The following is a 53,471-nucleotide window of genomic DNA, read 5'->3' on the forward strand; positions in this document are numbered from 1 at the left end:
AGGCTCTCTGGGAGCCCCCCGGGTCTTCCTGGTGGCGGGGGCCATGGTGAGCCTGGCGGCGGGCTACACCCTCCTTACCGGGGGCATCCCCGCCCCCAGGGAAACCCCTTCCACCCAAGAAGCCTAGCTAGGCTTCCCTCAGCCAGCGGGCCGCCTCCAGGGCGTAGTAGGTGAGGATTCCCTGGGCCCCAGCCCGCCTTAAGGCATAGAGGCTTTCCAGGGCCGCCCGCTTCTCGTCCAGCCAGCCCTTGAGGCTTGCCGCCTTCAGCATGGCGTACTCCCCGGACACCTGGTAGGCGAAAAGGGGCTTGGAAAACCGCCCCTTAAGGGCAAAGAGCACGTCCAGATAGGGCAGGGCAGGCTTGACCATGAGCATGTCGGCCCCCTCGAGGTCATCCAGCCCCGCCTCCCGCAAGGCGTCCCAGAGGCCCGCCCTGGGATCCATCTGGTACCCAGCCCGGTCCCCAAACTGGGGGGCACTCCCTGCCGCCTCCCGGAAAGGCCCATAGAAGGCGGAGGCGTACTTCACCGCATAGGAGAGGATGGGCACATGGGCGAACCCCCCCTGGTCCAAGGCCTCCCGGATGGCCCTAACCTGCCCATCCATCATGGCGCTGGGGGCCACCACGTCCGCCCCCGCCTGGACCTGGGAAAGGGCCGTTTTGGCCAAAAGCTGGAGGGTTGCGTCGTTGTCCACGTAAAACCCCAAGGGGCCTTCCCGCACCACCCCGCAGTGTCCGTGGTCCGTGTACTCGCAAAGGCAGGTGTCGGCCAGGACGAGAAGCTCGGGGAATTCCCGCTTTAAAAGGCGGATAGCCCGCTGGACAATGCCCTCTTCCGCATAAGCCCCGTGCCCCAAGGCGTCCTTCTTTTCCTCGGACAAGACGCCGAAGAGAATGACTCCCCCAAGGCCCGCCTTCAGCACCTCCTCCCCTAACCGGGGAAGCTTCGCCAGGGGCTGACGGAAGACCCCGGGCATGGAGGCAACCTCCTCGGGCTCCCCCTCCTCCTTCACGAAGACCGGCAGGATCAGGTGCCTGGGGCTAAGCTCCACCTCCGCCACCAGGGGCCGGAGAAGGGGCGAACGTAGCCTTCTTGGGCGCTCCATGCCTTCCACTATACTCAGGGAGGAGGGAGCATGAACCTGCAGAAGCTCTTAAAGGAAGCGCAGAAAGCCCAAAAGAAGGCCGCTGAGGTGCAAGAGAGGCTAGAGACCATGACCGTGGTGGGCACGGCCCAGGGCCTGGTGGAGGTGGAGGCCAACGGCCATGGCAAAATCCTGGCGGTGCGCCTGAAGCCCGAGGTGCTTTCCGCCTTCCAGGACGACCTCGAGGGCCTGGAGGACCTCCTGGTGGTGGCCATCCAGGACGCCCAGAAGAAGGCCCACGAGCTTTCGGAAAAGGAGATGGCCCGGGAGCTGGGGGGCGTGGGCCAGATGCTGGGCAAGCTTTTCTAGGATGCGGTACCCGGAAAGCCTCCTCAAGCTCAGCCGCGCCCTCTCCCGCCTGCCTGGCATCGGTCCCAAGACCGCCCAGAAGCTTTCCCTCCACCTGGCCTTCCACCGGGAGGAGGCCGAGGAGCTGGAAAGGGCCTTGGCCGGGCTCGAGGCCCTGGGCGTCTGCCGGATCTGCGGGAACCTGGCGGAAGGGGAACTTTGCCCCATCTGCCAGGACGAAGCCCGGGACCGGTCGGTGATCGCCGTGGTGGAAACGGTTTCCGACCTCTATGCCCTGGAAAGGAGCGGCGAGTTCCACGGGCTTTACCACGTGCTGGGCGGGGCCCTAAACCCCTTGGAAGGGGTGGGGCCAAGGGAGCTCAACCTGGAAAGCCTCTGGGCCAGGCTTCCGGGGGTAGAGGAAGTGGTCCTGGCCACCTCCATGACCGTGGAAGGGGAGGCCACCGCCCTTTTCCTGGCGGAGGAGCTCAAGCGCCGGGGGATCAGGGCCAGCCGCCTGGCCTACGGCCTTCCCGTGGGGGGAAGCCTGGAGTACGTGGACGAGGTAACCTTAGGCCGGGCCCTGGAGGGGAGGAAACCCCTTTAGGCTTCGGGTATGGAGGAGCTTTTGCAACACCTCCTGGACCAGGTGGAAGGTGCCTTTGCCGCCGCCATTGGCACCTTGGACGGGCTTCTGGTGGAGGGGGTGCGGCGTAAGCGGGTGGACCTCGAGGCGGCCGTGGCCGAACACGCCGCCCTTTTGCGCCAGGCCAAGGCGGCTTACGCCGGAAGCCTGGGCACCCCCCGGGTGCAGGAGCTTTTGGTGGGGGGCCACCCCGTGGTAGGCTATGCCCACGTGGTGCGCAGGGCCGGTCCAGGCCCCCAGAGGCCCTTGCCTCGAGGCAAGGGCCCAGAGGAACTCTTCTTCCTCCTCCTCATGGGCCCGGATGCCAACCTGGGCCAGGCGCGCCGGCAGACGGCCAAGGCCGTGGAAAAACTGGCGGAGGTGGCGGGATGGCTTACCTAGAAAGCCTGGCGCCCTTTGGCGTCAAGCGGGCGGTGCTTACGGGCCTGGACGGCCTGGTCATCGAGGCCCTAGGCCGGGGCCACCCCCCGGCCGAGGTCCTGGCGGCGGAGCTGGCCTCCCTGGTGCGCCACATGACCCCCTTGGCGGAGGCCCTCTCCGGGGAAGTGCGCCGGTTCACCCTGGCCACGGACACCCACGAGATCCTGGCCCTACGGGTGGGGGAGTACGTCCTGGGGGCGGTGGTGGAGCGGGGCATGGACCGCAAGGCCATCGGCCAGGAGCTTTCCCGCATCGCCCTTAGGGTGCAGAACCTCTAGCGCTGGTATAAGGAGGCATGGTGGAGGAAGTCCTACAGGAACTAAAGGCCACCAAAGGGGTGCGGGTGGCGGCCCTCCTCAGCGAGGATGGGTTCGTGGTGGAAGAGGCAAGGGAGATGGAGGCCCCCGAAGCCAGCCTCCTTTCCGCCCGGGCCGCCACGGCGCTAGGCACCGCCAAGGCCTTGGCCCAGACCCTGGGCCAGGAAGGGGTGGAGGAAGTCATGGTAGAGTACCCCGAGGGGGCCCTGTTTTTGGTGCCCCTTCCCGGCTACCACCTGCTCCTTCTCCTGGACAGCGTGCGCAGCCTGGGACGGGTACGCCTGGCCTTGAAAAGGGCCGTGCCCAAGCTAGAGGAGGCGCTTAGATGAGCGAGCTAAAGCTGGATATCCAAATCGACAAGGAGGTGGCCCTGGGCCGGTACACCAACCTGGCCCTCATCGCCCACACCAAGAACGAGTTCATCCTGGACTTTGCCCTGTTGCAACCCCAGGGGGGGGCCATGGTGGTGAGCCGGGTGATCACCAGCCCCCAACACGCCAAGGCCCTTCTCCGGAGCCTGGCGGAAAACGTGGCCCGGTACGAGGAAACCTTCGGCCCCATCCCCGAGCCGGTGGCAGAGGGCCAGGCCTAGGGATCAGGGCCACGGAACCCCCACCCGGGTTTTCGCCCAGGTGGGGGCCCTTCTTATACCACCCCACCCTGGCTTGCGCCAGGGTGGGGGCCCCGGAAAGGGCCTCCGGTAGGCATCATCTCGTTGCGGCTTAGAGAACGAAACAGGAGGAGAGTGTATTAGAGGTTTTCCCGCCACCAGTCCAGGTAGGCCTTGAGCCGGGCAATCCGGCGGTCTGGCCTGCCGGAGCGGGAAAGTTCGTGCCCCTCCTCGGGCACGCGGAAAAACCGGGTCTTTACTCCCAGGTGGAGGAGGGCGGTGTACCAGGTTTCCCCCTGGTCTATGGGGCAGCGGTGGTCCTGCTCGGAGTGGACCACCAGGGTGGGCGTCCTCACCTGGTGGACGTGGCGCAGGGGGCTTTTTTCCCACAGCACCTCGGGCCTCTCCCAGGGCTTGGCGAAAAGTTCCATGAAGGTGAAGCGGGGGCCGATGTCGCTGGCCCCAAAGAAGCTGAACCAGTTGCAGATGCTGCGGTCGGTGACCGCCGCTCGGAAGCGCTCCGGATGGTGGGCGGTGAGCCAGTTCACCATATACCCCCCGTAGCTACCCCCCGCCACCCCCACCCGGGCTGGGTCCAAGGGAAAATGGACCAGAACGTGCTCCAAAAAGCCCAGGAGGTCCCGCTCGTCCCGTTCCCCCCACGCCCCTTCCAGGAGGGCGAAGTCCTGGCCGTAGCCCGTGGACCCTCGAGGATTACAAAAAGCCACGGCATACCCCGCCTGGCAAAAAAGCTGGAACTCCAACATGGGCGCCCGGCCGAAGGCGGTGTGGGGCCCCCCGTGGATGTAGAGGATGACGGGATGGGGTCCTTCCCCTTCCGGTAAAAGCACCCAGCCCGGAACCCGATGCCCTTCGGGGCTTGGCCACTCCGTGTGGACAGGCTCGGCCAGGGGAAGGGAAACCCCCTCGTTGGGGTCAAAGAGGCCCAGGGGCCCCTCGAGGCGGGCCGGACGGGTGAAGTCCTCGGTAAGGAAAAAGAGGCCCCGCTCCGTGATAGCGAAGGAAAGAACGCTACCTTCCACCGCCACGACCTCAGCCTTTCCCTCTGGCCCGACCCGGTAAAGCCGGGCCATCCCCTCCTCCGTGCGTACCACATACACCCCGTCCCCACCCCACTTGGGTCCTTGAGGGTGGGCACCAAAGCGGAGATCCGAGTTGAGGGAGTTGTGCAGGCTACCCTCAAAGAGAACCCGGGCCTCCCCGCCATGCAGGTGGTAAAGCCGGGCCTCCGTGCCCCCTCCCCGTTCAAAGGCGTGCCCTAGGAAGAAGAGCCCTTCCGGGCTCCACTCCAGGGCGAAGATGGGGCCAAAGCCCCCGTAAACCTTCTCCAGCGACCCATCCCTAAGGCGGTATAGGGTGTCCCGCCACTCCGCCTGGGCCTGCACATCCTCGGCCATCACCAGGTAAAGTCCCTCGGGGGAGGGCACCATTTCCTTGGGAGCGGGGAAGCGGTCCAGAAGAAGCTTCTTTTGACCCCCCTCGAGGGCATAAAGGGCCACACTCCCCTCGGGCAGGAGGCCCCGGCCATCGAACTTGAAGGGCCATCCCTCGTACGTGCGGGGGCTTCCCGGCTTGGGAGCCTCCTTCAGGGCCAGGAAAAACACCTCCCCTTCAGGACCCAGGGCGTAGTCCAAGACCCCCGGGGTTTCCGTAAGCCTCTCCGCCTCCCCACCCCTTAGGTCCAGGCGGAAAAGCTCCTGGCCCTCCCCCACCTTGCGCAGGAAGTAGACGTAAGGATGGGCATAGCGGGGCTTTTTGGCCTCCTCCTGGGTGAGGAAGCGCAAGGCCCCGTCAAAAAGGGCAAGCCTGGAGCGGTAGCGGGGCGGGTCCCCCTCCTGGACGTCGGTGAGGAGGAAAAGAGGAAAGCCCAGGGGGCCAGGGGTAAGGTCCGACAGGAAGCGGAGCTTAAGGAGGATTTCCGGTTCCATACCCCTATAATACTGACCGGTCATTCGCCTGTCCCCAGGCTCCCCTTTCCGGTAAGCTGGGCACCATGGACCGGGACGAGCTGGTGGGCTACTTGGACACGTACCTGCGCCTAGGAGACTTCCCCCAGGACCCCTCCCTAAACGGCCTGCAGGTGGAGGGGAAGAAGGAGGTGCGGAAGGTTGGGGCGGCGGTGGACGCCGCCGAGGCCATCTTCCAAAAGGCAAGGGCGGAGGGAGTGGACTTCCTCCTGGTCCACCACGGCCTTTTTTGGGGAAAACCCTTCCCCATCGTGGGCCACCACAAGCGCCGGCTGGAGCTTCTCCTCCAAGGAGGCATCAACCTCTACGCCGCCCACCTTCCCTTAGACGCCCACCCCGAGGTGGGCAACAACCACCAGCTGGCCCAGGCTCTGGGTCTGGTGGAGCTGGAACCCTTCGACGTGGGGGTAAAGGGCCGCTTTCCCTTCCCTACCCCCTTGGCCCAGGTGGCGGACATGCTGGGCCAGCTTACGGGGATGCAGCCTTTGGTCCACCAAGGGGGCAAAGGCCTGGTGGAAACGGTGACCCTCGTATCCGGCGGGGCGGCCAGCCTGATAGGCCAGGTGGACACGGACCTCTTCATCACCGGGGAACCCAAGCACAGCGTCTTCCACGAGACCTTTGAGCGGGGCCTTAACGTCATCTACGCCGGCCACTACGACACCGAGGTCTTCGGGGTCAAGGCCCTGGCCCAGCACCTGGAAGCCCGCTTTGGCCTGCCCTGGGTTTTCCTGGACCATCCCACGGGGCTATGAAGGGCTTTTTCCTCACCCTCGAAGGCCTGGACGGCTCCGGTAAGACCACCCAGGCCCGACTCCTGGCCCGGTTCCTGGAAGAGAAGGGAATCCGGGTCCTTCTGACCCGGGAGCCCGGCGGGGGGCTTAAGGGGGTGCGGGACCTTCTCCTAAAGGGAGGGGCCCTCTCTCCGGAAGCCGAGTACCTCCTCTTCAGCGCCGACCGGGCAGAACACGTGCGCAAGGTCATCCTTCCCGCCTTGGAAGAGGGCTACTGGGTCATCTCCGACCGCTACCTGGACTCCAGCCTGGCCTACCAGGGCTATGGCCGCGGCCTTCCCCTCCCTTGGCTTCTAGAGGTGGCCAGGCGGGCCACCTTGGACCTGAAACCCCGCCTCACCTTCCTCCTGGACCTTCCCCCGGAGGAGGCCCTTAAGCGGGTAGCCACGCCGGACCGCCTGGAAAGGACGGGGCTGGAGTTCTTTAGGCGGGTCAGGGAAGGCTACCTTCGGCTGGCGAAAGCGGAACCCGAGCGCTTCCGGGTGGTGGACGCCACCCGGCCGGTGGCCGAGGTGCAAGCGGCCATTCAGTCGGGCATCTCCCCACTCTTCCCCTAAGGAAAGGGCATCTCCATCTGCCATAATGAGCCTATGCTCCTTTTTCCCGCCCGGTGGCTGGCCCCCTGGGTCCTGGGGCTTCTGGCCCTGGCCCAGGGCCTATCCTTTCCCAAGAGCACCCTTTACGTGGAGCAGGGGGGAAGGCGCCACGTCCTCAAGGTGGAGGTGGCCGACACCCCAGAGCGCCAGGCCCAGGGCCTCATGTTCCGCAAAAGCCTGGGGGAGGACGAGGGCATGGTTTTCCTCTTCCCCACCCCCACGGCCGGGGGCTTCTGGATGAAAAATACCCTCATTCCCCTTTCCATCGCCTTCTTTGACCGCCAAGGGCAGATCCTCCGCATTCTGGACATGGAGCCCTGCCGCAAAGACCCCTGCCCCGTGTACTACCCTGGGGTGGTCTACCAAGGGGCCCTCGAGGTGAACCAAAGCTGGTTCCAGAAACGGGGCCTTACCCCCGGGGCCCGGGTGGGGGGCGAGGCCCTGAAGTTCTGGCCCCGATAGTGGAACGGAATCCCTTTCTCCCCATCGCCGCCTTCCTTCTCTTGATCGCACTTTCCGTAGTTTCCTTTCTGGGCTACATGCTGGCGGCCCAAAGGCTCCAGACCCCCCCTCCCCCCCAAAGGGTGGTGGTGGAAACCCAGGAGGGCACTCGCGCCTTAAAGGCCCGCCTGGCCCGCACCCCGGAGGCCTGGAGCCGGGGCCTGGGGATGCGGGGTGAGGAGCTGGAGGCCCTCCTCTACCTCTTCCCCAAGGCCACCGACGCCCCCTTTACCGCCCAAGGCTACCGCTTCGCCGTCCTCCTGGCCTTCCTGGACGCCAAGGGCCAGGTGCTCAAGGTGGCGCGGCTGCAACCCGGGGAAACCTACGCCCCTGGCCTTGCCTACCGGGGGGTGCTGGAGGTACGGGAGGGGCTTTTAAACCTTTCCCCAGGGGACCGGGTGCGGTACTAGGCCTCCCCTAAACAACAAGGCCTTGGGCCCTAGCCCAAGACCTCACTCCTTGTCCTTGGATTCCCCGCCTTCGGACTTGGAGCTGGTGTCCTTTTTGGCGTAGTCCTTCACATGCCAGCCCGAACCCTTGAAGATGATGGCGGGCGGGGTGATAACCCGCTTCAAGGGCTCCCCGGTCTCCGGGTGCGCCTTAAGAGGCTCGTCGTGGAAGCCCTGTTCGAACTCGTAGTAGTTACCCGTCTCCAGGCCCTTGTAGACGTAAACCGGCATACCCACCCTCCTGTCTGGCCATTTTGACACTCAACTACCTTGAGTGTCAAGAGGGGGAAATGGTACCCTCCCCCCGTGGACAAGCCCAGCTTACGCCGCCACTGCCTTCGCCTTTGGCGGACCCTGGACCGAGAGCGCCTTTCCCGGCAGGTGGCGGAGGCCCTGGTGCCCTGGCTGAAGGGGCAGGGCTTCCGGGAAATCCTCCTCTACCATCCCCTGCCCCACGAGCTCAACCTCCTTTCCCTCACCCAGCTTTACCCTGCCCGCTACCACCTGCCTAAAGTGGCTGGCCTAGGACTCACGGTACACCCCCTGGGCCCCTTGGCCCCCGGGCCCTTCGGCCTTTTGGAACCCACCACAAAGCCGGTGGACCCCGAGGTCCTGGAGCTGGTGGTGGTCCCCGGGTTAGCCTTTGACCAGGAAGGCTACCGCCTGGGGCACGGCAAGGGGTACTATGACCGCTTCCTGGCCACGATCCGGGCCGAGAAGCTGGGGGTGATCCCCAAGGCCCTTCTGTTTCCCCGCCTCCCCCGGGACCCTTGGGATGTGCCGGTAAGCTTCTTGGCCACGGAGGAGGGGGTGCACCCGGTCAGATGACCCATGGGTCAAGCCCTGGGATGCTACACTTAGGCCCATGCGAGGAGCCCTTCTGGACCGGGACGGGGTTTTGCTCCTGATGGACGAGGAAGCCCTTTACAAAAGGGCCCTGGAGCTTTCCCTCCATGGAGCCGGGCTTGACAGGGCCTTGGCCGTCCTGGCCTGGGCGGTGCGGGAGGTGAACGAAGCGGTCCGTACCCTAAGGGTGCGGACCCTCGAGGAGGAAGCCGCTTTCTGGAAGGCCCTGGCCCAGAAGGCGGCGGAGGGGCTTGGGCTTTCCAGTTCCGCTCAAACCTCCTTATCCGAAAAGCTCCTCTCCTGGCGCTATTACCACTTCCTGCGCAAAGCCCCAGGGGCGGAAGCCCTTCTTCGGAGTCTGAAAGAACAAGGGCTCAAGGTGGGCGTCCTCTCCAACACCCTGCCAAGCCTTTGGGAGAGCCTCGCCTATCACGGCCTGGACCGGTACGTGGATGGCTTCTTCGCCTCCTGCTCCCTGGGGGTAGCCAAGCCGGACCCCAGGGCGTTCCGGATGGCCCTCGAGGGCCTGAGTCTAGCCCCTGAAGAGACCCTTTACCTGGACGATGATCCGGAAAATGTGGAAGTGGCCCGCAGGCTAGGCCTGCGGGCCGAGGTATACCACGCTTACCAAAGGGCGCTGGGCAACTGAATCCGGAGGATCTTCCCCCCCACCCCGGTAAGCAGGCGGTCCGAGGCTTCCACACCCAGTCCCCAGGCTTCGGCAACAGGTACCTCCACCAGCAAAACCTTGGCCACGGGACGCACAGGTACGGGGCTTCGCTCCTCCAGTCCCCCTTCATCCCAGGCGCTAAAGGCTATGTCCTCGCCAGCATTAAGGTTAATCCGATAAAGGCGGCCCTTTTGGCCAACCGTCTCCAAGACCAGAAGGCTTTTGGGATCCGCCCAGGCTACCCCAGCCACCCGAGCCCCCACTTCATCCAGCAGGTACACGTATTCCGCATAAAGACCCACAGGGTTGGTTAAGAGGAGGACCAGGCGCACAATCCGGCTTGGGCAGTTGCAAAGGGGTTCAGCATTGACCAGGAGCAAGTAGTTCCCAGAAGGATCCAGGGCCAGGTGGCCCTCCCGCAAGTTCTTAAATACCGGCGGCAAAACTCCCTTGCCCCCAGGGGTATCCACAGGCACGTAACGTTGTCGCCCATCTTCTAGGGCACCCGCCTTCAAAACCCAAGGGGGAACCGCCGCCAAAGCACCCGAGGCACTCCCAATCTCCTCCAGCCCCGTGGGGGTTAGCCGGTAGACCTTCTCTTCTGTGAGCACCACGGTATGCCCCATACGGGTACCCATCCACCGGCCAGCTACCTCCAGGTTCTCCACCTTAGCCTCCTCCCTGGAAGAAGCCGGAACCCCGGGTTGGGAAGGAGGCCCAGGAACCTTGGACAGCTGGGAACCCACCAGGGAGTGCAAAGCAGCCAAAGCCCGGGCCAACTGGTATCGGTTAACCTGCGCCTCCAAGCCAAACGAGCCGTCGGGATTGGGATCCATCAAGCCCGTACCCAGCACCTTTTGCACCGCTTTCGCCGCCCAGTGGGAGGCCGGCACATCCCAAGGAAGGGGTGCCTCCTTGGCCAAGGAAAGTTTGTCCAAAAGCTTGGCCAACACCACCGCCAGCGCTCCCCGGGTCAAGGGCTCGTTGCCGCGAAAGGTGCCATCGGGATACCCCGTGACCAGCCCCCAGGAAACCGCCAAAGCCAAGGACTCTAATGCCCAGTGCCCCTGAGGCACATCCCGAAACCTCACCTCTCGGGCCTCTGCCCCCATGTCTTTAAGCACCCGCCCCAAGGCCGTAGCCAGCTGGTAGCGATTTAAGGGCTCCCGACCACGGAAAGTACCATCAGGATAGCCTTGTATCCAACCGGCCGCCACCACCCGCTCCACCTGTTCGGCCAAGGTGCCTGAGGGGATATCAGAGAAAGCCGCCCACGACAAGCCTGCCAGAAAAAGCAACCCAACCCAAGTCCACTTCATAAAGACCCCTTGGCAAAAATAACCGAGGGGTCCGGATCCTGTCCAGACCCCTCTCGGATTCCCAAGTCTAAAGCACGGGAAGCTCGGCCACGGTCACCACATCCACCGTTGAAACCCCTTGGCGGAAGACGGCTAGCCGCCCCACCACATGCCCCCCGGCCCTATGCACCATGCGCTCCATGGCCTTCATGGTTTCACCGCTTGCCACCACATCGGATACCAGGGTCACCTTCTGGTTGAGAAGCTTTTCAGCAAAACGCCGGTCCAGCCAGAGCACCTCCCCTACCCCTAGGGTCAGGGTCTGCACCTCCTGGATGATGGGATCCTCCATGTAAGGGCGTCGGCGCCTTCTCGCCACCACGTAAGGCAGGCCCATCTCCTCCGCCAGCACATGGGTGAGGGGAATGGGGCTGGTTTCCGTGGTGAAAAGCACCTCGGTTCCCAGAGGTACCAAGGGCTTTAGGGCCTGGGCCGCAGCCCGCACCAGCTCAGGGTCCCCCAAAAACTCCACCAGGGGGATGCGCCGTCCTGGTAAGGGCTCGATGAGGGGCACATGCCGGGTAACGCCACCGATGGTAATGGGATAGGTTTCCATACAACCTCCTATTCCGGCTTAAAGAGAGGCAGATGACCCAGGGCGGTGACATCCTGGCGGGGCGTTCCCTCGGTGAAGACCGCCAGGACCGCCACCACCTGGCCCCCCACGCTCTCAATGAGTTCCCTTAGACCGGAAAGGGTGGACCCTGTGGACACCACGTCGTCCACAATGGCCACCTTGTGCCCCCGGATGAGGGGGATGTCCGCCCCGTCCAGCACCAAAAGCTGGGGCTTGCCCGTGGTGATGGAGAGCACCTGACGGCTCACGGGGTTGATCATGTAGGGCTTCTCCGTCTTGCGGGCCACCACGTAGGGCTTCTTGGTGATCCGGGAAAGGGCGTGGGCCAAGGGCACCGCCTTGACCTCCGGGGTGACCAGGGTTTCCACCTCGGGGGGAAGATGCTTGGCCAGTTCCTCGGCGGCGGCCTCGGTGAGCTCGGTGTCCCCCAGAAGGTTTAAAAGGGCCACCGCCACATCCGGGCCCACCTGAACGATGGGAAGCTCGCGCCGAACCCCAGCGATCTCCACAGGGTAGGTCCTCACGCCGCTAGTCTATACTCTAGGTATGCTAAGCGCCAAGATAGAAACCCTGGGCGTGGACCCCCAGAACGGGAGCGTGGTGGTTCTGCTCAGGACGGAGAACGACAAGCTTCTTCCCATCGTCATCGGTCCCCTCGAGGCCCACCACATCGTGGTGGCCTTGCAAGGGGAAAAACCCCCCCGCCCCCTAACCCCTGACCTTCTGCTGTCCGTAATGGAAATGCTCCAAGGAAAACTCCTTCGGGTGGAAATCATTGACCTGCGAGACGGAACCTTCTACGCTCGCCTCATCCTGGAGCACCGGGGCATTGAGCTGGAGGTGGACGCAAGGCCCTCCGACGCTATGGCCCTGGCCTTAAGGGCCGGGGCCCCCATCCTGGTGGCGGAGGAAGTGGTGGAAAGGGCCGGGGTAGAGGAGGCCAGCCTAAAGCCCCACGGAGCAGCGGAAGCCTAGTGCAAAGGGCTATTCTCCTCCTCCTTTTCCTGGGGCTGGCCTTGGGCCAGCGCCTGGCGGTCATAGGGGATTGGGGCCAGGACACCCCCGGCCGCCCGCAGGTGGCCAGGCTCCTTCGAGCGGAGCATGCCCGCAAGCCCCTCGCTGCCCTTCTTACCGTGGGGGACAATTTCTACCCCCGGGGGCAGGTGGTGGAAGGCTTTCTCCGGGAGCTTCCCCCCGTGCCCCTCTACCCCGCCTTTGGCAACCGGGTGCTGGACCGCTTTGTCCTTAGGAAGGGCTCCCCATGACGTGCACGTGCACGTGGAAGACCTCCTGTCCCCCCTTCTCCCCCACGTGCACCTGGACCTTGTAGCCCTCTAGCCCCAAGGACCGCGCCACCCGGTTGGCGGTGCGGAAAAGGGCCCCGAGCTTCCTCTCCCCCTCCTCCGTGTCGGGGTAGTCGGAAAGCTTCTCTACGTGCTCCTTGGGCACCACCAAAACATGCACCGGGGCCCTAGGCCTTATGTCGTGGAAGGCCACAAAGCCCGCATCCTCGTAGACCTTCCGGGAAGAAAGCTCCCCGGCGATGATGCGGCAGAACACGCACTCCATGGGGAAAAGTCTACCCTAAGGGAAGCTCCACAGGAAGCGGCGGCCCTTCCACCACCGCCTCCACCCGGCCCAAAAGGGTGTACCCCTCCGCCCCCTCCACCCGGGCCAAAACCGTGTCCCCGGGCCGGGTAGGCCCAGAAAGCCGGGCCTCGTAGTAGTCAGGGGTATGGCCTAAGGCCAAGCCATCCTGGATCCTCTCCACCAGGACCTCCACCTGGCTTCCCAGCTTGGGCCTTAGGCGCTCCTCCGCTAGGCGCTGGGCCAAGGCGATGATCTCCTTGGTGCGCCGCTTGCGCACCTCTGGGGGCACCTGGGGCATGGAGGCCGCCTTGGTCTTGGGCCTGGGGGTGTAGGTGAAGGCGTGGACCCGGGTGGGCCTGAGCTCCTCCAAGAAGGCTAGGGTTTCCTGGTGCTCCTCCTCGGTCTCCGTGGGTAGGCCGGCAATGACGTCCGTGGTGAGGGCAAAGCCGGGGATAAGCTCGTAGGCCCTCTGCACCAGCTTACGGTAGTAGGCCTTGTCGTAGCGGCGGCCCATGAGCCTTAGGAGGCGGTCCGAGCCCGTCTGCAGGGAAAGGTGCAGGTGGGGCCTGACCCCGGGGGCATAGCGGGCGATGACCCCAAGGAGATCCTCCCCCACGTCCTCGGGCTCAATGGAGGAAAGCCGCACCCTTGCCCCCAGGTGGTGGAGGTCCTCCACCAACCCCGCAAGGCCCTTGGGATGGCCCCGGTAGCTTCCCAGCCGCACCCCCGTGAGCACGATTTCCTTGATGCCCATCCGGAGAAGCGTCTCCGCCTCCGCCAAGGCGTCCCGGAAGTCCCGGTGCCGCTCCTTGCCCCGTAGCCGGGGGATGATGCAGTAGGCGCAGCCCACCTGGCAGCCATCCTGCACCTTCAAAAAGGCCCGCACCCGGCTATTCAAAAGCCCCCTCTCCCCCGCCCCCCAGAACTCGTTGGGGGGGGTGGTGATGGGGTCTGCGGGGAGGCCAAAGTGCTCCAGGATCACCTTGGGAAGCTCCGCTTTGCGGGTGTTGGGCACCACGGCGTCGGCACCCAGTTCCCGCACCTCCTCAGGGGCAAGCTCGGCATAGCATCCCGTGACCACGATAAAGGCCTTGGGATTAGCCCTCCTGGCCCGGCGGATCTCCTTGCGGGCGTCGGCCTCGGCGGTGGTGGTCACCGCGCAGGTGTTGATGACCACCAGGTCGGCCCCCGCCTCGAGGGGAACCACCTCCGGCTCCAAGGCCTTAAGGAAGCCCAAAAGGGCCTCGGTTTCCACCTGGTTCACCTTGCACCCCAGGGTGCGGAAGGCCGCGCGCATCCTTTCCATTCTGGTAGGCTAAGGGGACCAAGTCAACAACCGGGGGCAGAGTGTGATCCCCCCCACTTGCGGTGAAAACCCCAGGAGTTGTAGCATCACCTCCGTCTGCCCCAAGATATGGGGGAAGGCCCTTGGGGCCAGCGATCTTGTCCACTCAAGTACTCAGGGAGGATTTATGGAGCATTTGTTTGATGAGCACGCACAGGCCATCGCCAAACGCCAGTATCTGCAAGAAGGGGATGGGGACATCCTGGGCATGTTCCGCCGGGTGGCCCGGGAGATCGCCAAGGTGGAGAAGCCGGAAGACCGCGCCTTCTGGGAGGAAAAGTTTTACCATCTCATGGCCTCCAAGCGCTTCTCCCCTGGGGGGCGCATCCTGTCGGGGGCGGGCACCCTGCACGGCAACCTTCTGAACTGCTTTGTGCAAGGGGCCACGGAGAACCCACCGGAAAGCTTTGAAGGCATCATGGAGGTGGCCAAGAAACTGGCCCTGGTCACCAAGGTGGGCGGGGGCAATGGGGTCAACCTGGACCCCTACCGCTCCAAGGGGAACCGCAAGCGCCGGGCGGTGCAGGGGGTGGCCTACCTCTCCGCCCGCCATCCCGATGTGACCGACTTCATCCGGGGCCTGATGCGCCCCCCCACCAATCCCGAAGGGGAAAAGGAGGAGATCGCCCTGAAGAACTTCAAAAGGGCCGTTTACGGGGAGGTTTCCCCCGAGCTTAGGTCCCTGGCGGAGCGCTACGGGGTAGGCATCCTCAAGGAACCTCCTGAGGCCATCCGGGTGCCCGACGACATGGGGGGGATTATCGACGCCGCCCAAAAGGCCGCCGACCTGGCCCGCAAGGGCTTTTCGCCCCATGTGGACTTCTCCCTTCTACGGCCCGAAGGAGCCCCCATCCGGGGCTCTGGGGGCACCAGCTCGGGGCCGGTGAGTTTTCTGTTTGAAATCTTTGACAACTTCCTGGAGTGGGCGGCTCTTGGGGCGGAGGAGGCTGGTCCCGTAGCCACCTTGCGGTATGTATACGCTCCCGTACTGAGGGTGGTGCGCCAAGGCGGGACCCGCCGTGGCGCAGGCATGGCCACCCTTTCCATAGAGCACCCGGACCTTCTGGACTTCCTCACCGCCAAGGACCTGGACCGGGAGAAGGCGGAAGGGGACATCTCCACCTTCAACATCTCCGTCCTGGTCACCGAGGCCTTCATGAAGGCCCTCGAGGAGGACGCCCTTTGGCCCGTGACCCCCATTGAGGTGCCGGGCAAGTACTACCCCTACCCCGTGGAGGGCACCTACACGGGCCATATCCCCAGCCTGCCGGAACGGGAGGACGGGGCCAAGCCCATCCCCCTCTATGGGGGCAAGGTCCCCGCCCGCTGGCTTTGGCACGAGATCGCCTGGCACGCCTGGGCCACGGGAGAGCCGGGGCTCATCTTTGTGGACAGGATCAATGAGCTTTCCGCCCTAAAGGGGCTTGGGCCCAGGTACCAGATACACTCCACCAACCCCTGCTTCGTGGGCAGCACCCGCATCCCCACGGAGTACGGCCTGGTGCCCATTGAAGAACTGGTCCAGAAGGGAAGTTTCTTTCTGGTCACCGATAACCGGGCTCCCTTCGGGGGCTTGGGTGGACCTAGGCCGGGAATGGGCACCACTGTGCGCCGGGCCGCCAAGGCCTTCTTCACCGGGGTCAAGCCCGTGGTGCGCCTCACCACCCGGGAGGGCCTCGAGGTCACCCTTACCCCGGACCACAAGGTCCTAACCCCCGAGGGGTACCGAAAGGCGGGTGGCCTCAAGCCTGGGGACCGCATCCTGGTGCAAAGCGGAGAGGGCCTCTTCCCCAAGGAGGAGCTCCTCCCTGTCCCTGCCCTGGCCGTGGCCCAAGCCCGGGTAGCCACCGCGGGAAGCCGGGGCGGCAGGGGGCGCCAGGACGTGCAGGCCCAATATACCAACCTTCCCACCCGGTGGAGCCGGGAGCTAGGGGTAGCCCTGGGGTGGCTTTTGGGCGATGGCTATCTCCGGGAGGATGGGGTAGGCTTCTACTTCTCCCGGCAGGACTTTGAAAACGTTTCCTGGCTCCCCACCCTTCTAAGGGATTGGTTTGGCGGGGGAAGCCTACAAGAAACCCCCTCTTCCACTTACCACCTCCATTTCAACCGGATCCCCTCCGAGTTCTTCCAGGCCCTAGGGGTAAAACCCGCTAAGGGCACGGAGAAACGGGTCCCCGAAAGCCTCTTCCGGGCACCCCGCGAGGCCGTGGTGGGGTTTCTCCAAGGCCTTTTCAGCGCCGACGGCTCGGTGCAGATCAACCCCCACAAAAAGGACGCCACCATCCGCTTGGCCTCCTCGAGCCCGGAGCTTTTAAAGGATGTGCAGCTCCTTCTCCTCAACCTGGGCATCTATGGGAAGATCTACAAGCGCCGCGAGGCTGGGCTCAAGGCCTTACCCGATAGCCAGCGAAAGCCCAAGCTCTACCCGGTGGCCGCCCAGTACGAGCTTATTCTCGGGGCGGAAAACCGGGACCATTTCGCCGAGGTGGTGGGTTTCCTACAAAAGGAGAAGCAGGAAAAGCTCACCTCCTTCCTTAAAGCACGTCCCCGGGGGAGCTACGGAAAACCCTTCCTGGCCACCGTGGAAAAGATAGAGCCCGCTGGGGAGGCACCGGTTTACGATCTCACCGAGCCGGTCACCCACAGCCTCATCGCCGGAGGCTTGGTCTGCCACAACTGCGGGGAAATCCCCCTCACCACAGGCGAGCCCTGCGACCTGGGAGCCCTGAACCTGGCCGCCTACGTGAAGGATGGGGTCTTCCAGATGGAGGAGTTCCGAAAGGATGTCCACACCGCCATCCGCTTCCTGGACAACGTCCTGGACGTGAACCAGTTCGCCCTTAAGGACAACGAGGAGGCGGCCAAGAAGCTCCGCAGGCTGGGTCTCGGGGTCATGGGCCTGGCGGACGCCCTCATCAAGATGGGCCTCCCCTACGCCTCAGAGGCGGCCAGGGAAAAGGTCTACGAGATCATGTCCGCTATGCGGGAGGAGGCCATCAAGGCCTCGGAAGCCTTAGCCGAGGAGAGGGGCCCCTTCCCCCTCTACGAGGAGCACCGGGAGTACTTTGCCGCCTTAGGGGTAAGGCCCAGGCGCAACGTGGCCCTCCTCACCGTGGCCCCCACCGGCACTACCAGCATGCTCATGGGGGTTAGTAGCGGCATCGAGCCCGTCTTCAGCCCCTTCGTGTGGCGCAGGATCGGCGGGGAGTACAAGCCCCTCCTCCACCCCCTCTTCGTGGAGCTCATGGAGGCCTACCCGCCCCACCCCGAGTACGAGAAGGGGGGGAAGTGGGACTGGGACAGGATCATCTCCGCCATCCAGGAGGACGGGCACGGCTCCGTGAAGAACCTCCCCTTCGTCCCTGAGGCCATACGCCAGATCTTCGAGTGCGCCCACGACATCCACCCCCTGGACCACGTGCGCATGCAGGGAGCCGTCCAGCGGGCCTTCGACTCCGAGGGGTATGCGGGCAACTCCCTCTCCAAGACCATCAACCTGCCCAACCACGCCACCGTGGAAGAGGTGGAGGCCGCCTACCTGGAGGCCTACCGCACGGGGTGCAAGGGCATCACCGTCTACCGGGATGGCTCCCGGGAGTTCCAGGTGCTGACGGTAAAGAAAGCGGAGGAAAAGAAGGAGTCGCCGGTGGACGGGCAAGGTATGGGCTCCCACCTAGAAGAAGCTCCCTGGGCTTCCAACCCTGTCCCCCAGGCCCCTTCATCGGCACCTCAGCCGGGCACCCCCATATACGAGCGCCCAGGGAGGCTCATGGGCTTCACCGACATGGTCAAGCTCCTCTCCCCCGATGGGGGCAAGCGGAGCTTTTTGGTCACGGTGAACATGCTGGAAGGAAGGCCTATAGAGGTCATCCTCACCTCGGGCAAGGCGGGGGACGAGGCCAACGCCGATTCCGAGGCCTTAGGCCGGGTGGTTTCCATCGCCCTCCAATACGGGGTGCCCCCGGAGGCCCTCATCCGCACCCTTAGGGGCATCAACGGTGGGCTCTACGGCACCTACCAGGGGAGGCTGGTGTCCAGCAAGGCGGACCTGATCGCCGTGGCCTTGGAAACCATCCCCGAGGCCCTGAAGGGACAAGCTGCCCCTAGCCCTGAGGCAACCCCGCAGGTTCATTTGGGGAATGGGGACCCTGTGGCAGAGCTGGCCGGGATACCCCCCCTCTCCGGCGGTTCCCTGGGGGGGAGGGGGCCTCAAGAGGGACGGCTGGCCCTGGCGGGGGCCAGCACCTGCCCTGTCTGCGGGCAAAAGGCCCTGGTGCGGGAGGAAGGGTGCTTTAAGTGCCAGGTATGCGGTTATTCCAAGTGCGGTTAGGTGCGCCCTAGGGACCCAGGCCCCACCGGCTAGTCCGGTGGGGCCTTACACTAACGATATGGTCCAGCCCCGGCGCTTCACCCGCAAGGAGTACCGCCGCCTCCTGGAGGCTGGGGTGATCCAGGAGGATGAACGGGTGGAGCTCATTGAGGGTACCGTGGTGGAAATGAGCCCCATAGGAAGCCGGCATGCCGCAGGGGTCAAAAAGCTCAACGCCCTCTTTCACCAAGCCCTGGGGGAGCGGGCCCTTGTGGGAGTCCAGGACCCCATAAGGCTTTCCCCTTTTTCCGAACCCCAGCCGGACCTGGTCCTCCTGAAGGTGCGCCCCGACTTCTATGCCCAGGATCACCCTGGTCCGGAAGACATCCTTCTCCTGGTGGAGGTGGCCGAGGCTTCCCTAGCCTATGACCGTCAAGTAAAGCTTCCCCTTTACGCCCAGGCAGGGATTCCGGAGGTCTGGCTGGTGAACCTGGAGGAAAACAGGGTGGAGGTCTACCGGAATCCTATGGGAGGGGCCTTTCAGGAGGTGCGGGAGCTAGGCCCTGAGGACACCCTGTCCCCCATGGCCTTCCCTCAGGTTTCGTGGAAGGCAAAGGAGATTCTGCCTTGATCCGCATCAAGATCTGCGGCATAACCCGGTTGGAGGACGCCCTTCTGGCGGAGGCCCTGGGGGCCTTCGCCTTGGGATTTGTCTTCGCCCCGGGCTCCAAAAGGCGGGTGGCCCTCGAGGTGGCCCGGAGCATCTCGGAGGCCCTGGGGCCCTTGGCGGTGCGGGTAGGGGTCTTCCAGGACCAAGGCCCCGAGGAGGTGCTGAGGCTTGCGGAGGGGGCCAAGCTCCAGGTGGTCCAGCTCCATGGCCAGGAACCCCCGGAGTGGGCGGAGGCCATCGGCAAGCACTACCCCGTCATCAAAGCCTTTTCCCTCACCGGCCCCGCAGACCCCGCCTGGAAGGACTACCCCGCCAGCGCCCTCCTTCTGGACGGCAAGGTCCCGGGAAGCGGCCAGGCCTACCCAAGGGACTGGGCCCGGCCCCTTTTGCAAACCGGGAAGCGGGTGATCCTGGCCGGAGGGATCACCCCGGAAAACCTGGAGGAGGTTCTGGCGCTAAGGCCCTACGCCCTGGACCTTTCCAGCGGGGTGGAACAGGCCCCCGGGGTGAAGGACGAGGCCAAGTTGAGAAGGCTCTTCGCTAAAGTTAGAGATTTTGCGGCCCGGCGTATGATGGAAAGGTGATCGGCCAGAAGCACCCCTACTACCCCTTTTTGGAAACCATGCTGGAAGCCGCCCACCTGGCCAAGGGCATCCACGCCTACTACTTGGAAAAGGGCTTCACCCACGGCACCAAGTCCGGCCCCACCGATCTGGTGACCCAGGCGGACCGGGAATCGGAGGAGGCCATCAAAGAGCTTCTCCTTTCCCGCTTCCCCGAAGCGGGCTTCCTGGGGGAGGAAGGGGGGAGCGAGGGGGGAAAGGCCCTCCGCTTCATCGTGGACCCCCTGGACGGCACGGTGAACTACGCCCATGGCTTCCCCTTCTATGCGGTTTCCATCGCCCTCGAGGTGGAAGGCCAGATCCAGGTGGGCGTGGTCCTGGACACCAGCCGGGACGAGGCCTTTTACGCGGTGCGGGGAGAGGGCGCCTTCCTAAACGGCAGGCCCATCCGGGTCACAAAGCGGAAGGAGCTTTTGGGAAGCCTTCTCGCCACGGGATTTCCCTACGACGTGGCCAAGGACCCGGAGAACCTCACCTACTTCCACCGGGCCCTGTCCCAAGGGCTTTTGGTGCGCCGGCCTGGGGCGGCAGCTTTGGACCTGGTCTATGTGGCTGCCGGGAGGCTGGAGGGCTTCTGGGAGGTGAAGCTGAACCCCTGGGATGTGGCCGCAGGCTGGCTCATCGTGGAGGAGGCCGGGGGCAAGGTGACCGACCTGGAAGGCCGGCTCTACCGCCTGGGGCACCGCTACATCGTGGCCACCAACGGCGAGATCCACGAGGCCCTCATCCAGACCCTCCTGGGCCGCTAAAATAGGGGGCATGGACCTCGAGGCCAAAAAGAAAGTCCTGCGCAGCTTCACCTATGGCCTGTACATCCTCACGGCCAAGGACGGGGAGGACTACGCCGCCGGCACCGTGAACTGGGTAACCCAGGCCTCCTTCACCCCACCCCTCGTGGCCCTGGGGGTGAAGCGGGATAGCCGCCTCCACGGGCTGATCCAGCGCACGGGGAAGCTGGCCCTCATGACCCTGGCCCAGGACCAGAAGCCCATCGCCCAGGACTTCTTCAAGCCCACGGTGCGGGAGGGGAACACCCTAAACGGCCATCCCTTTGAACCCTCCCCCACCTTTGGCCTTCCCCTCCTCAGCGAGCTTCCCTACTGGCTCGAGGCCGAGGTGCGCCACCTTTACGAGGGCGGGGACCACAGCCTGGTGGTGGCCGAGGTGGTGGAGGCTGGGGTGAGGGAAGAGGCCAAGCCCCTCATCATGTGGGACACGGGCTGGTTCTACGGGGGTTAAGGGAGGAGGCTTAGGGGCACTTCCCTACCCTCCGGAAGGAGGAAGGCCCTGACCCCATCGGTGCCGAAGATCACGTAGGGCACCCGCCAGCGGGCCTCGCGAATGTCGGTGGGGCTAGGGAAAGCGGGCCCCGTGGGGTGGGAGTGGTAGATGGCCAGGAGGGCCAGGCCCTCCCTTTCCAACTCCTTCAAGGCCCGAAGCAGGGCCAAAGGCTCCGCCAAATACCCCGTCAAGGGCTCAGGGTGGACGTTGGGCAGGGGGACCACCCGTTCCACCTCCCGCCTGCCCGCCCACAGCCCCACCCCCTCCCTGGGCACCTCCTTATCCAGGTGGGTGCGGGTTTCCGCAAGAAGCCTCCTGGGCACGTAGAGCACTTGGGACAATCGCCCCCTCCTTAGGCCTATACTATGGGCACCAAGAAGGAGGGAAGATGATCCCAGGAACCTCTCCCATCCGAACCGTGGCCCTGGTGGGCCATGCGGGAAGCGGCAAAACCACCTTGACCGAGGCCCTTCTTTTCCGAACCGGCGCCAAGGAGCGCATGGGCCGGGTGGAGGACGGCACCACCACCACCGACTACACCCCCGAGGCCAAGCTCCACCGCACCACGGTGCGCACCGGGGTGGCCCCCCTAAAGTACAAGGGCCACCGCATCTTCCTCTTGGACGCCCCCGGCTACGGGGATTTCGTGGGGGAGATACGGGGGGCTTTGGAGGCTGCAGATGCCGCCTTGGTGACGGTTTCTGCGGAAAACGGGGTGCAGGTGGGCACGGAAAGGGCCTGGACCGTGGCGGAGCGGCTGGGTCTAGCCCGCATGGTGGTGGTCACCAAGCTGGACAAGGGCGGGGATTACTACGCCCTTTTGCAGGACCTCCGGGCCACCTTAGGCCACATCCTGCCCATTGACCTTCCCCTCTTGGAAGGGGGGCGCTGGGTGGGCCTTATCGATGTCTTCCACGGTAAGGCCTACCGGTACGAGAAGGGGCAGGAGGTGGAGGTACCCGTGCCCGAGGAGGAACAGGAACGGGCCGAGCGCTTCCGCCAGGAGGTCCTCGAGGCCATCGTGGAGACCGACGAGACCCTTTTGGAAAAGTACCTGGAGGGGGAGGAGGTGACCGGGGAGGCCCTGGAAAGGGCCTTCCACGAGGCGGTGCGCAAGGGCCTCCTCTATCCCGTGGCCCTGGCCTCGGGCACGGAAGGCATCGGGGTCCTACCCCTTTTGGACCTGGTCCTGGAGGCCCTCCCTTCCCCGGAGGAACGCTTTGGAAACGGCCCCGCCCTAGCCAAGGTCTTTAAGGTCCAGGTGGACCCCTTCATGGGCCAGGTGGCCTACGTGCGCCTCTACCGGGGAAGGCTAAGGCCCGGGGACGCCTTGCAAAGCGAGGCGGGCCCCATCCGCCTTCCCCATCTCTACGTGCCCATGGGCAAGGACCTTCTGGAGGTGGAAGAGGCGGAAGGGGGGTATATCCTGGGCCTCCCTAAGGCGGAAAACCTCCACCGGGGCATGGTGCTTTGGCAAGGGGAAAGGCCGGAAAGCGAGGCGGTGCCCTTCGCCCGTTTACCTGAGCCCAACGTGCCCGTGGCCATCCGGCCCAAGGGCAAGACGGACGAGGCCAAGCTGGGAGAGGCTTTGCGGAAACTGCTGGAGGAGGACCCCAGCTTAAGGCTTGAGCGCCAGGAGGAAACCGGGGAGCTCCTCCTTTGGGGACACGGGGAGCTCCACCTCACCACCGCCAAGGAGCGCCTGGCCGACTACGGGGTGGAGGTGGAGTTCTCCGTGCCCAAGGTGCCCTACCGGGAAACCATCCGCAAGGTGGCCGAGGGGCAGGGCAAGTACAAGAAGCAGACCGGGGGGCACGGCCAGTACGGGGACGTGTGGCTCAGGCTGGAGCCTGCCCCCGAGTACACCTTTGAGTGGCGCATCACCGGGGGGGTGATCCCCAGCAAGTACCAGGAGGCCATTGAGGAGGGGATCCTCGAGGCCGCCAAGAAGGGGGTTCTGGCGGGCTACCCGGTGATGGGCTTCAAGGCCATCGTGTATAACGGCTCCTACCACGAGGTGGACTCCTCCGACCTCGCCTTCCAGATCGCCGCCAGCATGGCCTTCAAGAAGGTGATGGAGCTGGCTAGCCCCGTTCTCCTGGAACCCATCTACCAGATCAAGGTGATCGCCCCCCAGGAGCGGGTGGGGGATATCCTCTCCGACCTTCAGGCAAGGCGGGGGCGGATCCTGGGCATGGAACAGGAGGGGGCCCTGGCGGCGGTGAGGGCCGAGGTGCCCCTGGCCGAGGTCCTGGAGTACTACAAGGCCTTGCCCAGCCTCACCGGGGGAGCGGGGGCCTACACCCTGGAGTTCAGCCACTACGCCGAGGTCCCCCCTCACCTGGCCCAGAAGGTGATCCAGGAGCGCAAGGCCGTGGAGGAATGAGGAGGCCATAGGGCAGTGGAAGAACTCCCGGCCATCTCCCGACTGAAGGAGGCGCTCAGCCAGGTTCTCTTCGGCCAGGAGGAGGTGATCGAGGCCCTCCTGGCCACGGTCCTGGCCCGGGGGCACACCCTCATGGAGGGGGTGCCGGGCTTAGGGAAGACCCTCCTGGCCGAAGGCTTCGCCAGGGGAAGCGGCCTCAGCTACAAGCGCATCCAGTTCACCCCCGACCTCCTCCCCCAGGACCTCACGGGAAGCGAGGTGTTTCGCGAGGGTCAGTTCGCCTTCGTCAAGGGTCCCCTCTTCGCCCAGGTGGTCCTGGCGGACGAGATCAACCGGGCCCCGCCCAAGGTGCAGTCGGCCCTCCTCGAGGCCATGCAGGAACGGGCGGTGACCATAGGAGGGGTCCGCTACCCCCTGCCCGAGCCCTTCTTCGTGGTGGCCACGCAAAACCCTTTGGAGCTCGAGGGCACCTACCCCCTCCCTGAGGCCCAGCTGGACCGCTTCACCGCCAAAATCCCCTTCCGCCCCCCCAGGCGGGAGATCTGGCTCAGGATCCTGACGGAAGAACCCCATCTCCCCGAACCCCTGCCCGTGGACTTCCTAAAAGCACAAAAGGAGGCCCAAGCGGTGCGGGTGGCCAAGGAAGCCCTGGAGGCCATCACCCACGTGGCCTTCCTGAGCGGGGAGGATGGCCGCCTGCGCATGGGCCTCTCCCCCCGGGGGGCCAAGGCCTGGCTGGCCCTGGCCCGGGCCTTGGCCTACCTCAGGGGCAAGCCCCTGGTGGACTGGAAGGAGCTTAAGGATGCCGCCTTTTTGGCCCTTCCCCACCGGCTTTTCCTCACGGAGGAGGCCCTTTACGAGGGGGAAAGTTCCGAGGAAATCCTAAAGCAGCTTCTCAAAAAGGGGGGCATTCCTTAAGAAAGGAGGAAGGGTATGCGCTGGATACGGTTTTTCCACCAGGTGGGCCTCGAGGATGTTCCCTTGGTGGGGGGCAAGAACGCCTCCTTGGGGGAGATGATCCGGGAGCTTGCCCCCTTGGGGGTGAAGGTGCCCGGGGGGTTTGCCACCACCAGCGAGGCCTACGGGTACTTCCTCAAGGCCAATGGCCTCGAGGAGGCCATCCGCCAGGAACTAAGAAATCTGGACCCCGACGACCCCCTGGCCTTGCAAAGGGCCAGCCGCCGCCTAAGGAACCTGATCCTGAAAGGGGCATATCCGAAGGACCTGGAGGAGGAGATCCGCCTGGTCTACCGAAAGCTCTCTGAGGAGGCTGGGGAAGAGGCCCTCCCCGTGGCCGTGCGCAGTAGCGCCACCGCCGAGGACCTCCCCACCGCCAGCTTCGCCGGACAACAGGAAAGCTACCTCTACGTGCAAGGGGAAGAAGACCTCCTCCTCCACGTGAAACGGGCCATGGCCAGCCTCTTCACCGCCCGGGCCATCAGCTACCGGGCCCACATGGGCTTTGACCACCTGAAGGTGGCCCTATCCGTGGGGGTCCAGCGCATGGTGCGGGCGGACACCGGCTCAAGCGGGGTGATCTTCACCCTGGACCCCGACACCGGGCACCGGGGCTTTGTCTACATCACCGCCATCTACGGCCTTGGGGAAAACATCGTCCAGGGGCGGGTGGGGCCCGACGCCTACTACGTGCACAAGGAAACCCTGAAGGCGGGCTACCGGGCCCTGGTGCACAAAAAGCTGGGCCCCAAGGAACTCACCCTGGCCCTTGACCCTAGGGAAGGACGCCTCAGAAACCGCCCCACTCCCCCCTATCTTCGCAAGCAGTTTGCCCTTTCCGACCAGGAGGCCCTCCTCCTGGCCGACTGGTCCATCCGGATTGAGGAGCATTACAGCCGGAAGCGGGGGGTTCCCACCCCCATGGACATCGAGTGGGCCAAGGACGGGCCCACGGGGGAGCTTTTCATCCTGCAAGCCCGCCCCGAAACCGTCCACTCGCAAAAGGCCCCGGTGCTCCGCATCTACCGCCTTTTGCAAAGGGGCGAGGTCCTGGCCGAGGGCCTGGCGGTGGGCGAGGCCATCGCCACGGGAAGGGCCCGGGTGCTCAAAGACCCCAAGGAGATGGATCGCTTTCAGGAAGGGGAGGTCCTGGTCACGGAGACCACCAACCCCGACTGGGAGCCCATCATGAAGCGGGCCTCGGCCATCGTCACCGAGCGGGGTGGGCGCACCTCCCATGCCGCCATCGTGGCCCGGGAGCTGGGGGTACCGGCGGTGGTGGGGGCCTTGGGAGCCACCCGGCTCATCCCCGAAGGGGAGGTGATCACGGTGTCCTGCGCCGAGGGGGAGGTGGGGCGCATCTACCGGGGGGCCCTGCCCTTTGCGGTGGAGGAGGTCCGGCCCGAAACCCTTCCCCAAACCCGCACCCGGATCATGGTGAATGTGGGGACTCCGGAGGAGGCCCTCAGGGTAAGCCTCCTACCCACGGATGGGGTGGGGCTTTTGCGCATGGAGTTCGTCTTTGCCAGCCACGTGCGCATCCACCCCTTGGCCCTTACGCGGTTTGCCACCCTGCCCAAGGAGGTCCAGCGCCAGGTGGAGGAGCTCACCGAGGCTTACCCCGACAAACGGGCCTACTTCGTGGACACCCTGGCCCAGGGGATTGGCCTCATCGCCGCCGCCTTTTACCCCAGGCCTGTAATCCTCCGCTTCTCCGACTTCAAGACCAACGAGTACGCCCGCCTCCTCGGGGGGCACCTCTTTGAGCCCAAGGAGGAAAACCCCATGCTGGGCTGGCGGGGGGCAAGCCGCTACTACCACCCCGACTACAAGGAGGGGTTCCTCCTCGAGGTGCAGGCGGTGAGGAAGGTGCGGGAGGAGATGGGCCTGAAGAACCTCATGGTGATGGTGCCCTTCTGCCGCACCCCAGAGGAGGGGGCCAGGGTCTTGGAGGCGATGGCGGAAGGGGGCTTGAGGCGGGAAGAGGGCCTGGAGGTCTATGTGATGGCGGAGATCCCCTCCAACATCCTCGAGGCCGAGGCCTTTGCCGAGCTTTTTGACGGGTTTTCCATCGGTTCCAACGACCTCACCCAGCTGGCCCTGGGCCTGGACCGGGATTCGGAAAGGGTGGCCTGGCTCTTTGACGAAAGGCGGGAAACGGTCAAGGCCCTCTGCGCCATGCTTTTGGAAAAAGCCCACGCCAAGGGGAAGAAGGTGGGAATCTGCGGCCAAGGGCCTTCCGACTACCCCGAGTTCGCCGCCTTCCTGGTGGAAAGGGGGATCGACTCCCTAAGCCTCAACCCCGATGCCCTCCTGCGCACGGTGAAGAAGGTGGCGGAGATGGAAGCGGCCCTAGGCCCAGGCTCCTGAGGCCCGATTTGGGGTACCCTGGGGCATGGTCCGCGAACCCTTTAACGCCTTGAGCCATGCCCTGGGGGTGCCCTTGGCCCTCTTGGGAAGCGGTCTTCTCCTCCTCCTTGCCCCCAGGGAGGTTTGGCCCGCCCTCCTCATCTTCGGGCTCACCATGGCCTTCATGTTCGGCGCCAGCACCCTTTACCACGCCTTACAGGTGGGGGATCGGGCCCTGGCCTGGCTCAGGCGGCTGGACCATGCGGCCATTTTCCTCTTCATCGCCGGAAGCTACACCCCCTTTCTGGTGGAGGGCCTGCAGGAAAGCTGGAAGCCCTTTGCCCTGGGCCTGGTGTGGGACTTGGCCCTCCTGGGGGTGGGCTTCCGCCTCTTCTTTCTTAGGGCGCCCCGTTGGCTTTATACCCTGGCCTACCTGGCCCTGGGATGGCTTTCCGTCATCTTTCTCCCCAAGCTCCACCTGCCCTTTTCCACCTTCGGCCTCATGGCCATCTCCGGGGCCTTCTACACCCTGGGCGCCTGGGTCTACGCCAGAAGGAAGCCCGACCCCTGGCCGGGAAAAGTGGGGTTCCACGGACTTTGGCACCTCCTGGTCCTCCTGGGAAGCCTTTTCATGTATCTGGCGGTTCTAAGCCTGTACACCTAGCTTTCTCATGAGAAAGTGAGTATCCTGAGGGGTATGGAACCCCCTCTAATCCTGATCGTGGAAGACGAGAAGGACATCGCCCGTTTCATTGAGCTGGAACTCCAGGCTGAGGGCTACCGCACCGAGGTGGCCTACGACGGCATCACCGGGCTTTCCCGCTTCCGGGAGGTGAACCCCAACCTGGTGATCCTGGACCTAATGCTTCCCGTCATGGACGGGATTGAGGTGGCCAAGCGCATCCGCAAGACCTCCAACGTACCCATTCTCATCCTCACCGCCAAGGACCGCGTGGAGGACAAGGTGGAGGGCCTGGACGCTGGGGCCGATGACTACCTGGTGAAGCCCTTTTCCATTGAGGAGCTTCTCGCCCGGGTGCGGGCCCACCTGCGCCGGGTAAGCCCGGCCATCACCGGGGAGATCCGGGTGGCCGACCTCATCATCAACCTGGAAGGAAGGGAGGTCTTCCGCAGCGGAAGGCGCATAGAGCTTTCCAACAAGGAGTTTGAGCTCCTGGAACTCCTCGCCCGAAATCCGGGGAAGGTCTTCAGCCGCTACGAGATAGAGGAGAAGGTCTGGCCCGGCTACCAGGGAGGAAGCAACGTGGTGGACGTCTACATCGGCTACCTGCGCAAGAAGCTGGAAGCCGGGGGGGAAAGGCGCCTCATCCACACGGTTCGGGGTGTGGGCTACGTGCTCCGCGAGGACTGATACGCCATCCGCCATGCCCTTGGCCAGCAGGACCCTGCCTAGCCTAGAGGGGGTTCGGATGCCCTCCCCCCGCACCCCTTCGCCGGGGCCCCCACCCTGGCGAAGCCAGGGCGGGGTGGTATGACCCTCCGCTTCCGCATCACCCTCCTCACCGCAGGCCTCCTCCTGGTCACCCTCTTGGCCCTGGGGATTGCCTTGGAGGGTCTTTTACGAAACTTCCTCTACCGCTCCCTCCGCCAGGAGCTCCAGGAGGCCAGCAACCAGGTGGTGCGCCTTCTGAACCTGGGCGGACAAGCCCTCTTGGAAGCAGGGCTTCCCGCAAACCTGTATGCGGAGCTGATCCTCCTCCCCGAGGAAAACCCCGCCCTTCTGGCTCAGGAAGGTGGGATCAGCCTGCAAAAAAGCCCCGCCCTAGGAGCCCAGCGCCTCCTCCTAAAAGAGGCGGACTACCGCGCCCTTTTGCAGCGGGGCGAGGCCTGGGCCTACGCCGGGCTACCCCGGGAAGGACCCCCCCTCAGGCTTCTGGTCTATGCCCGACGGGTGGAGGTGAACCTGGGAGGAACCGTGTGGAAAGGAGCCCTCCTGGTGGGAAGGCCTGTGGAAAGCCTGGAGAGCACCCTCACCCAGTTCGCCCGCATCTATACGGGGACAGCGCTTCTCGTGCTCCTCCTCGCCATCCTCCTGGCCAGGAAGCTGGTGGCCCGGGCCCTGGAGCCCCTGGAGTGGGTGGCCAAGCGGGCCGAGGCCATCACCACCCGCCCCGAGCCCTTGCCGGAACCTGAAGGGCGGGATGAGGTGGCCACCCTGGTGCGGGCCCTGAATGGGATGCTCTCCCGGATGCAGGAGGCTTTCCTGGCCCAGGCCCGCTTCCTCCAGGATGCTTCCCATGAGCTCAGGACCCCCATCACCGCCATCCTGGGCCACGTGGGCTACCTTTTAAGGCGCACCCCCCTCACGGAAGCCCAAAGGGAAAGCCTCGAGGTGGTAAAGCGGGAGGCGGAGCGCATGGGGAAACTGGTTTCCGACCTCCTGGAGCTTTCCCAAAGCGGCACCTGGCGCATGGAACCCGCCCCGGTGCGGGTGCTCGACCTCTTGGAGGAGGTGAAGGAGGAGTTCGCCAAGAGCTTTGAAGGGGAAATAGAAATCGAAGCCGCCCCGGAGCTTTGGGTGCAAGGCGACCCCGACCGGCTCCATCAGGTCCTGGCCAACCTCCTTTCCAACGCCATCAAAGCGGGGGCCCGGCACATCTGGCTCAGGGCCTTTGACCTGGGGGAAAAGGTGGTGGTCCGGGTGGAGGACGATGGGGAGGGCATCCCCAAGGAGCACCTTCCCCACCTTTTTGAGCGCTTCTACCGGGTGGACAAGGCCCGGGACCGGGAGCGGGGGGGGTCGGGGCTGGGCCTGGCCATCGTGAAGGCCATCCTCGAGGCCCACGGGGGGGAGATCTGGGTGGAAAGCGAGGTGGGCAAAGGCACGGCCTTCAGCTTCTCCCTCCCTTCAGCCGCGCCACCGCCTCCTCCACGCTGATCTCCCCCCGGCGCAAGGCCTCCAGAACCTTAAGCCTATCCTCCCCCTCCTCCTCCACCGCCTCGTAGCCCAAGGCCCTCAAGAGGGCATCCAGCCGGGCCCGCACCGTGGGGGGACCCAGGTGATCTCCCATTCAAAACCCCAACCCCGAGGGATGGCGGGAACCCAGGAAGGGGGCGCCTATAAAGGCAAAGAGCAAAAGGGCATAGGCCGAAAGGAGCAGGGCCATGCGCACATAGCCCCGGAGCCTTTCCTCCAGCAAAAAGTAGAGGGTAAGGCCAAACCAACCCAACAGCACAGAGATCTCCTTGGGATCCAAGGCCAAGGGACTGCCGAAATAGCCCCAGGCCCAGGCCATGCCGCTGGTCAAGCCCAAGGTGGTGGCCAGATACCCCACCCGCAAGTACCCCTGCTCCAGCCGCCTCAGGCTCCAAAGGGGAGCAAAGAGCAAGGCCTTTTCCGGCACCGACCGCAAGCGCAGGTCCTGCAAAGCGCACATCACCCCCGCCCCCACCCCCACCGCCAGGGCCAGGTAGGCTACCAGGAAAGCCCCGGCATGCACCAGGGTAAGAAGGGGAGGCAGGCTCCCCCCCGGATGGGGCAAGGCCTTGAGGGCAAAGAGGCCGAGAAGCATGGCCAGGAGGACCAGATAGCGGCGCAAGGGGGTCAGCCGGGGTCTAAGGAGGAGGCTCTCCCCCCGTAAGGCCAAAAGTCCCCCCAGGACCAGGGCGGGCTGGGCTGGCCCTGAGAAAAACCCCTTGGCAAGGGCATCGGCCAAGGCGGCCCCCAGGCAAAGGAAGGCCCCCAGGGAAAGCCCTCGAGGCCAGAACAACCCCACGGCCAAGAGGAGGACCCCCATCAAGGCCAAAAGGGAAGCACCGGTCATAGCCGTGGGGGACGGAAGGCCAGGAGGGGACACTCCCTGGGGCAGGGAGGGCCCTGCAGGAACTCCTGGGTCCGCGCCTTCACCGCCAGGATCCAGGGATGGGCCCTACGCCCCGCCTCCTTGTGCCAGGTGAGGGGATCCGCCTCCGGGTACTCCCGCACCACCTCCCTAAAGGCTAAGCCCTCCAGGGCCCTTATGGCCTCCCGCACCCGGTGGCCTGCGTACCACTCCAGGTACTCCCCCAGGGCCCTCTCAATAAGGGCTTCCACCTTGGGCACCTCCCCCTGGCGGGCCCTGAGGTTCTTCTCCACCACCCGCTTCAGGTCGTCCAGGTTGTAGAGGTAGGCCTGGGAAAGACGCCCCACCCGCGGATCGATGTTCCGGGGTAGGGCGATGTCGATGAGGAAAAGGGGCTTGGACCTCCTGGGGAGGTCCTCCGGGCGCACCAGGTAATGGGGACTAGCCGCCGAGGCCACCACCAGATCCGCCTGGCGCAGGACCTGGGGCAGGGCCGAAAGGCCAAAGGCCTCGCCACCAAACCGCTCCGCCAAGGCCTTGGCCCTTTCCACCGTGCGGTTCACCACCAAGACCCTCCCCACCCCTTGGGCCTTCAGGTGGGTGAGGAAAAGCTCCGCCATCTCCCCCGCCCCCAAAACCGCCACGGCAAGGCCCGTAAGGTCCCCGTACACCGCCAGGGCCAGGTCCAAGGCGGCATAGGCCACGCTCACCGCCCCGGCCCCAATGGCGGTTTCGCTCCGGGCGCGTTTCCCCAAAGCGATGGCCGACTGAAAGGCCTTCTCTAGGAGGCTTTCCGTGGCCCCATATTTGCGGGCCAGGAAAAGGGCCTCCCGCACCTGCCCCAGGATCTGCGCTTCTCCCATCACCAAGGAGTCTAGGCCCGCCGCCACCCGAAAGAGGTGCCGCAGAACCTCTATTCCCTCCTTCTGGTATAGGTGGTGGGCCTCCACGCCCCGGGAGAGGAGGAGGGCCTTGGCCTCCTTGGCGCTACCCACCCCGTAGATCTCCGTGCGGTTACAGGTGGAAAGCACCACCGCCTTGCCCAGGGTGAAAAGGGCCGCAGGCAAGGCCACCACGGGGTCCAAGGCCACCTTTTCCCGCACCTCGAGGGGAGCGGTCTTGTGGGAAAGGCCCACCAGGTAAAGGGGCAGGGCCATAGGCTTCCGTCAGTATACGCCACCCGGGTAGGGACAAGAATCCCCCTCCCGGGCGACCCTTAACCAAACGCCTATGAAAGTGCCTGCAGGATGGCCTGGAAGAGGCCCTCTAGGCCCGGCACCTCCGCCTCCACCACGGGGAAGCCCAAGGCCAACGCCTCCTTGGCGGTGCTGGGGCCAATGCAAGCCGCCTTGGGGCGCCTTTTTGTCCAACGGGCGTAGGCCCGGACGCCGCTGGGGCTAAAGAAGGCCACCACCTGGGCCGCCTCCAGGAGGGCTACCTCCTCCGGGGAAAGCTCCCGCTCCTGGGTGGCGTAGACCTCCAGCCGTTCCACCTCCATTCCCCGGGCCCTTAGGCCCTCCTCGAGGTCCCGCCCCGCCAGGTCCCCCGCCACAAAAAGCACCTTTTGGGCTGGGGGAAAGGCCACCGCCAAGTCCTTGGCCGTGGCCCTGGGAGGGAGGAAGGTAGGGGATAGCCCCCCCTGGCGCAAGACCTCTCCCGTCCCCTCCCCCACCGCCGCCACCCTCAGCAACGGCCTCCCCACGCTTTCCCAGGCCCAAAGGAGCCGCTTGGCCCCCTCCTTGGAGGTGACCGCCAGCCAGTCCGCCTGGAAGAGTCTTTCGGGAAGCCCCTTAAGCCCCGGCAAGTCCACCTGCTCTAAAAGGGCCACCTCCGCCGCCTCAATCCCCAAGGTGCGGAGCCGGTGCAAAAGCTCCTTATCCTTCCCGCGGGTGAGCAGGACCACGACCCCTCAAGACCTGGTGAAAGAGCTTCATGGCGGCCAAGGCCCGGGGGAAGCCCAGAAAGAGGGCGGACTGCAAGATGGTTTCCCGCACCTCCTCCTCCTTGGCCCCCACCCGCAAGGCCCCCTCCAGATGGGTGGCCAGCTCCTTGGGGCTACCAAGGGCGATCAGGGCCGTGATGGCCAGGAGTTCCCGGGTCCTGAGGTCCAGCCCGGGCCGGGCCAGAACCTCCTCGTAGGCAAAATCGCGGATGTAGCGGAAAAGGTCCTCATCCACCTCTTTGAGGGCCTTTTCAATGGCCTCCTCCTTCTCCCCCCAGATGGCCCGCCGCACGCTCATGGCAGGTAGTCTAGCACCCCCTCCAGGCGGTGGAGGGCCTCTGGGTTCTCCCCCAAGGGGTCAAAGAGGAGGGGCTTAACCCCGGCCCCTTGGGCCCCGGCCACATCCGCCTCCGAATCCCCCACGTGCACCGCCCTCTCAGGCGGCACGCCCAAGGCGGCCAAGGCCTCCTGGAAGAGCCTAGGGTCGGGCTTGGCCACCCCGGAAAGGGCGCTTACGGAAAGGTGTTGGAAATAGGGCCTAAGGCCCACCACCTCGAGGATCTCCGGCAAGGTGGCATCCCAGTTGGAAACCACCGCCAGGGCATAACCCCGCTCCCGTAGCGCTTGCAGGGTTTCCTTGGCTCCCGGGGTTAAGGGCCAAAAGCGGGGGTCCTTCCAGTTTTCCACCAGCTCCCGGCTCAGGGCCTCGGCGTGCTCCTCGAGGCCCATGCCGGTAAAAAGCCTTCGGTGGAACTCCCGCCATAGCCCCAGGGCGGTTTCCAGGTCCCGGGCCTCTAAGTGGTGGTCCTCGTAGAAGCGAAAGGCCACCAAGGCCGCCTTCTTGGGATCCCTCCTGGGCTTTAGCCCCCTTTCCTGCAAAAAGGGCAGAAGCCAAAACCGGGGGCTTGCCAGGATCAGGGTATTCCCCACGTCAAAGAGCACCGCCCGGGTCATGAACCTAGTGTATACCCTGGCCCTTCTAACGGGGTTTAGCCCCCTACGCCGAAAGGGGGATGCCCCGGATAGGTAACCGCCAAGACATGATCTTCCGGGCTGACCTCCTCCTGGCCCTGAAGCCCGAAGGGGAAGGTTATGGGGGAAGCTTCGTCCTCACCCTCCCCTTTTAGTACCCTTAAGGCATGGTCCCCCGTTACCAGACCCCAGAGATGGCCGAGCTATGGTCGGAGGAAAACCGCTACCGCATGTGGGCTTTGGTGGAGGCCTATGCCCTCGAGGCCTGGGAGGCCTTGGGCCAGGTGCCCAAGGGACTTGCCCAAAGGCTTCTGGAGCACCTAAAGAAGCACCCCCTGGACGCCCGCTTCGCCCAGAGGGTGGCGGAGCTGGAGGAGATCACCCGCCACGACCTGGTGGCCTTCACCCGGGCCCTGGTGGAGTGGACCGGGGACGAGGAGGTGGGGCGCTACCTGCACCTGGGCCTCACCAGCTCCGACATCGTGGACACGGCGCAAAACGCCCTTCTGGTGAAGGCCTTGGACCTGATCCTTGAGGAGCTCTTCGGGGTGCAGGAGGAGCTTAAGCGGCTAGCCCTCCAGTACAAGCACACCCCCGCCATCGCCCGCACCCACGGGGTCCATGCGGAGCCCACGGGCTTCGGCCTCCGTTTCCTGAGCTTTTACGCCGCCTTCCAAAGGGACGAGGAAAGGCTAAAGCGGGCCCAGAAGACCATGGGCGTAGCCATGCTCTCGGGCTCGGTGGGGAACTACGCCCACGTGCCCCCGGAGGTGGAGGCCCATGTGGCGGAAAGGCTTGGTCTCATCCCCGAACCCCTTTCCACCCAGGTGGTGCCCCGGGACCGGCATGCGGAGGTGCTAGCCGCCTTGGCCATCCTGGGGGGGAACCTGGAGCGGGTGGCGGTGGAGCTCAGGCACCTGCAGCGCACAGAGGTGTTGGAAGCCCAGGAGCCCTTTAGGGAAGGGCAGACGGGAAGCTCCAGCATGCCCCACAAGAAAAACCCCGTGGGTTTGGAAAACCTTACGGGGATGGCGAGGCTTCTAAGGGGCTACCTGGGACCAGCCCTGGAAAACATCGCCCTGTGGCACGAGCGGGACATCTCCCACTCCTCCGTGGAACGGGTGATCCTCCCCGACGCCACCACCACCTGCCACTATGCCCTAAGGCGGCTTAGGGGAATCCTGAAGGGCCTGGTGGTCTTTGAGGAAAACCTGAAGAGGAACCTGGACCTCACCCGGGGCCTGGTCTACTCCCAGCAGGTGCTGAATGCCCTCATCGCCCTGGGCCTCCCTCGGGACAAGGCCTACGCCATCGTGCAACGCAACGCCCTACGGAGCTGGGAGGAGGGCCGAAGCTTCGCCGAACTTTTGGAAAAGGACCCGGAAAACCCCCTCAAGGGGGAAAGGCTTAGGGCCCTTTTTGACCCGACCCCCTTCCTCAAGCATGTGGACGCCATCTACGCCCGCTTTGGCTTAAGTTAAAGCAGCCCAAGCCGCTGCCCCAGGGGGCTCGGGCTACCTCAGCGGGCACGAACCCTTTCCCTCCAAGACAGGTGGGTGCCTCCAAATAGGGCCACCAGGAGAAGGGCCGCCACAATATACACCATCGCCAGCGCTAGGACGGACACACCAGAGATTACGGCAGCAAAAGTATTTAGAAAAATGTGGAAGAGAGAGGTCACAAGGAGGCTACCTTGGGTGCTGTTGTAGAGCCAGGTGTAGAGGAAAGACAAGGCAACGATGCCCGCAAACCAAGGGAAAAAGGGGTAGTCAGCCATGGGGTTTCCCTTCCAAAAGAAAAGCGGAAGATGCCATAGCCCCCAAAAGACGCCCAGGATCAAGGAAGCCATCCAAGCTGCATAGCGCTCTTGCAGACGGGGTAAGGCGAATCCCCGCCAGCCCACTTCTTCCCAAGGGTTGGAGAGCGAGGACACCAGGAAGGCGGATACGGCAACGGATAGCAGCTCGCCTCGAGGCGAAGACCCTATAACCGGAAGGCCCAGCCACCCGGTGAGGCCTCGGGCCAAGAGAAACAGCATGAGCGGAGCCAGTGAAGCCACGAGGAGCCAGCCTGGCGCAAGGCGCCATTGGAAAAGAGGGTTGAACAACTCCCCAACCCCCGCCTTGCCGTGTGCCCTCGCCATCACCCACATCGCCGCCAACATGGGCCCAAGGGCGGGAAAGAGCAAGAGGATTTGGAAGTACGGCCGATCAAAGGGCCCAATACCATGGGAGCTCATGACCACGGGTATCCAACCCAGCCATGAGATGCCCACGGCCAGAATGTAGAACTTAACCACAGGATTTCCGCTCATATTCCTCCGCTTACGATTGGGGCGGAAACCGACCCGACTCCGGGGCTTCGTCATCCAGCCTTGAACCCTTGCGGCGTCGGTCTGGTGTCTTCGTCCAGAGGTCGTAGATCATGAAAAAGACCATCCCCACCAGAGCCACCCATCCCACCCAATCCCCTAAACGAACAGCCACAGAATCGCCTTCCCCCAAAGGCACATCGGCCACGACCACCTGTCCGTCGCGATCCCCGCCAGGGGTGACCGCCACCGCAAGGATGCGCCCGTAGGGATCAATGACAGCAGAGTCGTTGCCACTGCTATCGGCCTTGACCAAGCTCACCCGGTTCTCAACGGCCCGGAAAACCAGATGGGTGTAATGCTTGGTGGCGATCTGCGGCCAATCATGTGATGGTACCAGGAGCAACTGGGCTCCTTTACGGGCAAGGCGCCGGGCCGTGTCGGTGAAATCTAGATCGTAACAGATAATGGTGCCAATCCGCCCTAGGGGGGTTTCGTACACCGGGTAGATACCCCGCGTGAAGCTGGTTTCACCGGCGAAGACGACGGGGTGGTCTTTACCATAGACCCCCAGCCATTCCCCTTGCGGCGACAGGACCGTTGCCTCGTTGCGGAAGAGGCGCTCGCTAACTGGGACGATGTAACCTAGGACCAAATAGGCATCGGTTTCCGCTGCCAACCGACGAAACCGTTCGGTATCGGTGACCTGCGGATCCCCTTGAATCGCAACCTCGGGCCAGACAACGAGGCGAGCCCCCTCTTGCGCCGCCCAGCGGGTAAGTTCGCTGAAGCGGTCCACCGCTCGCCACGGTGGGGAACCAGCATCGTAGTGAAGGGCGGCAACGCGAACCGTTGCGGTCGTTGGGGAGCGGTAAAGCGTTAAGCTTAGGCCCACCCACAAAAAAAGGGCGGCAACCACTCCCCCTACCCATTTCCCCACCGTCCGGAAGGTGAGGCCAGGCAAGCCTGGGTCGAACCGCCAGCGCCGGTCAAAGAGATAGAGCGCTCCCAAGCCCATCCCGTAGTTGACCACCATGATGAGCAGGCTCAGGCCAAATATGCTAAATATACTCACAGGCTGGATCAACCACGGCTGGCCGTAAAGCGTGTTGGCCACAAAACCCCACGTACCCATAATGGGGATGAAGCCCCGGATCATTTCAAAACCTACCCAACTCAGCGCTCCATAGGGTACAAACCAGCGGTAACCCGTACGCTCATGGAAAGCACGCACACCGCTATCCGTCAAGTAGCTGATGCCAGCAATGGCCAGGGGTAGCCAGGTAATATAAAGACCGCTTCCGGCAAAAATGGGCGTCAGGTATCCACCCAACCAGGTACCGAGGGCAATGGAGGAGGCCAGGCCAGAAAGGCGGGGTGGCAACACGCGGAACTGAGCAACCAGCATGGGCAAAAAGCCCACCCAAATGAAGGGCCAGAGGCCGAAAGGAGGGAAAGCGAGGATGAGCAAAAAACCGCTGCTAAGCGAAAGGAAAACCCCTAGGCCTATACGAAAGTAAGTGCCCTTTCGAAGCATCGCCCTTCGTCCCCTTCCCCCGGATCACGCCCTTCGGAAATCCCCTTCCTGCTTGCTAACTCCAGCATAGCACAGCAGCGCCAACTTACATGCCTCCCACATGAGAAAACTCCCAATAACCACGGGGAATGCCAGGAAAGGTGACCCCAAGAGAGGCCAAAGGGGTATAGGAGCGGATCCCTTCAAGAGGGAACCCCTCCTCAATCCCGCACCCCCAGGGCTTAAAATGGGAGCCAAGAGGGGTAAGGCCCCTGAGGAGGCGCATGGAAAAGCTATACGAGGGCAAGGCAAAAATCCTCTACCCCGAAGGGCCAGACACCCTTCGGGTCTACTTCAAGGACGAGGCCACGGCCTTCAATGCGCAAAAGCGGGGGATCATCCCTGGGAAAGGGGTGGTGAACAACAAGGTTTCGGCCGCCCTCTTCCGCTACCTGGAGGCCCATGGGGTAAAGACCCACTTCCAGGAGGAAGTTTCCGACCGGGAGATGCGGGTCTTAAGGGTGGAGATCCTTCCCTTAGAGGTCATCCTCCGCTTCCGGGCAGCGGGGAGCTTCGCCAAGCGCTATGGGGTAAAGGAGGGCACTCCCCTAAAGGCCCCCTTGGTGGAGTTCTCCCTTAAGAGCGACCCCCTGGGCGACCCCCTGATCTGCCCTGAGGCCATCCTGGCCCTGGGCCTGGCGGGGGAGGAGGAACTTGGCCAGGTGAGGGCCACCACCCTGAAGGTGGGGGAGCTATTGCGGAACTTCTTCGCCCAAAGGGGGCTGGACCTTATTGACTTCAAGCTGGAGTTTGGGAAACGGGATGGGGAGATCCTCCTGGCCGACGAGATCTCCCCCGACACCATGCGCCTTTGGGACCAGAAGACGGGAGAACCCATGGACAAGGACCGCTTCCGCAAGGACCTGGGTGGGGTGGAGGAGGCCTACCAGGAGGTCCTGAGGCGGGTTCTAGAGGTGTAGCCATGCCCAGGTACCAGGCTACTTTGCTCATTGAGCTGAAAGACGGCATCCTGGACCCGCAAGGCCGGGCGGTGGAAGGGGTCTTGCAGGACCTAGGCCATCCCGTGGAGTCAGTGCGGGTGGGGAAGGTCTTGGAGATCGTCTTCCCCGCGGAAACCCTCCTGGAAGCAGAGGAGAAGGCCAAGGCCATGGGAAGACTCCTCACCAACCCGGTGATGGAGGTCTATACCCTCGAGGCCATAAAGGAACTCCCATGAAGTGGGCCATCGTCCGCTTTCCCGGCTCCAACTGCGACGAGGACGCCCGCTTCGCCTTGGAGAAGGCGGGCATAAAGGCGGAATACGTCTGGCACACGGAAAGGAGCCTAAAGGGCTTTGATGGGGTCTTCCTCCCCGGGGGGTTCAGCTACGGGGACTACCTGAGGGCCGGGGCCCTGGCGGCCAAGAGCCCGGTGATGGAGGAGGTAAGGCGCTTCGCCCGGGAGGGCCGCTGGGTGATCGGGGTCTGCAACGGCTTCCAGGTGCTCACGGAAGCCGGGATCCTCCCCGGGGCCCTTCTGGCCAACCTGAACCTCCACTTCACCTGCAAGGAGGTGGGGGTGCGGGTGGAGCGCACGGACCTCCCCTTCACCCGCCTTTACCAAAAGGGGCAGGTGCTCCGCTTGCCCATCGCCCACGCCGAGGGCCGCTACTATGCGGATGCAAAAACCCTGGCCCGGCTGGAGGGAGAAGGCCTGGTGGTCTTCCGCTACGCCCCCTTAAGGGGGGAGGCGGATTACAACCCTAACGGAAGCCTGAACGACATCGCCGGCATCACCAATGAAAGGGGCAACGTCCTGGGGATGATGCCCCACCCCGAGCGGGCGGTGGATGAGGTGTTGGGCGGTACGGATGGGCTCCCCTTGTTCTTAGGTCTTTTAGAGGAGGTAACGGCATGAAACCCAAGGCCATCACCTTTGACTTCTGGGGCACCCTCTTCACCGAGGGAAAGGCGTTTTTGGAAAGGGTCATGCCCGCCCGGTACGAGATCCTTCTGGACGCCCTATCCGAGGCCGGGCATCCGGCGGAGGAACACGAGGTGCGGGAGGCCTACCGGCAGGCGGCCCTCGCCTTTGAGGAGGCGTGGAAGGCCGGGGAGCACATGTCCGTATACGACCGGGTGGCCCGCATCTTCGCCCTCCTTGGGGCCCCCCACGACCCTGGGCTCATCGCCATCACCGCCAGGAAGCTGGAGGAAAGCTCCCTTTTGGTGGACCTCGAGCCCCTTCCGGGAGTAGAGGTCTTGAAGGAGCTGGCCCGCACCTACCCCCTGGCCTTGGTTTCCGACACCGGCCTCACCCCGGGCCGCCTCCTCCGGGAGCACCTGAGGCGGCAGGGTTTGGATGTGTTCCAGGCCTACAGCTTCTCGGATGAAACCGGCTATGTGAAACCGAAGCCCGAGGCCTTCAAGGTGGCCCTCGAGGCCCTGGGGGTGGCCCCGGAGGAGGCCCTGCACGTGGGCGACCTACCCCAGACGGACATCAAGGGGGCTTTTGCCACCGGCTACCCCTGGGCGGTCCAGTACGTGGGCTTGAGGGAGGTGAACGGGGAGGTCAAGCCCACCGCCAAGGTGAAAAGCCACCGGGAACTCCTTCCCCTTCTCCAGTGATGGAGACCCTGGCCCAGGAAATCGGCATCCCGGAAACCGAGTACCGGGAAATGGTGAAGCGGCTTGGGCGGGAGCCCAACCGGGTGGAGCTCTTCCTCTTCAAGGTGATGTGGAGCGAGCACTGCGCCTACAAGAACTCCCGGCCCCTCCTGAAGGGGCTACCCAAGGAGGGGGAGGCCGTGCTCCAGGGCCCCGGGGAGAACGCCGGCGTGGTGCGCATCGGGGAAGGCTTTGCGGTGGCCTTTAAGATCGAAAGCCATAACCACCCCTCCGCAGTGGAACCCCTCCAGGGAGCCGCCACCGGGGTGGGAGGGATCATCCGGGACATCATGAGCATGGGGGCCCGGCCCATCGCCCTTTTGGACTCCTTGCGCTTTGGTCCCCCGGAGGATCCCCGTAGCCGCTACCTCCTCAAAGGGGTGGTTTCCGGCATCGCCCACTATGGCAACGCCATCGGGGTGCCCACGGTGGGCGGGGACCTCTACTTCCACGAGGGCTACCAGGAAAACCCCCTGGTGAACGCCATGTGCCTGGGGCTTCTAAAGGAGGAACACCTTAGGCGGAGCCGGGCCTCCCTGGGCCGGCCCGTCTACTATGCGGGGGCCAAGACGGGAAGGGACGGGATCGGGGGGGCCGCCTTCGCCAGCCGGGAGCTTTCCGAGGACAAGGAGGAGGACCGGCCGGCGGTCCAGGTGGGGGACCCCTTTTTGGGGAAGCTTCTCCTGGAGGCCACCCTCGAGGCCATAGAAAAGGACCTGGTGGAAGGCGTCCAAGACATGGGGGCCGCAGGGCTCACCAGTAGCCTCTCGGAGCTGGCCTTCAAGTCGGGCCTCGGGGTGGAGCTGGACCTGGACCGCGTCCCCACCCGGGAAAGGGATATGGGGCCCATAGAACTCCTTCTCTCCGAAAGCCAGGAGCGCATGGTCCTGGTGCCCAAGGAGGGCAAGGAAAAGGAGCTGGAGGAGGTCTTTAGGCGGTGGGGCCTGGACTGCGTGCCCGTGGCCCGCACCATCCCCGAGAGGGTCTTCCGCGTCCTCTACCGGGGCGAGGTGGTGGCCGAAGTCCCCACCGAGGCCCTGGCCGAGGCCCCCACCTACGTGCGCGTGGGAAGGGAGGACCCCGAGATCCAAAGGCTCCGGGAGAAACCCCTCCCCCCCCTCACCGCCGATCCCCAGGAGGTCCTCCCCCGGCTCCTCGCCTCCCCCAACCTGGCAAGCCGGGAAGCGGTTTATGAGCGGTACGACCACCAGGTGGGAACCCGCACCGCCCTGGTGCCGGGCAAGGGGGATGCGGCGGTGCTCTGGGTGAAGGGAACCCACCTGGGTATCGCCGCCAAGGTGGACCAGAACCCCCGGTATAGCCGCCTCCATCCCCGGCTTGGAGCCATGCACGCCTTGGCCGAGGCCTGCCGCAACGTGAGCGTGGTGGGGGCAAGGCCTTTGGCCTACACCGATGGCCTCAACCTGGGAAGCCCGGAAACCCCAGAAGGGTACTACGAGCTTCAGGAAACCATCGTTGGCCTCCGAGAGGCCAGCGAGGCCCTGGGGGTGCCGGTGGTTTCCGGGAACGTGTCCCTCTACAACGAAAGCGGGGGCCGGCGCATCCCCCCCACGGCCATGGTGGGGGTGGTGGGGGTCTTGGACGTGAGGAGGCGGGCGGAGATGGGCTTCCGCCGCCCGGGAGAGGTCATCGTCCTCCTCGGGGAGGAAGGGGGAGAGTTTGGGGGAAGCGAGGTCTTGTACCTGCTTGCCGGCCTCGAGGCGGGCCACCCGCCCCGGCTGGACCTGGAGCGGGAAAGAGGGGTGCAGGAGGCCATCCGGGAGCTCATCGCCCTGGGCCTCACCCGCACCGCCCACGACCTGGCGGAAGGGGGGCTTTTGCTGGCCCTGGCGGAGATGACCTTCCCCTATGGCCTTGGGGCCACGGTGGAGGTGCGCACCCCAGGTCTAGCCGCCCTCTTCGGCGAGGCCCCAAGCCGCATCCTCTTCACCGTGGCCAAGGAACACCTCAAGGAGGCCACCTTCCGCCTGGAGGAGCTGGGCCTCCCCTACCGGGTGCTGGGGGAAACCGGGGGGCCTACCCTCACGGTCCTCACCCCAGAAGGGGTGCTAGAGTGGAGGGTGCAGGACCTGGTGGAGGCCTGGAAGAAGCCCCTCAGGGAGGTCTTGGATGGATAAGCCACAGGAGGAATGCGGGGTCCTGGGGATCTACAGCCAAGCGCCCCTGGACATGGCCGGGCTTTTGCACCTGGGTCTCCTCGCCCTCCAGCACCGGGGGCAGGAGGCGGCAGGGATGGCCGTATCGGACGGGAAGGAGTTCTTGGTGGAAAAGGATTTGGGCCTGGTGAATCAGGTCTTCACCGAGGAAAGGCTTTCCCGCCTGAGGCTTCCCGGGGCCCGACTGGGCCTGGCCCACACCCGCTACTCCACCACCGGCTCCAACCTGCGCTTCAACGCCCAGCCCCTCACCGCCCGCACCGCCCACGGGGTCTTGGCCATCGCCCACAATGGCAACTTCACCAACGCCAAGCCCCTCCGTGACTGGCTCCTTGGGGAAGGGGCCACCTTCCAAAGCACCTCGGACACCGAGGTGATGCTCCTCCTCCTGGCCCGCCTGGGCTACCTCCCCCTTCCCCAGGCGGCCGCCGAGGCCATGAAGGTCCTGGAAGGGGGGTATGCCATCCTCCTCATGGACCGCAAAACCGTGGTGGCCCTCCGGGATCCCCACGGGGTGCGGCCCCTGGCCATCGGCAAACTCCCCCAGGGCTTTGCCTTTGCCTCCGAGCCCCCAGCCTTGGAGCTCATGGGGGCCCAGTACCTAAGGGACGTGCGCCCGGGGGAGGTGGTCTGGGTGGAGGAAGGGGAACTCCAAAGCCTCCAAGCCCTCCCGCCAAATCCCGCCCCTTGCGCCTTTGAATGGATCTACTTCGCAAGGCCCGACAGCCTGCTGGATGGGGTGGAAGCCTACGAGGCCCGGGTGCGCATGGGCATGGAGCTTTTCCGGGAGGCCCCGGCGGAGGCGGACATGGTGGTACCCGTACCCGATTCCGGCATCGGGGCGGCGGTGGGCTACGCCCGCGCAAGCGGCCTCCCTCTGGAGTACGGCCTCTACAAAAACCCCTACGCGGGCCGCACCTTCATCCAGCCCACCCAGGCGCTACGGGACCTGAAGACCCGCTTGAAGCTTTCCCCCACCTCGGCGGTGCGGGGTAAGCGGGTGGTGCTCATCGACGATTCCATCGTACGGGGCACCACCAGCCGCCACATCGTGGCCATGCTGAAGGAGGCCGGAGCCGTGGAGGTCCACTTCCGGGTCTCCAGCCCCCCCATCCGCTTCCCCTGCTACTACGGGATCGACACCGCCGCCCGCAAGGAGCTCATCGCCGCCGAGAAGAGCGTGGAGGAAATCCGGGCCTACATCGGGGCGGACACCCTGGCCTTCCTTTCTGAGGAGGGGGTGAAGAGGGCCATAGGAGGCCCCGTATGCCTGGCCTGCTTCAACGGCCGCTACCCCGCCGGGGTGCCTGCGGAAGGGGAAAAACTGGCCCTGGAAATCCCCTAGGGCTCCCCCCGGTGGGAGGCATTAAACCACCCCACCCTGGCTTGCGCCAGGGTGGGGGCCCCGGAAAGGGCCTCCGGTAGGCGTCATCTCGTTGGGGCTTAGCGAAGGAAACAAAGCGAAGGAAACAAGAGGAAAGGGTATTAGCCCTTCCTGGCCACTCCCCGGCCCAGGACAAACCCCCCTCCAAGGCCCAGAAGAAACCCCAGCAGCAGGAAGACAAAGGCGAAGGCGCCCGTGGAAGCCAGGTGCCAGCCGAAGAACCAGTAGCTGCACACCGCATACCGCTCCACCTGGACCCGGACCAGCTCCGGTAGGTCGCGGCTCGAGGTGAAGTTGATGAGAATAATGGCCACAAGCAGGATAACCAGGGTCAGGACAAGCCCCCACTTCAAAATCGGGAGAACGCTTCCTCTCATAGCCCCAGCTTACCAAGGGAGGCGCCCTCCTTGGGGTCCATCCACCCCTTAAGGCCATGGTCCGGAACCTAGCCCCACCCTGGCCCAGGCCCTATAATCGGCCTATGGTCAGGACCAGCTTAAGGGACGAGGCCCTCTTTCGGCTCATCGCCCTGGAGGAGAAGCGGCAGCGGGAAGGCCTGGAGCTCATCGCCAGCGAGAACTTCGTCTCCGCCCAGGTGCGGGAGGCGGTGGGCAGCGTTCTCACCAACAAGTATGCGGAAGGTTACCCCGGGGCCCGGTACTACGGGGGGTGCGAGATCATCGACCAGGTGGAAAGCCTGGCCATAGAGCGGGCCAAGGAACTCTTCGGCGCCGCCTGGGCCAATGTCCAGCCCCACTCTGGCTCCCAGGCCAACATGGCGGTGTACATGGCCCTCATGGAGCCGGGGGATACCCTCATGGGCATGGACCTGGCCGCTGGGGGGCACCTCACCCACGGCTCCAAGGTGAACTTCTCGGGAAAGCTCTATAGGGTGGTCTCCTACGGGGTCCGGCCCGACACCGAGCTCATCGACCTCGAGGAGGTGCGCCGTTTGGCCCTAGAGCACCGCCCCAAGGTGATCGTGGCGGGCGCCAGCGCCTACCCCCGCTTCTGGGACTTTAAGGCCTTCCGGGAGATCGCCGAGGAGGTGGGGGCCTACCTGGTGGTGGACATGGCCCACTTCGCCGGCCTGGTGGCGGCGGGGCTCCACCCGAATCCCCTTCCTCACGCCCACGTGGTCACCAGCACCACCCACAAGACCCTAAGGGGTCCTAGGGGCGGGCTTATTCTTTCCAATGACCTCGAGCTGGGCAAGAGGATAGACAAGCTCATCTTCCCCGGCATCCAAGGGGGGCCTCTGGAACACGTGATCGCTGGCAAGGCGGTGGCCTTCTTTGAGGCCCTGCAACCCGAGTTCCAGGAGTATAGCCGCCTGGTGGTGGAAAACGCCAAGCACCTGGCGGAAGAGCTTGCCCAAAGGGGCTACCGCATCGTCACCGGAGGCACCGACAACCACCTTTTCCTGGTGGACCTCCGCCCCAAGGGCCTAACGGGCAAGGAAGCGGAGGAGAAGCTGGATGCCGTGGGCATCACCGTCAACAAAAACGCCATCCCCTTTGACCCCAAGCCTCCCCGGGTCACCTCCGGCATCCGCATCGGCACCCCCGCCATCACCACCCGGGGCTTCACCCCCGAGGAGATGCCCCTGGTGGCGGAACTGATCGACCGGGCCCTCATGGAAGGCCCTTCGGAAACCCTAAGGGAAGAGGTGCGGCGGCTCGCCCTGGCCCATCCCATGCCCTAAACTGGGAAGGATGCTGAAACGCCTCGAGGTGCGCAACCTCGCCGTGATCCGCGAGGCTACCCTGGAGCTGGGCCCTGGGCTGAATGTCCTCACCGGGGAAACCGGGGCGGGGAAAAGCCTATTGGTGGACGCCTTGGCCCTCCTCCTTGGGGCCAGGTCCGAGGGGCTTTTGGGGCCTTTTGGCGATAGCCTCCTGGTGACCGCTTTCTTCCAGGGTGAGGGCGAGGAGCGCATCCTTTCCCGCCGCATGGGAGGCCGCTCCACCCCGCGGATCGATGGGGAGGTGGTAAGCCTCAAAGAGCTGCAAGAGGAAGGGGAACGATGGCTCTCCCTTCACGCCCAGCACACCGCCATCGCCCTCCTCTCCCCCAAAAGGCAGCGGGAGCTTCTGGATGCCCTTTTGCCCAAAGACCTCCTGGAGGCCTACGGGGAGGCTTACAGGAAATACCAGGCCCTCCTCATGGAAAAACGAGCCCTGGAGGAGGCCTTAAGGGCCAAGGCGGAGCGGGAAGACCTCCTGCGCTTCCAGCTCAAGGAGATCCAGGAGGCGAACCCCAGGCCCGGCGAGGACCAGGAGCTGGAGGCCGAGGCGCAAAGGCTTCGCCATCTGGAAGCCCTAAGGGAGCGCTCCGGAAAAGCCTACGCCCTCCTGGCGGAGGGGGGCGCCCTGGATCTTCTTCAGGCGACCCTGCGGGAGCTGAGGGCGGGAAGCCGCTTTGACCCAGCCCTGGAGGCCCTAGCCCGGGACCTGGAGGTGGCGCTGGAAGGAGGCCGGGCCGTGGCCAGGGAGCTGGAGGACTACCTGGAAAGCCTGGAGGGAGACCCCAGCCGTCTGGCCCGGCTGGAGGAACGCTTGAGCCTTTTGGAAAGGCTCAAGCGCAAGTACGGGCCCACCTTGGAGGAGGTCCTGCGCTACGGGGAAAGGGCCCAGGAGGAGCTGAAGGCCCTGGAGGGAGGGGAAGAGCGGCTTTTGCAGCTGGAAAGGGCTTTGGCGCTGGCCTCGGAGGCCCTCTTCAAGGCGGGAGAGCGCCTTTCCCAAGCCCGCCTCGAGGCGGCAAGGCGGCTGGAAAAGGAGATGGCGGCGGAGCTTCCCACCCTGGGCTTTCCCAAAGCCCGCTTCCAGGTGGAGCTAAAGCCCCTCCCCGAACCCGGACCCCAGGGCCTGGAAGAGGTCCTCTTTCGCTTCTCCGCCAACCCCCACCTCCCCCCCGCTCCCCTTTCCGCAGCCAGCGGCGGGGAGCTTTCCCGCATCGCCCTGGCCCTCGCCCTCCTCACCGGGGCCGAGGCCCCCACGGTGGTCTTTGACGAGGTGGACGCCGGCATAGGGGGGGAAACCGCCTGGAAGGTGGCGGAAAGGCTCGCTCGCCTGGGCCAGGTCCGGCAGGTCCTGGTGGTCACCCACCTGCCCCAGATCGCCGCCCGTGCGGCAAGGCACCTGAGGGTGGCAAAGGTGGGAGAGGAGGTGCGGGTGGAGGTGCTGGAAGGGGAAAAGCGGATACGGGAACTCGCCCGCCTCCTCTCCGGCCAGTACACCGAGGCCGCCTTGGCCCACGCCCGCCTCCTTCTGGAAGGAAGCGGCCTGCCTAGCCAAGGTTGGGTGGAGGCGCAGGAATGAATCCCCTAGAGGCCCCCTACCCCGTCTATCTTGTCCGGCAGAAACCGGGCTCCCAGGAACAATAACCCCCTGGCCGAAGGCCTTCCCCTCCCCCAAGGGGACATCCTGGAGGTGGGGGCAAAGACCTACCAGGTGGTGCGCCTGCCCGCTTGCGAGGGCACCTACCTGCTTCTCCTCGAGGTCAGCCACCTGGCCGTGCGGGTCAAGGCTTACCAAAGCCTCCTCCAGGTGCTGAAGGGGCTCATGCAACACGAGGAGCCGGAAGGCCTTCTTAAGGACCTGATCCGCGAAGCGGTGGAAGGGGATGACCTGGGAGCCCTCCTGAAGGAGGCCGATGGGCGCATGTACCAGGCCAAGAGGGCTAAAACAGGGCTTTGACCCCGTCGGCCACGTACTGCACCGCCAAAGCGGCCAGGAGAATCCCCAGGACCCGGGTCACCACGTTCACCCCCGTGCGCCCCAGGGCCCGGCGCACCTGGGCGGCAAGCCGAAGGAAAAAGTAGGCCAGGGCCAGGACCAGAAATACCGTGAGGAGGACCACAACGTAACCCAGGGGCTCCTTCCGGGCCTCTGCGGCCAGGATGAGGACGCTGGCCAAGGCTCCGGGACCAGCGATCAAAGGGATGGCCAGGGGAAAGACGGAGATATCCGCCCGGAGGCGGGCCTCGTCTTTCTCCTCCTCCGTTTCCCGCTCATGGTGGGCAAACACCATCTCGGTGGCGATGCGGAAAAGGAGGATGCCCCCGGCGATGCGCAGGGCCTCGAGGCTGATCCCCAGGTAGCCAAGAAGCCCCCTTCCAAAGAGAAAGAAGGAGACCAAAAGCCCCCCCGCCACCAACACCGCCTTCCTGGCGATCTGGGCCTGCTTCCTCGGGGGGCGGTCCCCGGCTAGGGCCAGGAAAACCGGCACCAGCCCCACCGGGTCCACCACCACGAAGAGGGTGAGGAAGGATTTGAGGAAAAGCTCCAGCACGAAAGCCTAAAGACGCATCTTTCCCGCCACGAGAAGCTCCCCGAACTCCTGCTCCAGGGCCTTGGCCCCCTCCTCGGTCCGGGCCACCACCAGGATGGTATCCTCCCCCGCCAGGGTGCCCACGATCTCGTCCCGCTTAAGGCGGTCCAGCAAAAGGGCAATGCCCGAGGCGTGGCCCTCTGCGGTCTTCACCACCAGGATATTCCCTCCCCGGTCCACGTCCCTGACGAAAAGGCCAAACTGCCGTTTCAGCTCCTCATACACGTCCTCGGGGAGCTCCACGGAGGGAAGGGCGTACTTGTGCCGCCCCTTGCCCAGGGAAACCCGGGCCAGCCTCAGCTCGGCGATGTCCCGGCTCACCGTGGCCTGGGTCACCTCAAAACCCAGCTGCCTCAGGCGTTCCACCAGCTCCTTCTGCGTGCCGATCTCCTCCCGGCTCACGATCTCCTGTATGGCGCGGTGCCGCTCCGCCTTGTTCCCCATAACCACCCCTTCAATCTTTCCAAAACTCTTTGAGCACATCCAGTATACGGTCCGCCACCTGCCGCTTTTTCATACGGGGAAGCTCCAGCACCCGGCCATCCCGGAGGATGAGCACCACCTCGTTCTCCACGCTGCCAAAACCCACGCCTTCCCGGTTAACCCAGTTGAGGACGATGAGGTCCAGGTTCTTGCGGTGGAGCTTTTCCCTGGCCCGCTCCAGGCCTTCCCCGGTCTCCATGGCAAAGCCCACCAGGACCCTTTCCCCCTTGTTCTCCCCAAGCTCTTTAAGGATGTCGGGGTTGGGAAGGAGGCGGAGGGTCTTCTCCGCCGCCACCTTAGGCTCCTTCTCCCTGCTCACCTCCGCCGGGCGGTAGTCGGCCACCGCCGCCGCCATCACCACCCCTTGGGCCCAAGGGTAGCGTTCTAGGATGGCCTGGCGCATCTCCAAGGCGCTTTCCACCTCCACCCTCTCCACGCCCCAGGGAGCGGGCAAGGCGGTGGGCCCGGAGACCAGGACCACCTCCGCCCCCCGGTCCCGGGCGGCTTCGGCCACGGCATAGCCCATGCGGCCCGAGGAGGGGTTGGAAAGAAAGCGCACCGGGTCCAGGTACTCCCGGGTGGGGCCGGCAGACACCAGAAGCCTCAGGCCCTTAAGGTCCTTGGGGGTAAGGAAGGCCTGAAGCCTCTCCAAAAGCTCTTCAGGCTCCAGCATCCTTCCCCACCCCTCCCCCTCCCCCACCGCCGCCAAGGGGCCGTAGGCGGGACCAAAAAGGGCATGGCCTAGGGCCTCGAGGCTCCTCGCATGCTCCTGGGTCTTGGGGGCAAGCCACATGGCCTCGTTCATGGCCGGGGCCCAGGCCACCCTCTTGGCCCCCGCCAAGAGGGTGGCGGAAAGGAGGTCATCCGCCAGGCCCAAGGCGGCCTTGGCCATGGCGTCTGCGGTGGCCGGAGCCACCAGGACCACATCGGCCCAGCGGGCCAGCTCTATATGTAAGGCCCGGCCATCGGGCCTGAACCAGGCCTCCTCCGTGGCCACCTCCCCCCCGGCGGCCACCGCCAGGGAAAGGGGGGTGACGAACTCCAGGGCCCTGGGGGTAGCCAGGACCCGCACCTCGTGTCCCTGGGCCCTGAGGAGGCGGAGGAGGTGGGGGGCCTTGATGGCCGCCACCCCCCCCGTCACCGCCACCAGGACCCGGGCCACCTACGCCTCCTCTTCCACCGGGTAAAGCTTCTCCATCTCCCTCTGCAGGCGGTCCTCGGGCACCAGGTTCTCCCCGAAGACCAGCCTCCCCGTCAAAAGCTCCTTCATGGCCCAGGTGACGGGGTTGGGGTCGTCAAAAAGGCCCTCGAGGGTCCGCATCTTGGGCCTCTCCTCCGGCTCCAACACGGTGTTCTTAAAGCGGTGGCGCAGAAGTTGCTCCGCCCGTTTGGCCACCACCACGGTGAGCCGGTACTTGGAATCCACCATGCCAAAAAGCGTGTCAATCCCGGGTTCCGCCATAACTCCTCCGCAGAATCTCGTCCAGCTCGGCTTCCAGGTCCTTATCCCGCTTGAGGGCCCTCTCCAAGGCGGCGCCCATCCTGGGGGTGCGCCGCCTCTCGGCGGTGAGGATGGCCAGGAAATCGGCCACCGCCTCCTCCAGCACCTCGTTCACCACCACGTAATCGAAGAGATGGGCGTTCTGGATCTCCCACTCCGCCTGCTTCAGCCGCTTCTCGATCTTATCGGGGCTATCCTTGCCCCGGTAGACCAGGCGCCGCTTCAGCTCGGAAAGGGAGGGGGGCAGGAGGAAGATGAGGACCGCTTCGGGCATCTTCTTGCGCACCTGCAGGGCCCCCTGCACCTCAATCTCCAAGAGGACATCCTCCCCCCGGGCCAGGGCCCGCTCCACCGGGGCCCTTGGGGTGCCGTAAAGGTGCCCCACGTACTCGGCATGCTCCAAAAACCCATCCTCCCGGAGCAAGGCCTCAAAGCTGGCCCTATCCACGAAGTAGTAGTCCACCCCATCCCGTTCCCCCGGGCGGGGGGGGCGGGTGGTCATGGAGATGGAGTAGAAGAGGCGGGTGCGTTCCAGCACCTTGGCCCGCACCGTACCCTTGCCCACCCCGCTGGCCCCGGTCATGACGAAAAGGCGGCCCCCCATACCCTTCACCCCGGGAGGATACCAAAGCCACCCCGAAGAGGCAAGGATTTTTGTGATCCATCCCACACTGCCTCCGTAGTACACTTGGGCCCGTGGCCTGGTACGAGGGCGCTTTTTTCTATCAGATCTTTCCTGACCGTTACTTCCGGGCCGGCCCCCCCGGCAAACCCGCCCCCACGGGGCCCTTTGAGCCCTGGGAGGCTTTCCCCACCCTACGGGGGTTCAAGGGAGGCACCCTCTGGGGTATCGCCGAGAAAATCCCTTACTTGAAGGACCTGGGGGTGGAGGCCCTTTACCTGAACCCCATCTTCGCTTCCACCGCCAGCCACCGTTACCACACCGTGGACTATTACCAGGTGGACCCCGTCCTGGGAGGCAACGCCGCCTTAAGGCACCTCCTGGAGGTGGCCCACGCCCACGGCCTACGGGTTATCCTGGACGGGGTTTTCAACCACACGGGGAGGGGGTTTTTCGCCTTCCAGCACCTTTTGGAAAACGGGGAGGCGAGCCCTTATCGGGACTGGTATTATGTAAAGGGCTTTCCCCTTAACGCCTATAGCCCTCACCCCAACTACGAGGCCTGGTGGGGTAACCCCGAGCTTCCCAAGCTCCGGGTGGAAACCCCAGCGGTGCGGGAGTATCTCCTGGAGGTGGCGGAGTACTGGATCCGCTTCGGGGCCGACGGCTGGCGCCTGGATGTGCCCAACGAGATCCAAGACCCCGAGTTCTGGCGGGCCTTCCGCCGCCGGGTGAAAGGGGCCAACCCCGAGGCCTACATCGTGGGCGAGATCTGGGAGGAGGCCGACTTTTGGCTCCAAGGGGACATGTTTGACGCCACCATGAACTATCCCCTGAGCCGGGCCCTCCTGGGCTTCGTGGGAGGGGAGGTCCTGGACCAGGAGCTTGCCGCCCGCTCGGGCCTGGGGCGGATCGAGCCCTTGCAGGCCCTGGCCTTCAGCCACCGCCTGGAGAACCTCTTCAGCCGCTACCGCCCGGAGGTGGTGCGGGCCCAGATGAACCTCCTCACCTCCCACGACACCCCCCGCCTCCTCACCCTTCTCAGGGGAAGCGTGGAGCGGGCCAGGCTGGCCTTGGCCCTCCTTTTCCTCCTACCCGGAAACCCCACGGTCTACTACGGGGAGGAGGTGGGCATGGAAGGAGGCCACGACCCCGAGAACCGGGGGGGTATGCTTTGGGAAACGGGCCGCTGGAAGGAGGAGATCCGCCAAACCGTGCGGCGCCTGGCCCGCCTGCGCCAGGAGCACCCCGAGCTCCGCACCGCTCCCTATGGGCGGGTCTACGCGGTGGATGGGCACCTGGCCTTCACCCGGGGCCCCTACCTGGTGGTGGTGAACGCCACCCCCGAGCCCTTTCGCCAGGACTTTCCCCTCCATGGGGCCCTGCCTCGAGGCGCCCAGGCCGTGGACTTACTCTCGGGTAGCCTCTGCACCCCCACGGGCGGAAGGCTTTGCGGGCCCGAGCTACCCCCCTTCTCCCTGGCCGTCTGGGTGGAGGTCTAGGGCCAGACTCCCTCAAAGCAGAGAAGCCAGGCCTTAAGCCCCTCCTGCCCAGCAAACCCCCCAAGCCGCCCATCGGCGTGGATCACCCGGTGGGCGGGCACCAGGAGGAAAAAGGGCGAAGCCCGCATCCCCGCCCCTACCGCCCTGGGGGACAGGCCAAGCTCCCGGGCCAGGTTACCGTAGCTTTCCGTGCGCCCATACGGGATCCGGCGCACCCGTTGGTAAAGGGCTACCCGCATGGGGGAAAGGCCTTCATAATCCAGGGGGATATCCAGAAAGTCCGGCCTTTCCCCAGCAAAATAGGCCAAAACCCTCTCCCGTACCGCCTCCGCCAAAGGCCCTTTTGCCTCGGGCCCCCGGGGGAAAAGGGCCGGCTCCAGAGCCCGCACCCCCTGAGGGCCCACCTGGAGCCACAGGCCACCCACGGGGGTAGGAATCCACATGGCGCCCTAGCGGGAAGCCCAGGGGAGCCCCGCAAGCCCACCCAGCAGGAGGTCCGAAAGGAAGGTGCCGGAGAAGTAGTGCCCCAGGATCTCCCGGTAGCCATACCCCGCCTCCGCCATGCCCTTGGCCCCCCACTGGGAAAGCCCCACCCCGTGCCCTGCCCCCCGGCCCTCCGCCTGCCAACCCTTGAACTCCACCAACGCCGAGGGCAGGCCCAGGTTCCGCACCAGCCGCTGGGCCTCAGGACCCCCCACCTCTACCCCGAGAAGCCTAAGCCGCCACACCCGGCCCGAGGGGCTCCTTTCCAGGACCAAGGGCGGCTCCTCCGACCTGGGGAGGTACCCCATGGCCCGCAGTACCCCATCCGCCTTCTTCGGGCTCACGGTAAGCTGCCACTGGCTCCTCGGACCCCGGGCGTAAGGGTCAGGCCGCGGCCGCAGATAGGGAAGGGCTCTTTGAAAGACCTCCTCGCTCCCTGCGGTCATGCCCCCGGAATCCGCATGGTAAAGGGCAGAGATGGCCTGCCCCCCATAGCTCAACACCTTGCCCCAGGTAGCCCGTACCGCCTCCGTATGCTTGGCCTTCTCCGCTGGGATCCCCAGGTAGACCTGGCAGTTCTCGCTGGCGCAGAGGTCATACGGGGCCCGGGGATTCAAGCGGTTTACGGCGAAGGTCCGGGCCACCACCGCCTGGGCCTTGAGGGCCTCCAGGGGAAAGCTTTCGGGCATCTCGGCGGGCAGGACCCCCAAAAGGTAATCCTCCAAAGGGACCAGGTTCACCACCAAAAGCCTTCCCCCTTGGGCCAAAAGGCGCACCCCACCCCGGTAGGACCGCCCCTCCAGACGGAAATAGGGTCCAGGAAACTCCCAAAGGGGCTGGACCCTTCCCTCTACCCAGACCCCCTGGGGCATGCTCCGGACCCGCACCACCCCCTGGACTTCGGGTAGAAAGAGGGAAACCTCCCTTCCCTCCGCTATTTCCTGGAGCAAAACCCTGAGGGTAGGCCCCGCCGAGGCCTCCCCTTTAACCTCCTGGGCGTGGGCAAGGAAAAGGGCCAGCAAGACCCATACCAGGATGCCCTTTAACCCCTGCATACCTT

General features: G+C 64.9%; 61 protein-coding genes and 2 pseudogenes (1 of these 63 cut by a window edge). 38 read left to right on the plus strand and 25 right to left on the minus strand.

Going from position 1 to position 53,471, the window contains the following annotated elements; genetic code table 11:
• Positions 1-127: the end of an MFS transporter gene (locus DK874_RS04880; RefSeq protein WP_114312903.1), read on the plus strand. Its footprint begins 1,079 nt before the window's first position; only the last 127 of its 1,206 coding nucleotides appear in the window; its start codon lies off the left edge, out of view; it ends in the stop codon at positions 125-127.
• On the opposite strand, the gene hemB is transcribed toward DK874_RS04880, so the two are convergent.
• Positions 128-1,108 carry a porphobilinogen synthase gene (hemB, locus tag DK874_RS04885; RefSeq protein ID WP_114312904.1) on the minus strand — a complete coding sequence of 327 codons (981 nt, stop codon included), beginning with the start codon at positions 1,106-1,108 and terminating at the stop codon, positions 128-130.
• Between the two features lie 30 nt (positions 1,109-1,138).
• Between hemB and DK874_RS04890 the strand changes: the two genes are divergently transcribed.
• The 6 genes from DK874_RS04890 to DK874_RS04915 are packed head-to-tail and all read left to right on the plus strand — an operon-like array spanning position 1,139 to position 3,410.
• Positions 1,139-1,456, plus strand: a complete 318-nt coding sequence (locus DK874_RS04890; RefSeq protein ID WP_114312905.1) for a YbaB/EbfC family nucleoid-associated protein — start codon at positions 1,139-1,141, stop codon at positions 1,454-1,456.
• Position 1,457: 1 nt separating this feature from the next.
• Positions 1,458-2,042: a recombination mediator RecR gene (gene recR, locus DK874_RS04895; RefSeq protein WP_114312906.1), complete on the plus strand. Its 585-nt coding sequence runs from the start codon at positions 1,458-1,460 to the stop codon at positions 2,040-2,042.
• Positions 2,043-2,051: 9 nt separating this feature from the next.
• Complete coding sequence (locus DK874_RS04900; RefSeq protein ID WP_114312907.1) at positions 2,052-2,462, plus strand: roadblock/LC7 domain-containing protein; 411 nt, start codon at positions 2,052-2,054, stop codon at positions 2,460-2,462.
• A complete protein-coding gene (locus DK874_RS04905) occupies positions 2,450-2,779 on the plus strand; it encodes a roadblock/LC7 domain-containing protein (protein WP_114312908.1) in 330 nt (109 codons plus the stop codon). The genes DK874_RS04900 and DK874_RS04905 overlap by 13 nt, the downstream gene beginning before the upstream one ends.
• Positions 2,780-2,799: 20 nt before the next feature.
• Entirely contained in the window at positions 2,800-3,147 is a 348-nt protein-coding gene (locus DK874_RS04910; RefSeq protein WP_114313014.1) for a roadblock/LC7 domain-containing protein, read from the plus strand.
• Entirely contained in the window at positions 3,144-3,410 is a 267-nt protein-coding gene (locus DK874_RS04915) for a DUF3467 domain-containing protein (RefSeq protein ID WP_114312909.1), read from the plus strand. The genes DK874_RS04910 and DK874_RS04915 overlap by 4 nt, the downstream gene beginning before the upstream one ends.
• A gap of 158 nt (positions 3,411-3,568) precedes the next feature.
• Here the strand turns inward: DK874_RS04915 and DK874_RS04920 are convergent, their stop codons facing one another.
• Complete coding sequence (locus DK874_RS04920) at positions 3,569-5,377, minus strand: S9 family peptidase (RefSeq protein ID WP_114312910.1); 1,809 nt, start codon at positions 5,375-5,377, stop codon at positions 3,569-3,571.
• Between the two features lie 65 nt (positions 5,378-5,442).
• Here DK874_RS04920 and DK874_RS04925 point away from each other — a divergent pair, with 65 nt between their 5' ends.
• From DK874_RS04925 to DK874_RS04940, 4 genes are read left to right on the plus strand one after another with little or no spacing between them, the layout of a single operon-like run.
• Positions 5,443-6,171: a Nif3-like dinuclear metal center hexameric protein gene (locus tag DK874_RS04925; protein ID WP_114312911.1), complete on the plus strand. Its 729-nt coding sequence runs from the start codon at positions 5,443-5,445 to the stop codon at positions 6,169-6,171.
• Positions 6,168-6,767 carry a dTMP kinase gene (gene tmk / locus DK874_RS04930; protein ID WP_114312912.1) on the plus strand — a complete coding sequence of 200 codons (600 nt, stop codon included), beginning with the start codon at positions 6,168-6,170 and terminating at the stop codon, positions 6,765-6,767. The genes DK874_RS04925 and tmk overlap by 4 nt, the downstream gene beginning before the upstream one ends.
• 33 nt (positions 6,768-6,800) lie before the next feature.
• Entirely contained in the window at positions 6,801-7,268 is a 468-nt protein-coding gene (locus tag DK874_RS04935) for a DUF192 domain-containing protein (RefSeq protein WP_114312913.1), read from the plus strand.
• A complete protein-coding gene (locus tag DK874_RS04940) occupies positions 7,268-7,717 on the plus strand; it encodes a DUF192 domain-containing protein (protein WP_114312914.1) in 450 nt (149 codons plus the stop codon). The genes DK874_RS04935 and DK874_RS04940 overlap by 1 nt, the downstream gene beginning before the upstream one ends.
• A 42-nt stretch (positions 7,718-7,759) precedes the next feature.
• Here DK874_RS04940 and DK874_RS04945 read toward each other — a convergent pair whose 3' ends face one another.
• Complete coding sequence (locus DK874_RS04945) at positions 7,760-7,987, minus strand: FmdB family zinc ribbon protein (RefSeq protein WP_114312915.1); 228 nt, start codon at positions 7,985-7,987, stop codon at positions 7,760-7,762.
• Positions 7,988-8,062: 75 nt separating this feature from the next.
• Here DK874_RS04945 and DK874_RS04950 point away from each other — a divergent pair, with 75 nt between their 5' ends.
• Positions 8,063-8,584 (plus strand): 5-formyltetrahydrofolate cyclo-ligase, encoded by a 522-nt coding sequence (locus tag DK874_RS04950; RefSeq protein WP_162798722.1) that lies wholly within the window; start codon positions 8,063-8,065, stop codon positions 8,582-8,584.
• Between the two features lie 37 nt (positions 8,585-8,621).
• Positions 8,622-9,251 carry an HAD family hydrolase gene (locus DK874_RS04955; RefSeq protein WP_114312917.1) on the plus strand — a complete coding sequence of 210 codons (630 nt, stop codon included), beginning with the start codon at positions 8,622-8,624 and terminating at the stop codon, positions 9,249-9,251.
• Here the strand turns inward: DK874_RS04955 and DK874_RS04960 are convergent.
• The 3 genes from DK874_RS04960 to DK874_RS04970 form a co-directional block, all read right to left on the minus strand.
• Positions 9,227-10,591 carry an S-layer homology domain-containing protein gene (locus DK874_RS04960; protein WP_114312918.1) on the minus strand — a complete coding sequence of 455 codons (1,365 nt, stop codon included), beginning with the start codon at positions 10,589-10,591 and terminating at the stop codon, positions 9,227-9,229. The genes DK874_RS04955 and DK874_RS04960 overlap by 25 nt on opposite strands.
• Positions 10,592-10,658: 67 nt before the next feature.
• Complete coding sequence (locus DK874_RS04965) at positions 10,659-11,186, minus strand: type I phosphoribosyltransferase (RefSeq protein WP_114312919.1); 528 nt, start codon at positions 11,184-11,186, stop codon at positions 10,659-10,661.
• A gap of 8 nt (positions 11,187-11,194) precedes the next feature.
• Entirely contained in the window at positions 11,195-11,731 is a 537-nt protein-coding gene (locus tag DK874_RS04970; protein WP_114312920.1) for a phosphoribosyltransferase family protein, read from the minus strand.
• 22 nt (positions 11,732-11,753) lie between these two features.
• Between DK874_RS04970 and DK874_RS04975 the strand changes: the two genes are divergently transcribed.
• Together DK874_RS04975 and DK874_RS04980 are read left to right on the plus strand one after the other, a co-directional pair.
• Positions 11,754-12,182: a bifunctional nuclease family protein gene (locus DK874_RS04975; RefSeq protein WP_114312921.1), complete on the plus strand. Its 429-nt coding sequence runs from the start codon at positions 11,754-11,756 to the stop codon at positions 12,180-12,182.
• Positions 12,182-12,430, plus strand: a pseudogene (locus tag DK874_RS04980) (acid phosphatase); the annotation flags it as partial. The gene DK874_RS04975 and the pseudogene DK874_RS04980, both read left to right, overlap by 1 nt.
• A gap of 22 nt (positions 12,431-12,452) precedes the next feature.
• Here the strand turns inward: DK874_RS04980 and DK874_RS04985 are convergent.
• The gene (locus tag DK874_RS04985; RefSeq protein ID WP_114312922.1) at positions 12,453-12,776 is read right to left on the minus strand and encodes a histidine triad nucleotide-binding protein; all 324 of its coding nucleotides are present in this window, start codon (positions 12,774-12,776) and stop codon (positions 12,453-12,455) included.
• Between the two features lie 10 nt (positions 12,777-12,786).
• Complete coding sequence (locus DK874_RS04990) at positions 12,787-14,094, minus strand: MiaB/RimO family radical SAM methylthiotransferase (RefSeq protein WP_114312923.1); 1,308 nt, start codon at positions 14,092-14,094, stop codon at positions 12,787-12,789.
• 175 nt (positions 14,095-14,269) lie between these two features.
• On the opposite strand from DK874_RS04990, the gene DK874_RS04995 reads away from it, so the two are divergent.
• Genes DK874_RS04995 through DK874_RS05015 form a run of 5 tightly spaced genes read left to right on the plus strand, consistent with a single transcriptional unit; the run spans position 14,270 to position 20,983 of the window.
• On the plus strand, positions 14,270-18,472 hold the full coding sequence (locus DK874_RS04995; protein WP_114312924.1) for a ribonucleotide reductase barrel domain-containing protein: 4,203 nt from the start codon (positions 14,270-14,272) through the stop codon (positions 18,470-18,472).
• Positions 18,473-18,530: 58 nt separating this feature from the next.
• Positions 18,531-19,082 (plus strand): Uma2 family endonuclease, encoded by a 552-nt coding sequence (locus DK874_RS05000; RefSeq protein ID WP_114312925.1) that lies wholly within the window; start codon positions 18,531-18,533, stop codon positions 19,080-19,082.
• Entirely contained in the window at positions 19,082-19,705 is a 624-nt protein-coding gene (locus DK874_RS05005; protein ID WP_114313015.1) for a phosphoribosylanthranilate isomerase, read from the plus strand. The genes DK874_RS05000 and DK874_RS05005 overlap by 1 nt, the downstream gene beginning before the upstream one ends.
• Entirely contained in the window at positions 19,702-20,493 is a 792-nt protein-coding gene (locus tag DK874_RS05010) for an inositol monophosphatase family protein (RefSeq protein ID WP_114312926.1), read from the plus strand. The genes DK874_RS05005 and DK874_RS05010 overlap by 4 nt, the downstream gene beginning before the upstream one ends.
• Before the next feature lie 10 nt (positions 20,494-20,503).
• A complete protein-coding gene (locus DK874_RS05015) occupies positions 20,504-20,983 on the plus strand; it encodes a flavin reductase family protein (protein WP_114312927.1) in 480 nt (159 codons plus the stop codon).
• Here DK874_RS05015 and DK874_RS05020 read toward each other — a convergent pair.
• Entirely contained in the window at positions 20,980-21,366 is a 387-nt protein-coding gene (locus DK874_RS05020) for a M67 family metallopeptidase (protein ID WP_114312928.1), read from the minus strand. The two genes, DK874_RS05015 and DK874_RS05020, sit on opposite strands and share 4 nt — an antisense overlap.
• Before the next feature lie 47 nt (positions 21,367-21,413).
• Between DK874_RS05020 and DK874_RS05025 the strand changes: the two genes are divergently transcribed.
• From DK874_RS05025 to DK874_RS05050, 6 genes are all read left to right on the plus strand, one after another.
• Positions 21,414-23,411, plus strand: coding sequence for an elongation factor G (locus DK874_RS05025; protein ID WP_114312929.1), 1,998 nt, complete (start codon positions 21,414-21,416; stop codon positions 23,409-23,411).
• 15 nt (positions 23,412-23,426) lie between these two features.
• Entirely contained in the window at positions 23,427-24,329 is a 903-nt protein-coding gene (locus tag DK874_RS05030; protein WP_240307605.1) for an AAA family ATPase, read from the plus strand.
• A gap of 15 nt (positions 24,330-24,344) precedes the next feature.
• Entirely contained in the window at positions 24,345-26,738 is a 2,394-nt protein-coding gene (ppsA, locus tag DK874_RS05035; RefSeq protein WP_114312930.1) for a phosphoenolpyruvate synthase, read from the plus strand.
• Between the two features lie 25 nt (positions 26,739-26,763).
• Positions 26,764-27,381 (plus strand): PAQR family membrane homeostasis protein TrhA, encoded by a 618-nt coding sequence (gene trhA, locus DK874_RS05040; RefSeq protein WP_114312931.1) that lies wholly within the window; start codon positions 26,764-26,766, stop codon positions 27,379-27,381.
• A gap of 33 nt (positions 27,382-27,414) precedes the next feature.
• Positions 27,415-28,089, plus strand: coding sequence for a response regulator transcription factor (locus tag DK874_RS05045; RefSeq protein ID WP_114312932.1), 675 nt, complete (start codon positions 27,415-27,417; stop codon positions 28,087-28,089).
• A gap of 120 nt (positions 28,090-28,209) precedes the next feature.
• Positions 28,210-29,616 carry a sensor histidine kinase gene (locus DK874_RS05050; protein WP_114312933.1) on the plus strand — a complete coding sequence of 469 codons (1,407 nt, stop codon included), beginning with the start codon at positions 28,210-28,212 and terminating at the stop codon, positions 29,614-29,616.
• On the opposite strand, the gene DK874_RS05055 is transcribed toward DK874_RS05050, so the two are convergent.
• The 6 genes from DK874_RS05055 to DK874_RS05080 all read right to left on the minus strand — a co-directional run bounded on the left by DK874_RS05055 (position 29,570) and on the right by DK874_RS05080 (position 33,416).
• Positions 29,570-29,749 (minus strand): hypothetical protein, encoded by a 180-nt coding sequence (locus DK874_RS05055; protein WP_439144805.1) that lies wholly within the window; start codon positions 29,747-29,749, stop codon positions 29,570-29,572. The genes DK874_RS05050 and DK874_RS05055 overlap by 47 nt on opposite strands.
• Positions 29,750-30,502 (minus strand): cytochrome c biogenesis protein CcsA, encoded by a 753-nt coding sequence (gene ccsA / locus DK874_RS05060; protein WP_114312934.1) that lies wholly within the window; start codon positions 30,500-30,502, stop codon positions 29,750-29,752.
• A complete protein-coding gene (gene hemA / locus DK874_RS05065; protein ID WP_114312935.1) occupies positions 30,499-31,677 on the minus strand; it encodes a glutamyl-tRNA reductase in 1,179 nt (392 codons plus the stop codon). Before hemA ends, ccsA begins: the two co-directional genes overlap by 4 nt.
• Before the next feature lie 71 nt (positions 31,678-31,748).
• On the minus strand, positions 31,749-32,423 hold the full coding sequence (locus DK874_RS05070) for a uroporphyrinogen-III synthase (RefSeq protein WP_114312936.1): 675 nt from the start codon (positions 32,421-32,423) through the stop codon (positions 31,749-31,751).
• Positions 32,395-32,760: a carboxymuconolactone decarboxylase family protein gene (locus tag DK874_RS05075; protein WP_114312937.1), complete on the minus strand. Its 366-nt coding sequence runs from the start codon at positions 32,758-32,760 to the stop codon at positions 32,395-32,397. The genes DK874_RS05070 and DK874_RS05075 overlap by 29 nt, the downstream gene beginning before the upstream one ends.
• The gene (locus DK874_RS05080) at positions 32,757-33,416 is read right to left on the minus strand and encodes an HAD family hydrolase (RefSeq protein ID WP_114312938.1); all 660 of its coding nucleotides are present in this window, start codon (positions 33,414-33,416) and stop codon (positions 32,757-32,759) included. The genes DK874_RS05075 and DK874_RS05080 overlap by 4 nt, the downstream gene beginning before the upstream one ends.
• Before the next feature lie 41 nt (positions 33,417-33,457).
• Here DK874_RS05080 and DK874_RS05085 point away from each other — a divergent pair.
• Together DK874_RS05085 and purB are read left to right on the plus strand one after the other, a co-directional pair.
• A pseudogene (locus DK874_RS05085) lies at positions 33,458-33,589 on the plus strand (catechol 1,2-dioxygenase); the annotation flags it as partial.
• Between the two features lie 12 nt (positions 33,590-33,601).
• Positions 33,602-34,915: an adenylosuccinate lyase gene (gene purB / locus DK874_RS05090; protein ID WP_114312939.1), complete on the plus strand. Its 1,314-nt coding sequence runs from the start codon at positions 33,602-33,604 to the stop codon at positions 34,913-34,915.
• 38 nt (positions 34,916-34,953) lie between these two features.
• Here purB and DK874_RS05095 read toward each other — a convergent pair whose 3' ends face one another.
• Together DK874_RS05095 and DK874_RS05100 are read right to left on the minus strand one after the other, a co-directional pair.
• Positions 34,954-35,748, minus strand: coding sequence for a type II CAAX endopeptidase family protein (locus DK874_RS05095; RefSeq protein ID WP_114312940.1), 795 nt, complete (start codon positions 35,746-35,748; stop codon positions 34,954-34,956).
• Between the two features lie 10 nt (positions 35,749-35,758).
• Entirely contained in the window at positions 35,759-37,216 is a 1,458-nt protein-coding gene (locus tag DK874_RS05100) for an apolipoprotein N-acyltransferase (protein ID WP_162798724.1), read from the minus strand.
• Between the two features lie 329 nt (positions 37,217-37,545).
• Between DK874_RS05100 and purC the strand changes: the two genes are divergently transcribed.
• The 6 genes from purC to purF are packed head-to-tail and all read left to right on the plus strand — an operon-like array spanning position 37,546 to position 43,449.
• Positions 37,546-38,241, plus strand: a complete 696-nt coding sequence (purC, locus tag DK874_RS05110) for a phosphoribosylaminoimidazolesuccinocarboxamide synthase (RefSeq protein ID WP_114312943.1) — start codon at positions 37,546-37,548, stop codon at positions 38,239-38,241.
• 2 nt (positions 38,242-38,243) lie between these two features.
• Positions 38,244-38,498, plus strand: coding sequence for a phosphoribosylformylglycinamidine synthase subunit PurS (purS, locus tag DK874_RS05115; protein ID WP_114312944.1), 255 nt, complete (start codon positions 38,244-38,246; stop codon positions 38,496-38,498).
• Entirely contained in the window at positions 38,495-39,178 is a 684-nt protein-coding gene (purQ, locus tag DK874_RS05120) for a phosphoribosylformylglycinamidine synthase subunit PurQ (RefSeq protein WP_114312945.1), read from the plus strand. The genes purS and purQ overlap by 4 nt, the downstream gene beginning before the upstream one ends.
• A complete protein-coding gene (locus DK874_RS05125) occupies positions 39,175-39,888 on the plus strand; it encodes an HAD family hydrolase (RefSeq protein WP_114312946.1) in 714 nt (237 codons plus the stop codon). Before purQ ends, DK874_RS05125 begins: the two co-directional genes overlap by 4 nt.
• Positions 39,888-42,065: a phosphoribosylformylglycinamidine synthase subunit PurL gene (gene purL, locus DK874_RS05130; protein WP_114313017.1), complete on the plus strand. Its 2,178-nt coding sequence runs from the start codon at positions 39,888-39,890 to the stop codon at positions 42,063-42,065. Before DK874_RS05125 ends, purL begins: the two co-directional genes overlap by 1 nt.
• Positions 42,058-43,449 (plus strand): amidophosphoribosyltransferase, encoded by a 1,392-nt coding sequence (gene purF, locus DK874_RS05135; RefSeq protein ID WP_114312947.1) that lies wholly within the window; start codon positions 42,058-42,060, stop codon positions 43,447-43,449. Before purL ends, purF begins: the two co-directional genes overlap by 8 nt.
• A 140-nt stretch (positions 43,450-43,589) precedes the next feature.
• On the opposite strand, the gene DK874_RS05140 is transcribed toward purF, so the two are convergent.
• Positions 43,590-43,865: a hypothetical protein gene (locus DK874_RS05140; protein WP_114312948.1), complete on the minus strand. Its 276-nt coding sequence runs from the start codon at positions 43,863-43,865 to the stop codon at positions 43,590-43,592.
• Between the two features lie 104 nt (positions 43,866-43,969).
• Here DK874_RS05140 and glyA point away from each other — a divergent pair, with 104 nt between their 5' ends.
• The 3 genes from glyA to DK874_RS05155 are packed head-to-tail and all read left to right on the plus strand — an operon-like array spanning position 43,970 to position 47,186.
• Entirely contained in the window at positions 43,970-45,193 is a 1,224-nt protein-coding gene (gene glyA, locus DK874_RS05145; RefSeq protein WP_114313018.1) for a serine hydroxymethyltransferase, read from the plus strand.
• A 10-nt stretch (positions 45,194-45,203) separates the two neighbouring features.
• Positions 45,204-46,808 carry a DNA repair protein RecN gene (gene recN, locus DK874_RS05150; RefSeq protein WP_114312949.1) on the plus strand — a complete coding sequence of 535 codons (1,605 nt, stop codon included), beginning with the start codon at positions 45,204-45,206 and terminating at the stop codon, positions 46,806-46,808.
• A 30-nt stretch (positions 46,809-46,838) separates the two neighbouring features.
• Positions 46,839-47,186: a hypothetical protein gene (locus tag DK874_RS05155; RefSeq protein ID WP_114312950.1), complete on the plus strand. Its 348-nt coding sequence runs from the start codon at positions 46,839-46,841 to the stop codon at positions 47,184-47,186.
• Here the strand turns inward: DK874_RS05155 and DK874_RS05160 are convergent.
• The 5 genes from DK874_RS05160 to gmk are packed head-to-tail and all read right to left on the minus strand — an operon-like array spanning position 47,170 to position 50,408.
• Positions 47,170-47,781 carry a MarC family protein gene (locus DK874_RS05160; protein ID WP_114312951.1) on the minus strand — a complete coding sequence of 204 codons (612 nt, stop codon included), beginning with the start codon at positions 47,779-47,781 and terminating at the stop codon, positions 47,170-47,172. The two genes, DK874_RS05155 and DK874_RS05160, sit on opposite strands and share 17 nt — an antisense overlap.
• 6 nt (positions 47,782-47,787) lie before the next feature.
• Positions 47,788-48,264: an arginine repressor gene (gene argR, locus DK874_RS05165; protein ID WP_114312952.1), complete on the minus strand. Its 477-nt coding sequence runs from the start codon at positions 48,262-48,264 to the stop codon at positions 47,788-47,790.
• A 10-nt stretch (positions 48,265-48,274) separates the two neighbouring features.
• A complete protein-coding gene (gene coaBC / locus DK874_RS05170) occupies positions 48,275-49,465 on the minus strand; it encodes a bifunctional phosphopantothenoylcysteine decarboxylase/phosphopantothenate--cysteine ligase CoaBC (RefSeq protein ID WP_114312953.1) in 1,191 nt (396 codons plus the stop codon).
• A complete protein-coding gene (gene rpoZ / locus DK874_RS05175; RefSeq protein ID WP_114312954.1) occupies positions 49,466-49,765 on the minus strand; it encodes a DNA-directed RNA polymerase subunit omega in 300 nt (99 codons plus the stop codon).
• Positions 49,746-50,408 (minus strand): guanylate kinase, encoded by a 663-nt coding sequence (gmk, locus tag DK874_RS05180; RefSeq protein WP_114312955.1) that lies wholly within the window; start codon positions 50,406-50,408, stop codon positions 49,746-49,748. The genes rpoZ and gmk overlap by 20 nt, the downstream gene beginning before the upstream one ends.
• Before the next feature lie 92 nt (positions 50,409-50,500).
• Here gmk and DK874_RS05185 point away from each other — a divergent pair, with 92 nt between their 5' ends.
• Positions 50,501-51,928 carry a glycoside hydrolase family 13 protein gene (locus tag DK874_RS05185; protein ID WP_114312956.1) on the plus strand — a complete coding sequence of 476 codons (1,428 nt, stop codon included), beginning with the start codon at positions 50,501-50,503 and terminating at the stop codon, positions 51,926-51,928.
• On the opposite strand, the gene DK874_RS05190 is transcribed toward DK874_RS05185, so the two are convergent.
• On the minus strand, positions 51,925-52,371 hold the full coding sequence (locus tag DK874_RS05190) for a methylated-DNA--[protein]-cysteine S-methyltransferase (protein ID WP_114312957.1): 447 nt from the start codon (positions 52,369-52,371) through the stop codon (positions 51,925-51,927). The genes DK874_RS05185 and DK874_RS05190 overlap by 4 nt on opposite strands.
• 6 nt (positions 52,372-52,377) lie before the next feature.
• A complete protein-coding gene (locus DK874_RS05195; protein WP_114312958.1) occupies positions 52,378-53,466 on the minus strand; it encodes a SpoIID/LytB domain-containing protein in 1,089 nt (362 codons plus the stop codon).
• Positions 53,467-53,471 lie beyond the last annotated feature (5 nt).

The sequence above is a fragment of the Thermus caldifontis genome (assembly GCF_003336745.1).
In the GTDB taxonomy this organism is placed as follows: Bacteria; Deinococcota; Deinococci; order Deinococcales; family Thermaceae; genus Thermus; species Thermus caldifontis.

Bases quoted from the DNA above. Each gene is read 5' to 3' on its own strand.
- tmk (WP_114312912.1), top strand. From the start codon at position 6,168: ATGAAGGGCTTTTTCCTCACCCTCGAAGGCCTGGACGGCTCCGGTAAG.
- DK874_RS05045 (WP_114312932.1), top strand. From the start codon at position 27,415: ATGGAACCCCCTCTAATCCTGATCGTGGAAGACGAGAAGGACATCGCC.
- purC (WP_114312943.1), top strand. From the start codon at position 37,546: ATGGAAAAGCTATACGAGGGCAAGGCAAAAATCCTCTACCCCGAAGGG.
- glyA (WP_114313018.1), top strand. From the start codon at position 43,970: ATGGTCAGGACCAGCTTAAGGGACGAGGCCCTCTTTCGGCTCATCGCC.
- DK874_RS04995 (WP_114312924.1), top strand. From the start codon at position 14,270: ATGGAGCATTTGTTTGATGAGCACGCACAGGCCATCGCCAAACGCCAG.
- DK874_RS05075 (WP_114312937.1), bottom strand. From the start codon at position 32,760: ATGAGCGTGCGGCGGGCCATCTGGGGGGAGAAGGAGGAGGCCATTGAA.
- DK874_RS04965 (WP_114312919.1), bottom strand. From the start codon at position 11,186: ATGGAAACCTATCCCATTACCATCGGTGGCGTTACCCGGCATGTGCCC.
- gmk (WP_114312955.1), bottom strand. From the start codon at position 50,408: ATGGGGGGCCGCCTTTTCGTCATGACCGGGGCCAGCGGGGTGGGCAAG.
- DK874_RS04990 (WP_114312923.1), bottom strand. From the start codon at position 14,094: ATGCGCGCGGCCTTCCGCACCCTGGGGTGCAAGGTGAACCAGGTGGAA.
- DK874_RS05140 (WP_114312948.1), bottom strand. From the start codon at position 43,865: ATGAGAGGAAGCGTTCTCCCGATTTTGAAGTGGGGGCTTGTCCTGACC.
- DK874_RS04955 (WP_114312917.1), top strand. From the start codon at position 8,622: ATGCGAGGAGCCCTTCTGGACCGGGACGGGGTTTTGCTCCTGATGGAC.
- DK874_RS05125 (WP_114312946.1), top strand. From the start codon at position 39,175: ATGAAACCCAAGGCCATCACCTTTGACTTCTGGGGCACCCTCTTCACC.
- DK874_RS05000 (WP_114312925.1), top strand. From the start codon at position 18,531: ATGGTCCAGCCCCGGCGCTTCACCCGCAAGGAGTACCGCCGCCTCCTG.
- DK874_RS04905 (WP_114312908.1), top strand. From the start codon at position 2,450: ATGGCTTACCTAGAAAGCCTGGCGCCCTTTGGCGTCAAGCGGGCGGTG.
- DK874_RS04915 (WP_114312909.1), top strand. From the start codon at position 3,144: ATGAGCGAGCTAAAGCTGGATATCCAAATCGACAAGGAGGTGGCCCTG.
- DK874_RS05095 (WP_114312940.1), bottom strand. From the start codon at position 35,748: ATGAGCGGAAATCCTGTGGTTAAGTTCTACATTCTGGCCGTGGGCATC.
- DK874_RS05080 (WP_114312938.1), bottom strand. From the start codon at position 33,416: ATGACCCGGGCGGTGCTCTTTGACGTGGGGAATACCCTGATCCTGGCA.
- DK874_RS04900 (WP_114312907.1), top strand. From the start codon at position 2,052: ATGGAGGAGCTTTTGCAACACCTCCTGGACCAGGTGGAAGGTGCCTTT.
- hemA (WP_114312935.1), bottom strand. From the start codon at position 31,677: ATGGCCCTGCCCCTTTACCTGGTGGGCCTTTCCCACAAGACCGCTCCC.
- DK874_RS05050 (WP_114312933.1), top strand. From the start codon at position 28,210: ATGACCCTCCGCTTCCGCATCACCCTCCTCACCGCAGGCCTCCTCCTG.
- DK874_RS05195 (WP_114312958.1), bottom strand. From the start codon at position 53,466: ATGCAGGGGTTAAAGGGCATCCTGGTATGGGTCTTGCTGGCCCTTTTC.
- recR (WP_114312906.1), top strand. From the start codon at position 1,458: ATGCGGTACCCGGAAAGCCTCCTCAAGCTCAGCCGCGCCCTCTCCCGC.
- DK874_RS04975 (WP_114312921.1), top strand. From the start codon at position 11,754: ATGCTAAGCGCCAAGATAGAAACCCTGGGCGTGGACCCCCAGAACGGG.
- hemB (WP_114312904.1), bottom strand. From the start codon at position 1,108: ATGGAGCGCCCAAGAAGGCTACGTTCGCCCCTTCTCCGGCCCCTGGTG.
- ccsA (WP_114312934.1), bottom strand. From the start codon at position 30,502: ATGACCGGTGCTTCCCTTTTGGCCTTGATGGGGGTCCTCCTCTTGGCC.
- DK874_RS04925 (WP_114312911.1), top strand. From the start codon at position 5,443: ATGGACCGGGACGAGCTGGTGGGCTACTTGGACACGTACCTGCGCCTA.
- DK874_RS04890 (WP_114312905.1), top strand. From the start codon at position 1,139: ATGAACCTGCAGAAGCTCTTAAAGGAAGCGCAGAAAGCCCAAAAGAAG.
- recN (WP_114312949.1), top strand. From the start codon at position 45,204: ATGCTGAAACGCCTCGAGGTGCGCAACCTCGCCGTGATCCGCGAGGCT.
- DK874_RS05055 (WP_439144805.1), bottom strand. From the start codon at position 29,749: ATGGGAGATCACCTGGGTCCCCCCACGGTGCGGGCCCGGCTGGATGCC.
- ppsA (WP_114312930.1), top strand. From the start codon at position 24,345: ATGCGCTGGATACGGTTTTTCCACCAGGTGGGCCTCGAGGATGTTCCC.
- DK874_RS05190 (WP_114312957.1), bottom strand. From the start codon at position 52,371: ATGTGGATTCCTACCCCCGTGGGTGGCCTGTGGCTCCAGGTGGGCCCT.
- DK874_RS05015 (WP_114312927.1), top strand. From the start codon at position 20,504: ATGGACCTCGAGGCCAAAAAGAAAGTCCTGCGCAGCTTCACCTATGGC.
- DK874_RS05025 (WP_114312929.1), top strand. From the start codon at position 21,414: ATGATCCCAGGAACCTCTCCCATCCGAACCGTGGCCCTGGTGGGCCAT.
- purL (WP_114313017.1), top strand. From the start codon at position 39,888: ATGGAGACCCTGGCCCAGGAAATCGGCATCCCGGAAACCGAGTACCGG.
- purB (WP_114312939.1), top strand. From the start codon at position 33,602: ATGGTCCCCCGTTACCAGACCCCAGAGATGGCCGAGCTATGGTCGGAG.
- DK874_RS04945 (WP_114312915.1), bottom strand. From the start codon at position 7,987: ATGCCGGTTTACGTCTACAAGGGCCTGGAGACGGGTAACTACTACGAG.
- purF (WP_114312947.1), top strand. From the start codon at position 42,058: ATGGATAAGCCACAGGAGGAATGCGGGGTCCTGGGGATCTACAGCCAA.
- DK874_RS04985 (WP_114312922.1), bottom strand. From the start codon at position 12,776: ATGGAGTGCGTGTTCTGCCGCATCATCGCCGGGGAGCTTTCTTCCCGG.
- purQ (WP_114312945.1), top strand. From the start codon at position 38,495: ATGAAGTGGGCCATCGTCCGCTTTCCCGGCTCCAACTGCGACGAGGAC.
- purS (WP_114312944.1), top strand. From the start codon at position 38,244: ATGCCCAGGTACCAGGCTACTTTGCTCATTGAGCTGAAAGACGGCATC.
- argR (WP_114312952.1), bottom strand. From the start codon at position 48,264: ATGGGGAACAAGGCGGAGCGGCACCGCGCCATACAGGAGATCGTGAGC.
- DK874_RS04960 (WP_114312918.1), bottom strand. From the start codon at position 10,591: ATGAAGTGGACTTGGGTTGGGTTGCTTTTTCTGGCAGGCTTGTCGTGG.
- trhA (WP_114312931.1), top strand. From the start codon at position 26,764: ATGGTCCGCGAACCCTTTAACGCCTTGAGCCATGCCCTGGGGGTGCCC.
- DK874_RS04935 (WP_114312913.1), top strand. From the start codon at position 6,801: ATGCTCCTTTTTCCCGCCCGGTGGCTGGCCCCCTGGGTCCTGGGGCTT.
- DK874_RS04920 (WP_114312910.1), bottom strand. From the start codon at position 5,377: ATGGAACCGGAAATCCTCCTTAAGCTCCGCTTCCTGTCGGACCTTACC.
- rpoZ (WP_114312954.1), bottom strand. From the start codon at position 49,765: ATGGCGGAACCCGGGATTGACACGCTTTTTGGCATGGTGGATTCCAAG.